The following is a 57,671-nucleotide window of genomic DNA, read 5'->3' on the forward strand; positions in this document are numbered from 1 at the left end:
GACCACTGGTTGGTCGGAACCGTTGGAGTTCAGGCCTTCTGGATCAGTAACCGTCAGGTCGATCTTCGGCAGTTGATTGCCGGCGTTAACAAAATCCGCACCCTTCTGGGTCAGCACAACGTTGTTGCCAACGATGCTGTAGTAGCCGTCGGCGTTGCTGTTGCCAGTGAAGGTGATCGTCAGGCCAGCACGTGGAGTCTCTTCGTCAGTCGCGGTAAAAGTACCGGCGACAGTTCCGACGGCTGCAGAGTTTTCTTCCAGAGTGTTGGCGACAACAGTGATCACCGGCACATCGTTTTGCAGGGTAACCACCGGCTGGTCGGAACCCGTGGAATTAGCGCCCTGAGGGTCGGTAACAGTCAGGTCAATCTTCGGCAGTTGATTGCCGGCATTAACAAAGTCCGCACCCTTCTGGGTCAGCACAACGTTGTTACCAACAATGCTGTAGTAGCCATCGGCGTTGCTGTTGCCCGTAAAGGAAATGGTCAAGCCTTCACGCGGCGTCTCTTCATCGCTAGCAGTGAAAGTACCGGCGACAGTACCCGCAGCAGCAGAGTTCTCTTCCAAGGTGTTCGCAACAACAGTGATCACCGGCACATCGTTTTGCAGGGTGACAACTGGCTGGTCGGAACCCGTGGAGTTCGCGCCCTGAGGGTCTGTAACCGTCAGGTCGATCTTCGGCAATTGATTGCCGGCGTTAACAAAATCCGCACCCTTCTGGGTCAGCACAACATTGTTGCCAACGATGCTGTAATAGCCGTCTGCGTTGCTGTTACCCGTGAAGGAGATGGTCAGACCTTCACGCGGCGTTTCTTCGTCGGTCGCAGTGAAAGTACCGGCGACGGTGCCCGCTGTAGCAGTGTCTTCAACGATGGTATTGGCAACCACCTCAATCACCGGCACGTCGTTTTGCAGGGTGACGGTCGGCTGGTCCGAACCGGTGGAGTTCAGGCCTTCTGGGTCGGTGACGGTCAGGTCGATCTTCGGCAGTTGATTGCCAGCATTCACAAAGTCCGCGCCCTTCTGGGTCAGCACAACATTGTTATCGACGATGGCGTAGTAACCGTCTTTGTTGCTGTCGCCCGTAAACGCGATTTTCAGCTGGTCAGCTGGCGTTTCTGCATCGCGGGCCACAAAGGTGCCCGCCACACTGCCGGCAACGGCGGTGTTTTCGACCAGGGTGTTGCCCGTCACTTCGATCACCGGCGCATCGTTCACCGGCGTCACCGTCACATTCAGCGTGCTGCTGGAGCCGGTGTTGGTGGTGTAGCCAATGGTCGGCACTTCACCGTTGTAATCCTTGACCGGGGTAAAGGTGTAGGCGCCATCGGCACCAATGGTGATGCTACCTACGCCTTCGATATTTGCAGTTTGACCGGCGTTATAGGTGTTACCGCCCACCTGGAAGGTGGCCACGCTCAACACGTTGTCGATGTCGCTGTCGTTGCTCAGTACGTTACCAGTGGCGACGCTATCTTCGGCGATTGTGTTGGTATCCGGCTTCAATACGCTCGGATCATCAACAGCAACGACGGTGGAAGTTGCTGGCGCCGGGTTGATCGCCAGGTCTTCGTAGTTGCCACCGGTCGCGCCGGTGATCGTGGCGGTGACGGTAAGGTCTTTGCCATCCGCCAGGTTGGCAGGCGTGTCGACACTGACCGTGCCGGAGGATTTACCGGCTTCGATGGTGATGGTGGTGTTGTTGGACAGCTTGATGACGACGTCGGTCTGCGCCGGGTTGCTCACGGTCGCGGTGTAGACGATCTGGCCGCCTTCATTCACCGACGGGGTCGCGGTCAGCGTGACGGTGGTGGTGTCGATGGTGTCGTTGATCTGGGTAACCGCTGGCGCCGGGTCAGTGGTGATGATCAGGTTGCCACCGCCGGCGGTGCCGGTGATGGTCGCGGAGATCGACGAGGCGTCCAGGTAAGGCGTGTCGTTACCCGCGAACGTGACATTCAGCGCGCCCGAGGTCTGGCCGGCAGCGATCACCACGGAAAGGCCGTTGGACAAGGTAACGGTCAGGTCGCTGGTTGGAGCCTGGGTGATGAATACGGTGTAGACCACGACGCCACCGGCTTCGGTGATGCTCGGTGTGGCGGTCAGGGTAATCGTGACGCTGCGCGCATCGGGGCCGTTGGTGTCGGTGGCGCCGGTTTGGGTGGTGCCCACTGCGTCACCGGCATTCAAGCCGGTCGTCGGGTAGCCGATGGTAGGGTCAACCACACCTGCGGTGGCTTCCAGCACGACAAAGCTGTGGCCGCCGCCAGCAGCGCCGTCGGCGCCGGCAGAGGTCGGGCCGGCTGCGGTGGCTTCAAGGTCTTGGGTCGGGTCGGCACCGGCAGCGATGGCTTGCTGCAATTCGGCAACGGACGGTGCGGCTTGAGCGGTGGCGGCGCTGAGGTCGGTAACGGAGTCAGGAGCGTTTGCGCTCCACTGAGTGTCACGGCCCAGATCGATGGTACGGCCATCCGCCAATTCCAGGGACACGGCGCCCGCTGCGCCCGTATCAACCTGCTCACCGGCGAACAGACGATCCCCTTCTACAAGCAGGCGACGAATCCCTTCCGGGGATACCGCAAACACTTGACCGACAATGCTTTTGACGACCGCAACGCTGCTCATAAAAGACTCTCCGTGTATTACCGTTCGGGGTATCCATCATGGAGACCGGCCTCATTACCTATGCCGATTCGATAGCTGGAGTACGTAACTAAGTGTGATAAATTTGGCGTCAATAATTTGTTGTTTAATTCAGCAAATTACTTTTCCGTCAAGGTATTGACCTATTTGGCGCCATCCTAAACAATCCGCCCGGTAATGTCACATTGATATTTAATCGGCTCGCGACTTTCTGTTTGGACTACCAGGTTCCTATGACAAGCAGTCATTTCGGTTGCCAATTCCAATGCAATTTTTCACGTTTGTTGCGTTTTTAAGGCAACCAATCCCGGGGAAACATCAGAATGCGTTTGCACCTCTTTAAAGCCGTGCCGTTTGCTCTAGCCGCCAGTTTCGTCCAGGCCCAAACCCTGCCTGAAGCGATGCAAGACGCGGTGCAGAACCATCCTGAGATCCAGGCTGCCATCAATGCGCGCATTGCCGCTGACTACCAAGTCCGCGAAGCCCAGGGCGGCTACCTGCCTAAAGTGGACCTGTTGGGTGGTTATGGCCGTGAAAGCTCCGACAACACCTCGACCCGTGCCGCCAGCAACAGCCATGACTGGAAAACCCTGAACCGCGGCGAGTCGACCATCCGCCTGCAACAAAATTTGTTCCAGGGCTTTGGCACCGTCAATGAAGTCGGCCGCCAACAAGCCACCGCCAACTCCCGCGGCTATGCACTGCTTAATACTTCCGAGCGCACCGCGCTGACCGTCGCCCAGGTGTATCTGGATGTCTTGACCCGTCGCGAGATGGTGCAACTGGCAGAAGACAACCTGAAAAGCCACGAACGTATTTTTGACCAGATCAAACTGCGCACCAGCCGTGGCGTTGGAAGAATGGCGGACATGGACCAGGCCGAAGCCCGTCTGGCCCAAGCGCAAAACAACCTGATCACCGAACAGACCAACCTGGCGGACGCCAACACCAACTTCTTCAGCGTTGTCGGCAAAGAACCGGACCAGCTTGAAAAGCCACAGGGCGTTGTCAGTGGGCTGCCAGCCAGCCTGGATGACGCTCGCCGCCAGATGATTGCCGACAGCCCAGTGCTGCGCTCGGCCGAATCCGACATCGCCGCCGCCGAAAAGCAGTACGAAGCCGCCAAGTCGACTTTCTACCCGCGTTTTGATGCCGTGCTGCAACGCTCCGCCAACAACAACGTGGGCGGCGACGAAGGCCATGACAATGGTTATTCCGCGATGCTGAACATGCAGTTCAACCTGTACAACGGCGGTAGCGACAAGGCCAGCCTGCAATCCAAGGCTTCCCAGGCCACCCAGGCGCTGGACATCCGCAACAACGCCCTGCGCCAGTTGAACGAAGAATTGGGCCTGGCGTGGAACGCCTACAACAACGCCACCCAACAGGTGCCGATCGCGCAGCAATACGTGGACCGCAGCACCAAAGTTCGCACCTCGTACCAGCAGCAGTTCAGCCTGGGTGAGCGTACACTGCTCGACTTGCTCGACAGCGAGAACGAACTGTTCACCGCGCAGCAGCGTTTGGCCCAGATCAAAAGCCTGCATATCTACACGCAGTACCGTATCAAGGCCGACATGGGCCAACTGCTGAAAAGTCAGGGCGTGGTTGCTCCGATGGCATCAGTTGTGCAAAACGATATTAAACCGTCGGTAAACCTGCCAGGGATGAACTGATTCTTGACGGCGTTGAACCACAAAACCGCTTAAGAGAGAGTCAGCTTGGATCCTGAAATTGGTGTGGCGCAACTCAACCATGACCCGCGCACTCAGCATGACGACCCATTGCTAGATGGGTTGTTGGCTCTCTGCTCCCTGCATTACAAGCCCGCCAGCCGGGCCATGCTGACCACCGGCTTGCCGCTGGCAGGCCAGCGCATGAGCGCCGACCTGCTGCCGCGCGCAGCCGCGCGGGCGGGTTTGCAGGGGCGGTTGCTGCAACGCAAGCTGGAACAGATCCCCTCCATCGCATTGCCGGCCTTGCTGCTATTAAAGGAAGGGCGCAGTGCGGTGCTGTTGGGCTGGGAGGGTGATACCGCCCGCCTGCTGCTCAGCGAAAGCGACGGTGGCGAAGTCCACGTCAGCCGTGAAGTGCTGAGTCAAGATTACAGCGGCCGGGTTTTCTTCGCCCAACCGCAGCATAAATTTGACGTGACCAGCGGCACCCTGATCCCACGCGCTCGCTCGTGGTTCAAAGACACCCTCAAGCGTTCACGCTGGCTGTACGCCGACGCCATCGCCGCGAGCCTGGTGATCAACCTGATCGCCCTGGCCGCGCCGTTGTTCGTGATGAACGTGTATGACCGCGTCGTGCCGAACCAGGCCACCGCCACCCTGTGGGTGCTGGCCATCGGTATTTGCGGCGCCTATCTGTTCGACCTGCTGCTCAAGAGCATGCGCAGCCTGTGCCTGGACCTGGCGGGCAAGAAAACCGACCTGATCATTTCGGCGACGCTGTTCGAGCGCATCGTCGGCATGTCGATGAAAATGCGCCCGGCGCGCGTCGGCAGCTACGCGTCAAACATCCACGAGTTCCAGGGGATGCGTGACTTCCTCACGTCCCTGACCCTCGCCAGCCTGATCGATTTGCCGTTTACCTTGATCATCCTCGGCGTGATCGCGCTGTTGGGCGGCCACCTGGTGTGGATCCCAATCGTCGCCTTCCCGCTCGCCCTGGGGATCGGCCACTTCCTGCAAAAACCGCTGACCGCGACACTTGAGCGCACCATGGCCCTGGGCGCCGAGCGCCAGTCGAGCCTGATCGAAACCCTCGCCGGGCTGGATGCGGTGAAGGTCAACAACGCCGAAAGCGAACGCCAATACCAGTGGGAACAAACCATTGGCACCCTCAGCCGCCTGGAGCTGCGGGTCAAGGTTCTGTCCGGCCTGGCGATGAACATCACGTTGCTGATCCAGCAAGTGGCCGGCGTGGCGATGATCATCTTTGGCGTGTACCAGATCATCGACGGCACCCTGAGCATGGGCGGCCTGGTGGCCTGCTACATGCTCAGCGGCCGCGCACTCGGCCCGTTGGCGCAGTTGTCGGGCCTGCTGACGCGCTACCAGCAAGCCAAGGTGACGATGGTCTCGGTGGACCAGATGATGGAGCTGCCGCAGGAACGCAACTTCGACGAACGCCCCCTCAGCCGCAAGACGCTGCAAGGCGCGATGACTTTCCGCGAAGTCAATTTCACCTACCCGGACCAGCAGAACCCGGCACTGCGCGGGATCAACCTGAACGTTCGCCCCGGCGAAAAAATCGGCATCATCGGCCGCAGCGGCTCGGGCAAAAGCTCGCTGGCCAAGCTGCTGGTGGGCCTGTACCAGCCGGACTCGGGCTCGTTGCTGGTGGACGGTGTGGATATCCGCCAGATCGACGTCAGCGAGCTGCGCCACAACATCGGCTATGTCGCCCAAGACATCCAACTGCTGGCCGGCACCCTGCGTGACAACCTGGTCTCGGGTGCGCGCTACGTGGACGATGAAATGGTGCTGCAAGCCGCCGAACTGGCTGGCGTGCATGAATTCGCCAGGCTGCACCCGCAAGGCTACGAGTTGCAGGTGGGCGAGCGCGGGCAGAACCTCTCCGGCGGCCAACGCCAGAACGTCGCCCTGGCCCGTGCATTGTTGCTCAACCCGCCGATCCTGCTGCTGGACGAACCGACCAGCGCCATGGACAACACCGGTGAAGAGCGCCTGAAACAGCGCTTGCAAGCCGTCATCGAAAACAAGACGGTGATTCTGGTCACCCACCGCGCCTCGCTGTTGAGCCTGGTGGATCGCCTGCTGGTGATCGACCGTGGCCAGATACTCGCGGACGGTCCAAAAGCGGCCGTCATGGAAGCGCTGAAAAAGGGGCAGATCAGTGTTGCTTAAGTCCGGCCCAGGCCGTTGGAAAGATGTGATCTTCCGCTACTTCAAGGGCAGCGACTCGCTGGACGACCAGCCCCTGCCCGAAGTCGAAAAAGCCCTGATCGACGACGCCCCGCGCATCGTGCGCCTGACCATCTGGGGCGTGATCGGCTTTTTCGTGTTCATGCTGCTGTGGGCCCACTTCGCGATCATCGACGAAGTGACCAAGGGCGAAGGCAAGGCGATCCCGTCGTCGCGCATCCAGAAGATCCAGAACCTGGAGGGCGGCATCGTCGCCCAGATCTATGTGCACGAAGGCCAGATCGTCGAAGCCGGCGCGCCGCTGATCCGCCTGGACGACACGCGTTTTGCCTCCAACGTCGGCGAAACCGAAGCCGAGCGTGTGTCCATGGAACTGCGTGTGGAGCGCCTCAGCGCGGAAGTCGACGACCGCCCGCTGAAGATCACCGACGCTGCGCGCAAAGCCGTGCCCAATCAGGTCTCCAACGAAGAATCGCTGTACGCCAGCCGCCGCCAGCAACTGGCCGACGAAATTGGCGGGCTGCAACAACAGCTGCTGCAACGCCAGCAAGAACTGCGTGAATTCAGCTCCAAGCAGGACCAGTACCGCAACAGCCTGAACCTGCTGCGCCAGGAGATCGGCATGTCCGAGCCGCTGGTCGCACAGGGCGCCATTTCGCCGGTAGAAGTCCTGCGCCTCAAGCGCTCGGAAGTTGAAACCCGCGGCATGCTCGACGGCACCACCCTGGCCATCCCCCGCGCCCAGGCGGCGATTAACGAAGTGCAGCGCAAGGTCGACGAAACCCGCGGCAAGTTCCGCAGCGAAGCCCTCGCCCAGCTGAACGAAGCGCGCACCCTGCTGAGCAAGGCGCAAGCCACCTCCAAAGGCCTGGAAGACCGCGTCAGCCGCACCATGGTCACCTCGCCCGTACGCGGCATCGTCAAGCAGATGCTGGTCAACACCGTCGGCGGCGTGATCCAGCCCGGCAGCGACATGGCCGAAGTGGTGCCACTGGACGACACGATCCTGGTCGAAGCCAAGATCCGCCCACAAGACATCGCCTTCCTGCACCCCGGCCAGGAAGCCATGATCAAATTCACCGCCTACGACTACACCATCTACGGCGGCCTCAAAGGCAAACTCGAACAGATCGGCGCCGACACCGTGATGGATGAAGAGAAGAAAAACACCTTCTACATCATCAAACTGCGCACCGACCGCAGCCACCTGGGCACGGACGAGAAGCCGCTGCTGATCATCCCGGGCATGGTCGCTTCGGTGGACATCATCACCGGCAAGAAGAGCATCTTGAGCTACCTGCTCAAACCGATCATCAAGTCCCGTGCCGAGGCGATGCACGAGCGTTGATTGCGGGGAAATAGGGGGTGGGGATGCGAAAACTTGGGTTTTCGCAAAAATAGTCAGATTTCAGGGGTTTACAGAACCTTGGCAGTCGCTATAATCGTCGCCCAACACGCCGGTATAGCTCAGTTGGTAGAGCAACTGACTTGTAATCAGTAGGTCCCGGGTTCGACTCCTGGTGCCGGCACCATATAAGACGAAGCCCCTGCAGAAATGCAGGGGCTTTGTTGTTTTTGGGGTGTTCATATTCTGTCTGCGCCTGGCGCCCCAGCTGAACAAGCCGGTGAGCCTCTAGAAGTAGCGAAGTCCCGCCTTCAGAGTTTTATGTAGAATTATGGGTAGCCAATAATTATGGCGTATCGATAAAAGAGCTAATTCATAAGCACATGCCGCTGCGACCCCGAATTTTCGTACACCCATATCAGCTTGCCTCCCCATCCTCCGCCCCGCTAACCTCCCCCAGCCGCTGCAAAATCAGCGGCCGGATGTGGAAGTCCGTACTATGGCTAAAGGCGCTCAAACGCCCATGAACACCTGACGGCGTTTTTTTTCGCCTGTATTCTTGTGTTATGGCGGCTGTGTGCGGGGCACTTCGGTGCGCCGGGTTCCTTTAGCCCCGGTCTTCCACACCTGCGCACAGCTGCCACCCTCATGTGGAAGTGAGATTGGCAGTTCCTGAATCGCTAAAGGAGCTTCGCCATGTTCAAGGTCACACCCAACCCGCCTCAAAACCCAATCGATGCCAAGCTTCATGCTGCAGCGCAGCGAGCGATTGATCATTACTTGCACCCATCAGACGGCGCAGAACCTGCGGCGCATCCAGGCAGTAATCTGTTCTCCGTTTCGCCCGATGTAGATACCGAAACACTGCTTACTAATGCCGCAGAAACCCTCTCATCAGCCAACGAGATGGTCTCGAATCTGGCATTTGAGCTGGAAGGATCACAAAGGGCTGTGGCATTGGGGATTCAGCAACTGATCGAGTTGAGTTCAATGCTGGCAGATCGAGCTTTGGAACAAATTGCGCCGGCAGCCAGTTAATTCCGATAGACCAAAAAACGCCCCGGACCATCACGGCCTGGGGCGTTTTTCATTCAGCTGTATCGCTTAGTGACCAGCATTCTGCCTAGCGTCCACATGCAGAATTTCCCCCGTCACAAACCCGGCCGACTCCAAATGTACAATCGCCTGCGCAATATCCCGCGCTTCCCCCTAGGGAATAGGGGTCAGATCACTCGTTTAATTCAGTAACGAAAATCGTGGTCTGACCCCGTTTTTCCACTCGCCTAAAAGCAAAACGTGGCGCAACCGAGTAAGCGCTCGGTCTTCAAATTTCAGTGATCCGCTTGTCCACGCGGGCCATCCAAGCAGGGCTGCAAAGCCGCCCTGCTTGGATGGCCCTCACTTGAAAATTCTAAAGCCCATACAACTGCCTGTGGAAAACCACTGATTTCCACCGGTGGATAATTTCATCCACAGCCGCCGAACTCCCGAAAATTTGAGTCTTGACCCGAATTATCCGCAGGCGTAGATGAGATCGGGCAAAGCGCTGTCGTCGACAGCAATCCAGGTAGCCAGAACCTTTAAGGCTACGCCACACGGTGGTGGTTCTCCCAAAGTGCGATTAGCGTCCGGCGGCTCGCACGGTCACAGCGATGTGATGGATGCCTACTTTTACCAGTGTTCCCACTGCGGCAACTCATCCCCTTTCATAGCTGCCCTGCAGCAACCTATCCGCTTAGACATTTCCTTGCGCCAACCTGCGCCCGTCTCTTTCTTCCGGAAAGAGACGGGCGCTCCTACCGCTGCTGCAGCCCAACTCGTACAAGGCTTTGCGGCATTACCCCTCGCGACAATCGGCGGGACAAACACCGAAGTCACCAGCAACAGCAATGCAAATGATGGTGCCGCAGCCCACGGAATGGACTGCACCTGACTGACAGTCAGGCACGCCCCGGTCATCGCATCACTGCCTTCACCCGACTCAGGATCTCGTGGCATTGGTCTCGTCAGCCAATGCAGCCTCTACCCGCCCACTTCTTCAGAGGTGCTCAGGAGGTCAGGTAATGAGATGCCCAAGCTCCCAGTCGTAAAGAGCCGCCAGTCCCGCGTTAGTGGACAACCCTCACAGGTCGCAGGGGCCTTGACCCCTGATAACACTCAACATTCGTGGCGGGATGACGTGGGGAAAGTTTCAAAGATTTGGCTTCGACAGGAGTTTGATCATGGCATTGGTAGGTAGACGGGATGGGCGGAATTTTGGATATGGACGGCAACTGAGTTATGCCGGGCCACAGGCGTTGCGCGATCTGTTTGGCGGCGGGCATTACGGCACGGTCAAGGCGCACAGTGATCGCTGGCAGGCGTTTGTGCGCTGGTGTCGCTCAGATGATGGACCAAGACTCAACGATGCGCGGCAGATAGATCGCCAGATCTTGTCGGATTACGCGGCGCATCTACGTCACTTAGTCGAGCGCGGCGACCTCGCTATCGCCACCGCACAAAACCGATTGTCCAGCGTCAACCGAACCATGGCGGCACTTCGCGGTGATCAGTATGTGAAGGTGCCGAGTCCGAGCAAGGCGTTGGAAATGCAGCGCACCACCATCCGCACGACAGTTCCACAAGGCCAAGACCGCGAACACGTGCAGCGGATCGTCGACGTACTTTACGAACACCAGAAGCCGCGCGCCGCGACCATCGCTCAGTTAGCGCGAGCCACCGGCATGCGCTTACGTGAGGCCATTTTGGCGGACCTACCCCGTCTAAAACGTGAAGCCAAGCAATTCGGTAAGATCAACATTCAGGACGGCACCAAAGGTAGCCGCTCGGGCGCATCAGCTCCTCGTTGGATTACGGTAGATGATCATATTCGTGACGCGCTGAAGTTTGCCGATCAGGTCTCGCCCGACGGCAGCCGCAACCTGCTTGCACCGAACGAACGCTACCTCGATTTCCAAAAGCGAATCGTCCGTCCAGCCCGGGACACCCTTCATGCGCACAACCTAAAAGGCTTCCACGAACTGCGGGCTGCCTATGCGTGCGAACGCTATCAGCAAATCACCCAGCATCCTGCGCCCATCAACGGTGGCAGTTGCTACCAGCTCGACCGACACCTCGATCAGGCGGCCCGAGACCAAATCAGCTATGAACTCGGGCACGGCCGTATCGACGTAGTATCGGCGTATATCGGGGGACGAGCATGAGCAAGCCATTCGATATGGAGCTGTTTCTGGGGGGTGTTCTGAGCGGGTCGTACTCCACACGCCAGCGTCACCTTCGCCAAGCGAAAGCCATTCAAGTAGCGATCTTTAATCGTTGGCACAAAGATAATCCATGGGCATGGCAGCAAAAGCATCTCGCATGGTTTCTAAACCACCACGTGAACTCTTACGCGGAATCGACGCGCTATTACTATCTGCTGACCATACATTTTCTCACTCTTCGCTTAGGAAAACCTTGGCGGTTCGAGGGTTAAGCGGAAGTCCTCAACTGACCAGATTAGGACGACCAGACCCAAAGGGTCTTGAGTTTTAGTGGCAACTTATCGAAACGCTTCCTCAATCCCACGGCGCATGGCAAATTGACATCGACCTCCAAAAAATCCGAACACGCGCCCCCAGAGAAAAAGGAGTTTCCATGTCGATATTGCAGGAAATACTGAGCTGGACCCAGGGACTACCTACCTGGCAAAGCGATTGCGTTGCACGACTGTTAGCAAAACAGACTCTAACTGCAGAGGATTTGGGTGACTTACTAGCCTTGCTCAAGACTGCTCATGGTATTCCTGACCCGAAAGGCCGCACGCCAAGCCCGCTTGCATCCGATCAGATCCCCGCTCCGATAAAGCCATCGATGCATGTCGAATTGCGGGCAATGAAGAACTTACTAAATGTTAATGCCATTGCCGAAAACCAGAACCTGTCTTTCGCACCTTCCGGCTTGACCGTTATTTACGGCGGTAATGGCTCGGGCAAATCGGGCTACTCCCGTGTGCTCAAGCGCGCATGCCGTGCGCGTGATCAAGCTGAAGTCATTTATCCCAACGCCAACCGACCCGTGAACAAAGCTGCCTCGGCTGAAGCCATCTTTGAAATCGGTGTTAACGGTACGGTACAAGACGTACGCTGGGTTAATGAGGGAGCTGCACCCGTAGAGCTATCTGCTCTCTCCATTTTCGACTCACGCTGCGCCAATGCTTATCTTGTAAATGAAGACGACTTTTCGTACGTACCTCAGGGACTCGATGTTTTTGAACGACTGGCAAGTGTCCATCAGCAATTGAAGAGCGCAATTGAGGCGGAGCAGAAACAATACGCAGTTGACCTGACTGCGTTTGTTCCGTTGCACGGTGACACGATTGTCGGAAGATTAATCACAACGCTGTCTGCCAAGACTACTCCTGCCCAGATTGAAGCACTGGCCACGTTGTCCCCTGAAGAACTGAGCCTGCACGCAGATTTAGGCAACAGCCTAAAAGAAAACAATCCCAAGGAAAAAGCTAACCAACTGAGGTTACTCGCGCGCCGAGTTGGCGGCATTGCAACGAATGCTACCCACAAGGCGACGTTGGTGGATCAAGCAATCGTTACCAAGCTGCGCAGTCTGTCGAGTGCCTACCTAACCGCCAAAGCAGCTGCGGAGCTGGCTGCAAATCAGTTCAAGGAACAAGATGGTTTACTGCCAGGAACAGGAGGCGAAGCTTGGCGCGAGCTATTCGAAGCCGCACGCAAATTTTCCTCTGAGTCCCACCCGGATGAAACCTTTCCTGCATTGGGAAGCGATGCGTCCTGTCCCCTGTGTCAGCAGCCGCTCATGGAGGGGGCTAATCGCTTGGCTCGCTTTGAAGCCTTCATTCAACAAGAGGCAGAGAAAACTTCTCAGGCTCGACGCGCTGAATTGGTTGCCCAGTATAAACCGCTAAGTACACATGATCTGACTCTCGGTCTGGACGACGCTACACTCAGCGAAATTCAAACACTTGACTCTCAACTTGCGGCGGATTCAGCTGCCTTCGAGCAAGTTCTGACAGCTCGCCGAGAAACCATCAAGACAGCGGTGACTACACAAATATGGGAAGGAGCCGAGCAAGCATTGGTCAATCCAGCCCAAAGGCTACAGGCCCTCGCAGACAAGCTAAATGCCGAGGCTGTAAATCTGGATAAAGCATCTGATGAACAGGCTCGAGCAAAATTGCAGAAGCAGCTGGATGAGCTTGATGCAAGAGTAAAACTGAGCCAAGTCAAAGATGCTGTCATTACGGCTGTCTCACGGCTGAATCATCAGGCAAAACTGACAAAGTGCTTGCCTGCGCTCAGGACGAACGCAATTTCCTTGAAGTCCTCTGAGTTGGCAGAAAGCATCATTTCAAAGGGGCTTGCGGATGCACTTAATGCTGAATTCAAGGCGCTAGGGGTTGGAGGACTTCGTGTCGCTCTGCAAAGCCGCTCTGGGAAAGGTAAGGTATTGCATAAGCTAAAGCTGGAGTTACCGCAAAGCCGAAGTCCCCGAGACCTATTGAGCGAAGGTGAACAACGAGCTGTTGCATTAGCTTCATTTTTAGCTGAAGTGGGGCTTAGTGATAGCACTGGCGGTATTATTTTCGACGACCCAGTATCGTCCTTAGATCACCGACGTCGTGAGCGGGTGGCTGCGCGACTCGTAGATGAAGCTGCTCGGCGCCAAGTGATCGTGTTCACCCATGACATCTACTTCCTTTGCGTCCTGGCTGAGGAGGCTGAATCCGCAGGGGTCAACGTACTCACACAAAGCCTATCCAGGCGCGTCGAAGGCTTCGGGGTTGCCAATCCAGAGCTACCGTTCGAAGGGAAAAACACAACGAAACGCATCGGAGCGCTCAAGGTTCAGCAGCAAACCATCGCAAGACTGCATAAAGACGGCGAGGAAGATGCGCACCGTGAACAGACAGGTGAAGCGTATTTTTTCCTGCGGATGGCTTGGGAGCGCGCGGTTGAGGAAGTACTGCTACGCCGAGTAGTTCTACGCTTTCGTAAAGGCATCGAAACCCAGCGATTGTCAGAAGTGATTGTTGATGATAACGACTATGCACAAGTAAATTCTGGGATGAGCAAATGCTCAAATTACGCACACGATAAGGCCATAGTAGGAGGAGTCGCTGTGCCAGAGCCAGATGAATTGCTGGCTGACATCATGGCTCTTGAAACTTGGCGCGACCAAATTGAACGCCGCAGCAAGAGTACGAGCCAAAGCCGTAAATCAGGGTTGCCTACATCTACCCTCCCCACGCCTACCGCAACCGCTCCGTAGATATGGAAAAAGCTCGCCAACATAGGGTGGCGGGCTTTAGGACACAAGATGCGTTATGCGCTAACTAACTATGGAGGCGGCGAATCAAGCGCCTCCACGACATGGCGTTTGGACCGGAGCAAGCCTGAGGCATGTAACTTTTTCAATTCGCTTTTCGCTAAAGAGCAACGCGCCACATGGTTGAAGTATTTTTAAATCTTTGCACGGCCGTCATCATTGCCAGTTTGTCCACATGGCTGAGTAGCGTTTGGAAGGACCGAATCAACTCGAGAGATAACAGGCGTACCGAAACTTTCATAGAGCTGCTCAAAGCCGGACACTCTCGCCTGGCACAGAACCTTGAGCATGCATTACAAATCTAACGTCATGCGGTTCAACTGGGGCATGCTACCTCTGATAGGCTTCCCGACAAAGTCTATAGAAACTGTAAGCTCGAACGAAAGTCCGTCTAGATTAGCTGGAGAAGGGTTCCTTGTTAAAAGTTAATAGATCAAATGTTAGCTATCCTGAATGGCTCCGCAGCCCTCAAGCAGCAAATGCTCAAAGTTTTTTGGCAAAGTTCTATAGCTCCGACCCGGAGTATCGAGCGACTAGACGTGCACCGTTTGAGGAACTTCCTAGGCCTCAAGTGAAAGAGGCACTTGAAGAGCTTTTTCATGGAAAGTGTGCTTACTGCGAGTCGGACATCCGAGGCTCGGGAAGTGAAATAGATCACTTTAGGCCGAAAGCCGCGGCAAGTAATTTAAAGGGCGACAAGCAAAATGCAGATCACTATGGCTGGTTTCTTTATGAGTGGAGCAACCATTTTCTGTCATGCCTCTCCTGTAACCGGGCTAAGCGAAATCTTTTCCCTGTAGATGGCCCTCGCGCTCCGGTTCTTTCGTCTTGGATCGAGGCTTGTCGGAGTGAAACGGCACTGCTGCTGGACCCTTGCTTGGATACGCCGGAGCGTCATCTTCGTTTTGACCTGAAAGGGGTTGCCTTCGGCAGGACTAAGCGGGGAAAAGCGACTATCGATGTTCTGAACCTGAACCGAGAAAATCTCGTCGCTGCCAGAAGAGAAAAATTTGAGCACTGTGCGGAACTTTTGGAGGTATTGCGGCAGGGTGGAAAGTACATAGCAGATACTCTGATGAAAGAGCTAGATGACGCCTCGGCTTACTCGGGAGCGGCACGGGTTTTCTTGTATCAAACCTACAGTAAATACATGAGAGCAGAAGGGCGTCGATCACCAGCCTTTAATAGCTTCTTAGCTCAGGAGTTGTGGCGAGACACGCGATTGTTTGGAGAAACTAGAGTTTTAGATGCTCTGGAAGAAAAGGGCATTTCAGCTACAGGAATAGTGCAGGTTATACATGACAGAGAAGAACCTGTACTTCCATCTTTAAAGACGGCGGGCGCATTCAAAGATATTCGCGGATCTAGTGCTGTCTCAATGATCTGCAGAGTGGAGATCTCTGACTTTAAGGATATTCAGAGACTGGATCTCAAGTTTCAAACTTCTGAAAGCGAAAAGGGTCAAGGATGTGCAATGCTAATCGGAGAAAACTCCGTAGGAAAAAGCAGCGTGCTGCAGGCAATCGCACTATGTCTTATGGGCGAAGAACTCAGAGATATGTTGAAGATCAACGCTGAAGACTTCATTGCACGGGAAATCGAAGGCTGGAAGCACACGCGAACGAAAGATGCGGTCGTCAAAGTCGAGTTCAAATCAGGCGATATTGTGACGCTGGTAATCCCTTGCGCCGGTCCTTGGTTCGATGGCAGTGACGAACCGTCAGGTGTAGTTCTAGGTTATGGTGCAAGGCGTTACTTCGATGATAAAAGAAAGCAGTCGGCAACTCATTTTGGTCTGCGTACTCTGTTCGAGCCCTCCGCCACAATTTCCCACCCTGAGCGGTGGCTGCAAAGGCAGGATGAGAAAACCTTCAACGCAGTCGCGAGAGCTATGAGGGATATACTGTTGCTTCAACCTGATGACGAAATTCATCGGGATGAAGAGGGACGTATATATGTGACCGCTCATCAACGCATGACTCCAATTGACCGGCTGAGTGATGGCTATAAATCGTTGTTCGCCATGGCCGTCGATATAATGCGTGAGATGGTGAGCGTTTGGGGAAATCTTGAGTTCGCTCGAGGCGTAGTTCTTATTGATGAAGTTGAGACACATCTTCATCCTCGATGGAAGATGCAGGTGATCAATGCTTTACGCAGTGCAATGCCGCAAGTTCAGTTTATAGCGACCACTCATGACCCCCTATGCCTTCGAGGCATGCGTGATGGCGAAGTAAAGGTATTGTTTCGCGATGAAGACAAGGTGATTCAGACTCTTGAGGGGTTGCCCAAGCTTTCGTCGCTACGCGCCGAGCAACTGCTTACTTCGGACTATTTCGGACTTGTCAGCACATCGGATCCTGTAGTTGAGGCGGAGTTAGAGGAATATGCTTTGCTTTCGTCTGGAGCAACTCTAACGCCTGACAGGCAGGCCCGATTGGACGAGCTATCAATATCTACAGCAACCCTTACGGTTATCGGCGATACGCCTGGACAGCAGATTGTTTCCGAAGCTTATAGAGAGTATTTAATCGAGCGCGGAACCGTGGATGCAGCAAAACGTAATGAATTGCGGCGCGATGCGGTGGAAGACGTACTTAGGGCTCTTCGTGCAAGGAAGACCAATGCGCAAGGTTGACAGAACGACCGTAACTGCACCTACTTCATTGATATCGGCTACAGGTGCAGGAGCTAATGAGCGTCCGCTAGCATTAACCTACTTTAGTGCTCCCCCTTTAGCTGACGGCGAAAAGCCGAGAAAAAAATTTAAGTTCGCTGCATACAAGGGCGACGATGTTGTGGATGCATTAAAGGAGCTTTTTCATGAAAAGTGCGCCTATTGTGAATCAGAATTTATTGCCACCGGCCCAGCTGATATTGAACACTACCGTCCTAAAGGGGGAGTTCAGGAAGATCCAACTCACGTTGGCTACTGGTGGCTAGCGAGCGAGTGGACGAACCTTCTATATAGTTGCATTGACTGTAACCGAAGACGACGTCATAAGCTCTTTGTACCAGGCATGGCACTGAAAGCAATCAATGCCATAAAAAACAAGTCAATTGGCAAGAAAAACTCATTCGCTATCAATAAGGTTCGAGCAGTTAAGCTCGGTGACTGCCTTAATGCTGAGGATGCTCTGCTAATAGACCCTACTCGACGTGATCCAACTCAGCACTTGCAATGGCTCTTTGACTTTTCTGTCACTCCAGATCAATGTCCTGCCCTAGTTTTACCGACCAACAATAATAATACAGCGGATATGTATGGCGCTGAGACCATCGTGGCCCTCGCCCTAAACCGACAGGGATTGGTGCAGCAGCGAACGAAGCACTTGCTAAACCTCAGGGTAATGCTTCGATATATTCAGGATGATATCGAAGCAGCGATGTCAGAGACAGGCGCAGACAGATCTCGCAGCATTCAGAGAGCGATAGGAAAATTGAGTGATTTAGAAGGCAAGAGTGCTGCGACTGAATGCTATTCAGAGATGACCAAGGCTTGGTTCGAAGAGGCGGCGCGTTGGCTGGAGGATCACTACCAGCGGCGTCTAGAGGAAATCCTTGTTGAGGAGCAGCCCTAGATTAAATTGTTCGTCTCACCAGATTGAATCCCAGCTGGTTTCATAGACACGTCTGAATGACTTACGTGCAGGTCGACAACGTGCTGATACCTTATAAATCCCGGATTCGACTCCACAGAAATCCATAACTAGCTGATTTATTTATAGTTACCGGTTGGGGGACGACAAGTTTTCCAGCGAATTCCAGACCTGCAAAAAACCTAGCCTCGCCGACCACTACCGTTCGTCTGGTGCCGGCACCATATCTCGAAGCCCCGCAATGCGGGGCCTTGTGGTTTCTGGGGTTTGGGCAACTTCAAAAACTTGCACTGCGTTTTCGGCAAGAATGCCCAAAAAGTGTCCACACTTGAAAACCAGGGCTGCTTGCCTCAACCCCACTTCGTCTTCTACGACGCCTCACTCCGCTCGACACCCGCCTCGCTAGCCACACCAGCCAAATCTGCCGACTCACGAAAGTGATCAGCATTGACGCTCTCCGAAGCGCGATCCAACTCTCCCCGCCTCGCCATCCTGCCTATTCCCATTTTCGCCGGATCAGTAACACGCCCTCACGATTTCCCATCCCCCATTCGTGAGTGCCAGCATTGAGTAAAACTGAGCTTGCAGACAGGCTACCGCCTCCCCGGTTAGTGCTTTCATTGCCAATGAGCGCCCCTTCGACGCTTGACGGTAGCGATAGCCCAACAGTTGACATCAATGATGACTCTGTCATCATCGGTCCACTACTCAGCCCCGTACGCAGTGATTAAATTCTCTGGCCGTTGGGGTGAAAAACCGGCCCTTGTGCCGGTTTTTTCGTTTCTGAGGGTTGAGTCTTGCGTACAGCTTGCTTTGTCGACGGTTACAACCTGTTTTACGGCCTCCTGGCGGGTACTCCGTACAAATGGCTCGATCTTCCTTCTCTGCTCTCCCACATCGTTCGTGTTGAACACCCCGACAGTACGGTCAACGGCATCAGCTTCTTCACCTCAGGCGTCACCTCGAATACCTACGCACAAAAAACCAGCCCTTAAACCTGCCTATTGGTAGATCTGCGCGTTGCAAGTGCCCGGCATTCAAAATCACGGGAAAGCGCGGGCAAGGGGTCCATCCCCATTTCACCCGCCCAACCGACAAAGCGCTATTGACCACCTCCCCCCCAAAGCCTAACGTTTGCATACCGTGTACACAGCGTATACAGATATGTATGGAGCAACGTTATGGCAGCCTCTCCCGTTCTGTCTTTCCGAGTAAAGCCCGAGCTTGCCAACGAGTTGGATCAACTGGCACACGCAACTGACCGAGATCGTCAATACCATCTGCAGCGAGCTTTGAGCCGCTATATGGCCGATGAGTCCTGGCATTTCAAAGCCGTGCAAGAAGGCATCGAGGATGCTGCAGCCGGCAACGTCACTGATCTGGATGCCGTAAAGGCTAAGTGGGTAAAACGTGCCGAAGATCGCATTAAGCAGCAAAGCGGAAAGTGACCTGGATGGAATTTACGAGCACTACGAAGCATTAGTTGGCGCTGAGCTGGGGGAGGCTGCCGTCTTTCATATTCTCAGCAGTCTGGAGATGCTGGAGCGCTTCCCTAACGCGGGTAAAGCGTCTCCAAGCCCCGATTGCCGGGAGCTCATCATCACCACCTACCCGTATCGGGCTACGTACAGCCTGCAAGGTGATCGAGTGATAGTGTTTCGAATTCTTCATCAGCATTCAGCGCGTCGTGAAGATTGGTGATACATAAAACGTTCCAGCAAGAGGACCTACTGATTACAAGTCAGTAGGTCACGATTCAGCGCCACAGTACAAAGCCCCGCACGCGGGGCTTTGTGGTTTCTGATGTATGAAGAAAGGCAATTTTAATTTGACTCGACACCGCTCATCCAGCATCGAAAGCCCCTTGCCTAAATACCCCACCATCACAATAATGAGAGCCATTACCATTTACTCCCCAATGGCCCGCTCATGTCGTCCCTCGATCATTCCGCGCTTCATCAGCTCTACAGCGAACACAACAGTTGGCTAAAAGGCTGGTTGCGCGTGCGTCTGGGCAATGCGGCGGATGCGTCCGACCTGGCGCAGGACACTTTCATACGCGTCATGACCGCCCGCAACGCGGCACCTATCCGTGAACCTCGCGGCTACCTGAGTGCCATTGCCCGCTCGTTGCTGATCGACAAATCCCGCCGCCGGGCGATCGAGCAGGCGTACCTGTTCGCGCTGGCACAACAGCCGGAACCGGTGGCGGTGTCGCCGGAGGTGCGGTTGTCGATCATTGAGATGTTGCTGGCGATCGACAGCCTGCTCGATGAGTTGGGTACACGTACCCGGGAGATTTTCCTCGCGGTGCAGTTGGAGGGCTTGAGTTATGTGGCGGTCGCAGAGCGGTTTGGGGTGTCGGTGACGACGGTGAAGAATCATTTGATTCGCGCCATGACCCAGTGCCTGTTGCTGGTCGAGCCCTGATGAGCGCACCGCTGGATCTGCAGACGCTGGAAGCCGCCGCCACCTGGTATGTGCAACTGAACGACGGCGCTGCCGACGAGGCGCGCACCCTCGCCTGGCAGGCGTGGTTGCAGGCCAGCCCGCAGCATGCGGCGGCCTGGGCGCGGGTGGAGGCGCTGCAACAGCAGTGGGCGCGAATGCCGCAGCGGGCGGCGCTTTCCGGGTTGGGGGCGGCGCAGCGGCAGCGGCGTGATGTGTTGAAGATCCTGGGGATGCTGATGGCCGTTGGCGCAGGCTCATGGCTGGCGGTGGAGCAGGTGCCCTATCGCTCGATGCTCGCCGGGCAACGCACGCACTCCGGTGAGCGGCGTTCACTGCAACTGGACGATGGCACGCGGTTGGAGATGAATGTCGATACGTCGCTGGATATCCAGTTCGACGGCCAGCAACGGCTGATCCAGCTGTACCAGGGCGAGATTCTCGTGCAGACCGCCAAGGACCCGGCCCAGCGGCCGTTCAGCGTGACCACCAGCGATGGCAACGTGCGCGCACTCGGCACCCAATTCAGCGTGCGCCAATGGGGCGATCACACCGAAGTGGGCGTCGAACAGGCCGCTGTCGAAGTCCGCCCACGCCGCAATGACACGCAACGACTCACCCTGGAAGCCGGCCAACAAGTCAGCTTCGACCGCGATGCCATTGGCCGCCCTCACCCGTTGCCCCAAGGCTCAACCACCTGGGTCCAGGGCATGCTGAGCGTGGACGACTGGCGCCTGGGGGATTTCATCAGCCAATTGAGCCGCTACCGCCCCGGCGTGTTGCGCTGTGCGCCGGCGGTACAAAACCTGAGCATCTCCGGCGCGTTTCGGATTGATGACACTGACACCGTCCTACAAAACCTGGGCAAATCCCTACCGGTGAAAGTGACTTACCTCACGCGCTACTGGGTCAGCGTCGAAGCCCTGTAAATAAAACCGCAGGAAACCTTGCTGATTTCGATTCTCATCCGTCAATGACACAAGCCGCGCACACAGCGGCTCTCTGCCAAGACTACGCAAGGACAATCGAATGCTCCCGCTTCCTCTTACCGCCAAGACGGCCATGGCCCGTGCCGTGCGTCTGGCGCTGTTTGGTTTGACCCTTGCCAGCCTGCCCGCGCTGGCGCTGCAAGCCACTCCCGCACACGCCCAGAGCCAAGCTGCGTACGAGATTGCGCCGGGCTCACTAGGAAACGCCCTGACCCAATTCGGCGTGCAGGCGGGCGTGACGATTTCGTTCGATACCCAGCAGACGCGCAACCTCACCAGCGAAGGGCTCAAGGGCTCGTACACGGTTGAAGAGGGTCTGGCGCGACTGCTGGCCAACAGCGGCCTGGCAGCGCAACGCCAGAGCAACGGCGGCTACGTATTGGTCGCGAACACCAGCGAAGGGCCCTTGCAGCTGCGCGCCACCGAAGTCACCACCAACCAGTTGGGCACCGTGACCGAAGGCAGCGGCTCCTACACCCCGGGCACCATCGCCACTGCGACCAAACTGGTGCTGACCCCACGGGAGACGCCGCAGTCGATCTCCGTGGTGACCCGCCAGGCCATGGACGACTTCAGCCTCAAGTCCCTCGACGACGTGATGCGCCACACACCGGGCATCACCGTCGCGGCTTACGACAGTGAGCGCACGTCCTACTACTCCCGTGGCTTTGCCATTCGCAACTTCCAGTACGACGGCATCCCGATCCTGCAGGACGCGCAATATTCATCCGGCCACACCCTCACCGACACGGTGATCTACGACCGTGTCGAGATCCTCAAGGGCGCCACCGGCCTGCTCACCGGCGCCGGCGGCCTGGGGGGCACGATCAATATGGTGCGCAAGAAACCCACCTCGGAATTCAAGGGCTACATCGACCTGGGCGCGGGTTCCTGGGACAACTATCGCTCGGAAGTCGACGTCAGCGGCCCGCTGACCGAGTCGGGCAACGTGCGTGGGCGCGCCGTCGCGGCCTATCAGGACAAGCACTCGTTCCTCGACCACTACCAGCGCCAGACCGCCGTGTACTACGGCATTCTGGAATTCGACCTGTCCCCCGACACGCTGCTGACCGTCGGCGCCGACTACCAGGACAGCGACCCGCAGGGCTCCAGTTGGTCCGGCTCGGCAGCGCTGTATGATTTGTCCGGCAACCGTATCAGCACACCGCGTTCGTTCAACAACGGCGCCAAGTTCAGCTCATGGGCGCAGTACACACGCACCGGCTTCGCCACCCTCGAACACGAATTCGCCAACGGCTGGGTGGGCAAGGCGCAGTACAACCACCAGATCAACGGCTATGACGCACCGCTGTCTGCCCTGCTAAGCCCGAACGCGACCACCGGCAAAGCCATGATGCTGACCCGCGCCTACTACGGTGAAACCACCAGCGACACCGGCGACCTGTACGCCACCGGCCCGTTCAGCCTGTTTGGCCGCGAACATGAACTGGTGGTCGGCACCTCGGTGTCGCGCTCGCGCTGGACCGGCAAAGACTACACCGCCGCTGTCCACGTCAACGGCAACAGCCACGACTACTTCCCCTGGGATGGCGACGCCGCAGAACCAGGCCGTGGCCCGATGACCAATTACAACGACGAAACCACCCGCCAGAGCGCCGGTTATGTCACCGCCCGCTTCAACGTGACGGACGCCATGCACCTGATGCTCGGCACCCGGGTCAACAACTTCGAAGTCACCGGCACCAGCCAGGTCAAAGACACCGGCAAGGTCGTGCCCTATGCCGGCCTCACCTACGACCTCAACGACAACTTCTCGGCATACGCCAGCTACACCGAGATCTACCTGCCGCAGCGTGAATACCGCGACCTCAATAACAAACCGGTGGAGCCGGATGAAGGCCAGAACTACGAGATAGGGCTCAAGGGCGAATTCTTCGATGGCCGCCTGAACGCCAGCCTCGCCTACTTTGAAATCCACGAGGACAACCGTGCGGTCAGCGACGACAGCTATGTCTCCGAAACCATCCCCGGGCTGTACGGCGCCTATAAAGGCGTGGAATCCAAGACCAAGGGCTACGAAGCGGAAATCTCCGGCGAGCTGGCACCCGGCTGGCAATTGCAGGCGGGCTACACCCACAAGATCATGCGCGACAAGCAGGGCGAGAAGCTGTCCACCTGGGAACCGGAAGACCAGTTCAACCTCTACACCAGCTACAAGCTGACCGGCCCGCTGGACAAACTCACCCTGGGCAGCGGCGTGCGCTGGCAAGGCACGGGCTGGAAGCTGTTGACCAACAACTACACCACCGGCAGCCAGGACAACTTCTCCCAGGAACCGCTGTGGCTGCTGGACCTGATGGCCCGCTACCAGATCACCGACAACGTCTCGGCCACGCTCAACGTCAACAACGTCTTCGACAAGACCTACTACACCAACATCGGCTTCTATAACTCGGCCTACTACGGCGACCCGCGCAACGTGATGCTCAGCACGCGCTGGAATTTCTGACCGCTACACCCCTCGGCCGCAGGCTGGCCGAGGGGTTTGGATTTGCCCAGCGCAATGGCACTTAGCCACTTTTCCAATTGACACCCCCTCCCCGCTCCGCTAAAAACCCTGTCTTGCTTGTGCTTTCTATCGAGACACGGATGTTGTCGAACCCCCCGCTGTTCAAATACCGCCGCTATTGGCTGGCCGCATTTATCGTGCTGCTGGCGATTCTCGACCCGTTCGGCCTGGCCAGTTCCAGTGACAAAGCCTCCTCGCAGTGGCTCAACCGTCTGTTCGCCAGCAATTACCCCAGCACCGGCCAGCAACAGGTGGCCGTGATCCTGATCGACGACGCCTACCTGATGCGCAACCAGACCTCCTGGCCGATGCCCTATGGCGAACAGAGCAAGCTGTTCAAGCGCTTGCTCGCGTACAAGCCCAAGGCGGTGTTTGTGGACCTGCTCTACAGCCACGACCACTCGTTCGGCGATCCGGCGCGGGGCAGCCAATTATTGGCGAACGTGTTCGAGCGTTATCAACGCCAAGGCATCCCGTTGTGGTTGGCCAATACCGGTGTGGTGCGCGGCGAAGCGGGCCAGGCCAATACGCTGGCGCCGTTTGTCGAGGTCAGCCGGCCGGGCCTGGTGGCGTGGGAAGGCGTGGACGACAAGTACCCGCTGGCGGTGAAAACCCCGACCGGGCTGATGGAAACGCCGGCCCTGGCGATGTATCGATACTTCTGCTCCACCCAACCGTGCCAACAGCCGCCGGTGGATGCGCAGGTCGCCGCACAGATGCAACCCATCGCCGTGCAATGGGGGCTGAAACTCGCACCGGAACAAGCGCGCATCGCCGACATCGGTCATTGCGCGCCAGCGCGGCATTTTTTACTGGAAGCGGTGGTGCAGTTGTTCCAGGCCGTGTTCTGGAAACTCGATGATTCGGCCCAGGCGCGCTGCCCCTACACGCTGACATTAGCGGCCAGCGACCTGGAAGTCAGCGACCCGCAAGACCAGGCACTGATCGCCGAATTACTGCACGACCGCCTGGTGCTGGTCGGCGCCAACATCACCTCCACCGGCGACCTGGTGGAGTCGCCGGTCCACGGCCAGCTCCCCGGCGTTTACCTGCATGCCATGGCCCTCGACAACCTGATCAATGACGGCATGGCCTACGACCACGAGCCCGCCAACCTGCCCGGCCTGCCCTTCCATTGGCTGGATTTTGTCGAGATCGGCCTGCTCGCCCTGATCGCCCTGCTCAAGGCCCTGCATGCGCGGCGGCTGGCGGGCTATCGCACCTGGAGCCGTTGGCGGCGCCAGGAAATCTGGTTTTTCACGTCGCCGTGCCCGTCGTGGCTGTTGGTGATGTCGGTGCTCATCGCGCTGAGTGTGCTGCTGAGCCTGAACCACATCACCCCGGTCAACGTGCTGGGCATTGTGTTGCTGTCGTTGGTGCTGTTCAGCGAACGGATCGAAGCCTGGTTCGACCGCGATCGCTGACGGCACCGCTGTGTTTTTTTGACTCAAGGAACCCAAGGATGAACAAACACCTGATCGTATTGCTCGCCGCCCTGTTCACTCAAGGCGCCTGGGCCGAAACCCACAACGTCATGGCGTTCCTCGCCGACCCAGTGGCGGTGTTGGATGAGCAAGGCAAACAGCAGCGCGAGCTGCCGAAAAAAGACACGCCCAGCCAGCCGGTGCCGGTGTTGCAGTACAACAAAGGGTTGGACCTGGTGCAGGTGGAACTGGCCGGCCAGAAGGTGTGGCTGGACACCATGGACCTGCGCATCGTGCCGCCGCTCAATATCGTCGAGCTACCGTGCCAGGGCCTGACCAAGAGCCAGACCAAAGACAGCCGCAATGCCTCGACCATCGGTTTTGGTGCGGGCTGCAATCAATAAAGGAGCGTGGCGGTGAAGGGATATCTATTGCTGGCCAGCGCACTGCTGAGCGGTTGCGCGACATTGAAAGGTGCGGACCAGGCATTCATGAACCTGGTGGGCCCTTCGACCCAATCCAGGGTGCAAGGCCACTACGTGGACAACACCGACGTGCGCCAGTACTACAAGCTCGACCCGCAACGCCAGAGCCAGCAACGCTTGAGCTACGACGGCCGCGCGGTGCCGGCGGCTGAAGCGCGCCAGCAGAACCTGGTGGATATCCCGATGTTGCAGGTGTACTTGCAGGGCATCGTCACGCGCCTGTCCAAGGGCTGGCCGGGTGAGTTGCCGACGTTGCAGGTGAAGATCACCGACAGCTACGGCTTCGGTCCTTCGGCAGACCCGTACGGCAATCTGTTCGTGCCGCTGGGCATGCTCGATAACGTCGGCAGCGAAGATGAAATCGCCGCGATGCTTGGCCACGAGATGAGCCACGTGCTGCTGCATCACCATGACCGCATGGCTGCGTTCCAGCAGCAAAAAGAGATGTTCACCACCGTCGCCTCCACGGTCGCCCTGGCCACCATGGCTGCCGACACCGGCATCGACCGCAGCTCCGGCACCATGAAAGTGTTCAGCAAAGACCCGGCCGGCACCCAGAAAACCATCGGCAACACGGTGCTGTACACCACGCTGGCCAACACTTTTTCCGATCACGTGTGGAGCACCGCCTGGGGCCGCAGCCAGGAAGACCAGGCCGATTTGCTCGGCACCGACCTGATGATCCGCGCCGGCTACGCGCCCCGCGCCGCGACCCATAGCCTGGAGCGTTTGAATGACTTCCAGGGCAAGCAAAAACCCTTGCTCACCGGCTTTCTCACCGCGCGCAAGAACGCCATGCAGGACTCGTTGCAGCAGTTCAACCTCAACCAGTTCACCAAAGAGCTGGACGTGCTGGTCAAGGACGGTCTGACCACCGGCATCACCGCGACCACCCAATACTTCAACCGCTCGCACATGTCGGCGATGGACCGCGACACCGAGCTGCGCCAGTACTTGCAGCGCGAATACCGCCAGGAACGCCGTGCCCGGGTCAGCCCACAAAGCTGGACAACAATGAAGAACACGCCGCAAGTGGCAAAGGCCATGCAGGGCTACAAGGACGCGTATTTCGCCATCGACGCCCTGGAGAAAAACAAGGTGTCCGACGCCGATGGTTTTGTCCGCAAGGCGCTCGCTTCGCCGGTCAAGGACCAACCGGGCATCCGCCGCACTGCCTACACCGTGCGCCTGGCCCAGGGCAGAAGCAGTGAGGCGATCAAAGAGTTGCAGGCGATCAAAGACTGGTCGCTGGCCGGCCCTTCGACCTATGACCTGATGATCAGCTACCACCTCAAACGCGGCGATGGGCAATCGGCGTTGGCGATGATCGACAAGGCCGAGCGTCACCTCGGCTCGGAAGAGCTGTTCATCACCGAGAAGCTGCTGGCCAACCAGCAAATGCAGAACGCGCAACAGGTGCAAAGCGTGCTGCGCAAGTGCGAGCAGTACCCGACGCGCAAGGAGAACTGCAAGAAACTGGCGCCGGTGAAGGCCTGACGCGGGATTTTTCGGTATAACCGGGTTTTTCCCGCGTTGTGAACGGACTCCCATGAACGCCCTGAAGCTGATCTGCCTGCTGGTTGTTTTCCCGTTGCTCCTGGCCGCCCTTGGTGGCTGGGAGTACCAGCGGGGCATGCATGCCACCCTCAAGGATATCGACCACAACATCCATGTCGCCCTCGCTAAAGACCACCTGCAAAAGCTGGAGGCGCTAGACCCGGCGGCCATGGTCGAGCTGTACGGCGAGAAGATCGACCTGCCGACCGCCCTCACGCGGCTGGACATAATCGAGCCCGAACTGCACACCGCCCACCGCATCAACCGCGTCTTGCGCGCACTGGCTTCCTGGGTGATCGGCCTCGGGTCGTTGTCAGCCTTCATCGGCCTGGCTGCACTCGCCGGCATACACTGGGCCGGGCGCCGCGCACAGCAGTCGCGGCAGAAGTTGCTGCAGGTGTTCTCCCTCGGCAGCCGACTGTTGCCCTATGTGCTGGTGAGCCATGTGGTGGCGATGGCCGCGACGGTGGCGCTGGTGCTGGTGTTCGAGGGCCTGGCGTTGTGGCATATCGGCCGGCTGGGCAGCGGCGAGATGAAGCTGATGGGCATGCTCGGGGTCGTCGCTGCGTTTTGCCTGTATTCGATCTGGCTGTTGCTCAAGCAACTGCGGCCCATGCTGGCGATGTTCGAGCCCACGCCGCTGGAGATGTTCGGGCTGCCCGTGACGCCTGAACAGGCGCCGGGCCTGTGGCGCCATGTCGAGGAACTGGCGGCCAAGCTGGGCGCCTTGCCACCGGAGCATATCGTGGTGAGCCTGACCCAGGGCTTCTACGTCACGTCGAGCGACGCCCTGGTGATGCCGGCCGAAACACTGTTGCGCGGGCGCACCCTGCATATCCCATTGCTGTACCTGGGGCTGCTGGACCGAGAGGAAATCGGTGCGGTGATCGGTCATGAACTGGCGCACTTTGCCGGCGACGATACCGCGTACAGCCTGCGCTTCTTGCCGATCTACGACGGGGTCCACCGCAGCCTCTGTGGGTTGCTCGAAACAATGGCGGCCAGCGACCCGATCCAGGGCCGCTTGATGCGCCCATCGTTTATGCTCGGCATGTTTTTCATGCAGCGCTTTGATCATGCGGTGAACCATTGGAGCCGCGAGCGCGAATTGCTCGCGGATGCCGCCGGCGCACGGTTGGTGGGCAATGCGGCTGCCGCTTCGGCGTTGTTGCGGGTCTCGGTGTTGCAGGCGCCTCTCGACGATGCATTGATCGCCAAGTGCGAAAACGCCGCTGAACGCGACCTTCCCGCTGCCGTGCTCAACACGCTGCAAGGCGCTGAGTTGCACCTGCCAGCCGAGGCGCTGGACATTCATCAGCCACACCCCACCGACTCCCATCCGTCCCATGGCGAGCGCTTGCAGGCCCTGCAGGTGCCTCTGGAAACCGCGATGTACAGCGCAACCCGCGCCGTCGACGCCGAAGCAGCGAACGCGCAAATCGACGCCTGCTTCAGCGCGCCGCACACACTGCGCGAGCAATTGACGCAGGACTTGATCGCGGTGGCGGCATGCGAAGAGTCTGCGCAGACCCACCTGCTGGAAACCCTGGCGGCTTCGGCCAACGGCGAGCGCTTCTTCCATGAAGGCGGCGCATGGCGCGGCGCGCTGATGGCCGTGTCGGGCCTGCCCTTTGCACTGGCCGGCCTGTTTATCGTGAGCCGCGTCTGGCTGGCGCCAGAACGCTTGAAAAGCACGCCGCTGTCAGCCCTCGGCGCAGGCGCAAGCCTCGGCGTTATCGGCCTGGCCCTGCTGTGGCTGGGCATCCGCCGCTTCAAGCGCGCGCCGCAGACCGCCTTGCGCCTGACGCCAGAGCATTTTGTGTTCAACAACCTGGCGCAGCCGCTGCCCATCGAACATATCGACGAGATCACCTTGCAGTTCGTCCAGGGGATCTGGGTGACGCTACAGCTGACACCCGAGGCGCCGCTGCCCGAAACGCGCAAGACCGCATTCGGCGTGCCCGCCGTGCGCATCAACAAGAAGAAGCGCCAGGTGCTGCTGCTGATGGCGCAACTGTGCATCGACGGTAAAAAAATCGAACCCTATGAGGGACTGTCGATGATGCTCGACTACAAGAACGCCGCACTGGCCCGCAGCATTTTGCAGCACCGCGAAGACTGATCCCGCGGCATAAAAAAACCCCGAACCAGTCGGGGTTTTTTATCGCCTGACATCAGGCGCTACAAGCGATCACTTAGAAAACGTTGATCGGGTAGTCAGCGAACAGACGCAGTTCGTTACCACCAATGTTGTAGTTGCTGGCGTTGTTCGAAACGCGCAACCACGAGGCACGAGCACGCAGGCTCAGGTCTTTGGCTGGGCCGCTCTGAACCACGTATTTGAACTGGTTGAAGATTTCACGCTCGGTGCCATTGCCACGGTTGGTACCGTCGTCAATGTTGGTACCGCGCACGTAAGCCACGTTGTAGCTCAGGCCAGGCACGCCGTAGGCGCTGAAGTCCAGGCCGTAGCCAACCTGCCAGGAACGCTCGTCCTTGCCGTTGAAGTCAGACCAGTAGGAGTTGGCCAACAGGATGGTGTTGCCACCGTCGCCGATGCCGCTGTTCTTGTTGTCCTGGTGGTAGCCGCTGTACAGGTAGCCGGTGTCACCGGTGCTGCGCTGGTGAGCGACGGTGAAGCTGTGTGCGCCAACAGCCCAAGTAGCCGCCAGGCTCCAGATTTTGTTGTCGCGGGCGTCTTGATCGCCTTGGGTCAGCTGGGCGAAATCTTTGTCCAGCTTGGTTTTGTAGCCGTTGAAGTCAAAGGTCAGCGACTGCTTTTCTGGCAGGGCCAGCACGTAGTTCACGTTGACGTATTGCTTCTTCAGCACGTCCTGCATATCGGAAGCGTAGAGCGCGGCCGACAAGCTTTCGGTGAACTTGTAGCTACCGCCGACGTAGTCGATGCTCTTCAGGTGGCCGCTGTCGCTGCCTTCGGCGCTTTTACGGCCTTGCTTGGTGAAATGACCAGCGTCCAGTTGCAGGCCGGCGATTTCTTTGGAAACGATCGAGGTGCCCTCGTAGGTTTCCGCCAGCAGACGGCCGCTGTCGTAGGCCAGGACCGGTACGTTCGGCAGTTGCTGACCGTATTTCAGTACGGTGTTGGAGATACGCGCCTTCACGGCTGCGCCGCCCTTGGCCAGGTCGTTGGCTGCCGCGCCGCTGTCGCCTTGCTTGAAGAAGTCGATGCCGCCGCCGCCGCTGCGACCTTTACCACCGTCCAGACGGATAGCGTATTGGCCCAGTACGTCCACACCCACACCCACGGTGCCTTGGGTGAAACCGGACTCGAACTTGCCGATGAAGCCTTGGCCCCATTCAGCTTTGTCCTGGTTGTGGTTTTTGTAGTCACGGCTAATGTAAGCGTTACGTGCCGCGATGTTCAGGTGGCTGTCTTCAACGAAACCCTTGGATTGTTCCTGGTCGTTGGCCATTGCTGTCGATGCGCTCAAAATCCCCAGAGCGATCAGACTCATCCGTTGCTTCAACATTTCTTATATTCCTTATTACTGGTTGAGTACGCGCTATGACACCAGGCTCCGTATTGCTTTCTGGTATCGACTTTTCCCGGAAAAAAGAAGGCCCGCGGACGACTGAACTGCCGCAGGCCTTTTTTTATTGGATGAGTCATGGCTGTTAGCCACAGGCGTTGGGCGCAATCCTAGTCGCGCCCGGAACTATGTGTCAATTTCGCGAATCGTCTGTATTTAGGCGAAATAATTCTAAGCAACGGCCTACAGCGCTTCTGAAAACGACAAAAACCCCGATCAAACGACCCTCGAAACATATTCTGTAACACATTTCAAAGCCGATACATTTGGGAATACATCACGAGCGTTAATGCAAAGCATTACCATTAACGCGCAATTCTCCTCCCAAATAATTCGGATACATTTCCCCATGCCTGCCCCACGCCTGACGCCCATCACCCTTGGGCTCTCCGTTCTGCTGTCCGCTGGTTTTGCCTGTGCTGCCACCACCTTGCCCGCCACCTCGATCAGCGCCGAAGCTGACGAAGACGACCCGCGCATCAAGGAAACCAGCACGGCCACCCGCACCGCCACCCCGGTGCGCTATGTGCCCCAGGCCATCGACTCGGTGAAGACGGAAAGCCTGCGGTCCTACGGCACCAATGACCTGGGCCAGGCGTTAAGCGGTATTCCCAACGTCAGCAGCGGCGCCGACACGCGTTTCGACAGCCTGCGCATTCGCGGTTTCGACGCGAGCAACGACTTCTACCTCGACGGCATCCGCGACGACAGCCAATACATCCGCGACCTGCACAACATCGAGCGCATCGAAGTGCTCAAGGGCCCAGCCGCAGTACTCTACGGGCGAGGCGGTCAGGGAGGGATCGTCAACCGCGTGAGCAAACTGCCCACCGCCGGGCATAAATCCAGTATCGAAGCCCAAGGCGGCAGCAATGATTTGCGCAGCCTGTACGCCGACTTGAGCACCGACCCCAGCGACACCATCAGCCTGCGCCTGAACATGGGCAACCAGGACAACAACAGCTTCCGTCATGGCGTCAGCGGCAATCGCCAACTGTTCGCTCCGTCCATGAGCTGGCAGCTCACGCCCGACCTGAACTGGCTGGTGCAATACGAATACAGCCGCTACAACCGCACGCCCGACCGTGGCATCCCCGGCGTCAATGGCCGCCCGGCCGATGTGAGCCGCAGCACCACCTACGGCGACAGCCGCGACTACATCGACGACAAGTCCCAGTCGCTGCGCTCCAAGCTCGCCTACGAGCTCAACGACAACTGGCAACTGCGCCAGACGCTCGGCCTGTTCAAGCTCGACAGCGACTTCGACAACACGTATCAAGTCGGTTACGTGCCGGCGAGCAACCGCGTCACGCGCCAGCGCTGGCAGCAGGACCTGCGCACCTTCAACATCACCAACAACGTCGAGCTGGAAGGCAGCTTCAGCACCTTCGGCCTGGAACACCGCCTGCTCACCGGCGTCGAACTGGGCAGCCAACGCCGCGATCCGAAGCTCTACAACGGCGGCGCGAGCGTGCCGAGCCTCGACCTCAACCAGCCCAACCGCCACTTGAGCCACACCGGGCGCATGAACGTATCGAGCAACAACCACACCGAAGTCGAAAGCCGTGCCGTTTACGTGCAGGACCAACTGCGCCTGAACGATCAATGGCAAATCCTCGCCGGCCTGCGCTACGACCGCTTTGAAGTGGACACCAAGAACAAACTCAACAACCTCCAGCAAGACGTCGACAGCCATAACGCCAGCCCACGCATCGGGCTGGTGTGGACGCCCCTGGAAAACCACTCGTTCTACGCCTCGTGGAGCAAGACGTTCTCCCCGGCGGGCGGCGGCCTGATCGGCATCACCCCGAGCACCACCAGCGGCGCCAACGACCTGAGCCCCGAGTTGACCAAGCAAAAGGAAATCGGCGTCAAAAGCGACTGGCTCGACGACCGCCTGAGCACCACCCTGGCCGTGTACGAACTGGAACTCTACAACCGCCGCACCGCCGACCCGCTGGACCGCACCATTACGCTGCTCAGCGGCCTGCAACGTTCACGCGGCGTCGAGTTGACCGCCACCGGCAAGATCGTCGGCAACTGGTATGTACGCGGGGGTATCGGCCTGCAAGACGCCACCGTGGTGAAGGACAACAACGGCTTTGAAGGCAAGCGCGTCAACGACGTGGCCAAGCGCAATGGCAGCCTGTTTATCACCTGGAAACCAGAGATGGGTTGGTACGCGGAAACCGGCTTGACCCTGGTGGGCGACCGTTACGCCGACAGCCTCAACACCGTAGTGCTGCCGGGCTACGGCCGTTGGGATGCGTTGGCCGGGTTCCGTCAGAAAGAATGGGATGTGCGTGCGGCGCTGAACAATATTGCCGACAAAAACTACTACGCGTCGGCGACCAGTGTGGCGCAGATTCAGCCGGGCGAGCCGCGTAGCCTCGTAGTGACCGGCACCTACAGTTTCTAAGACAGAACACAATTCAAATGTGGGAGCGGGCTTGCTCGCGAATGCGGTACATCAGTCACTTATTGGGTGAATGACACACCGCTTTCGCGAGCAAGCCCGCTCCCACATTGTTTTGCAGTGTTCTTTAGTTTTTCAGCAGATCGCACAACACGTGCACTTCATCCTCACTGAACAGCCCCACCGGATACCGCTCGCTCATCACGCTGCGCAAATCAGGCAGCCTGCTCTTGCGTGAGCCGTTTTCCTTCAACCAGAGCCCCAGTGCTTGGATCGCGTCGCCGTTAACCCGCATCGGGTGAAACGTGCGCGTGTACATCAGGTTGATTTGAGGACTCATTTCAGCGCTCTCTCCTACTGCTTGAGCGGCTAACTTACTCAAGGTTTATGACAGAACCGCTTAGTCATAAACCTCGATCACTGTCGCCACAGCGATACAAGAGCTATGCCAACGCCCGGTTTTTGTAGGCATTTACCCACAAAAAAGCCCGCGACCTTGCCAGGCCGCGGGCTTGCCATGACTGCCGGAACGGCTTAGCGTCCGGTCACCGTCATGCTGCTGTTACAACTGCACTCACTTTTTCTGCGGCGCCGGCTGTTGTTGGGTCAGGCAATGGATATTGCCGCCACCCAGTAACAGTTCGCGGCCCGGCACCATCACCACTTCGTGCTGCGGGAACAGGTCCTGCAGGATCTTCTTCGCCGGGCCGTCCATCGGGTCATCAAAGCTTGGCGCGATGATGCCGCCGTTGACGATCAGGAAGTTCACGTAGGAACCCGCCAAACGTACGGTCGGATTGCGCTCCTGCGAACCGTCCACCGGATCGACACCGGCGCATTCTTCTTCAGTGGCATACAGCGGCCCCGGGATCGGCATTTTATGCACGATGAACGCGCGGCCCTGGGCGTCGGTGCTGCTTTGCAGAACATCCATGGCCGCGTGGCAGCGGGCGTAGTTCGGGTCTTGCGCGTCATCGGTCCAGGCCAGCAGCACTTCGCCGGGGCGCACGTAGCAGCAGAAGTTATCCACATGGCCGTCGGTTTCGTCGTTGAACAGGCCGTCCGGCAGCCAGATGATCTTATCCACAGCCAGGTTGGCGCTGAGTACCGCCTCGATTGCCGCGCGGTCCAGGTGCGGGTTGCGATTGCGGTTGAGCAGGCATTCTTCGGTGGTGATCAGCGTGCCTTCGCCGTCAACGTGGATCGAGCCGCCTTCCAGCACGAAACCTTCGGTGCGGTAGCGCGGCGCGCGTTCGATTTCGAGGATCTTGCCGCCCACCTGCGAGTCGCGGTTCCACGGCGCGTACAGGCCGCCGTCAAAGCCGCCCCAGGCGTTGAAATCCCAGTTCACGCCGCGCACTTCGCCGCTGTTGTTGATCACGAAGGTCGGCCCAGTGTCGCGCACCCAGGCGTCGTCGCTGGACATTTCCACCACGCGGATATTCGGCACATCCAGGCGCGCACGCGCATTTTCGTACTGGCCAGCAGATACCGCCACGGTCACCGGTTCAAAACGCGCAATGGCCTTGGCCACCGCCACATGCGCTGCCTGCGCCGGCTTGCCGCCCAGGCGCCAGTTGTCCGGGCGCTCGGGCCAGATCATCCAGGTTTGGGTCTGTGGCGCCCATTCGGCAGGCATATGGAAGCCATCGGCGCGGGGGGTGCTGTGCAGGGTGGTCATGGCGATCAAGACTCCGAATGGGGGTAAAGGCCGACTTTATAACGGATAAAAATCGGCTTTAAAAGCGCTCAAAGATCATCGGCGATAAATATGACAATAAATAGCCGATAAGAATCGATTAACTACAATTGCTCACCGAGCACCTTTGACAGCATGTCGACGAAGAAATCCACACTGCGTTTAGAGGTAACCATCGGCGGCTTGATCTTGAGGATGTTCAGATAATCCCCCGTCGGCTGCATGAAAATGCCCAGCTCGCGCAGGCGATCACACAGCAACGCGGTTTCTTCGCTGGCCGGCTCCAGCGTCTGCCGGTCGCGGACCAACTCCAGGCCCAGATAGAAGCCGGAACCATGGACCGCGCCCACCAATGGATGCAGGTCGATCAATTCTTCCAACCGCGCCTTGAAATGCCCGCCAACCACCTGGGCGTTTTCCCACAGCTTTTCTTCGGCCATCACGTCCAGCACCGCCATGCCGATCCGGCAACTGACCGGGCTGCCCCCCGACGACGAGAAGAAATACCCCTCGGCCTCCAGCGCCTCGGCGATTTCGCGACGGGTAATCACCGCGCCCAGCGGCTGGCCGTTACCCATGCCCTTGGCCATGGTGATGATGTCCGGTACCACGCCCTGTTCTTCAAAGCCCCAGAAGAAGTGGCCCATACGCCCGTAGCCGACCTGCACCTCGTCGGCGATGCACACACCGCCCCGGGCACGCACCAGCTCATACACCTGCTGTAAATAGCCCGGCGGCAACGAGATACCCCCGGCATTGCCGTACACCGGTTCGCAGATGAAACCGGCCAGCTGGCGCTTGCTCGCGGCGATTTTCGCCAAGTTGTGTTCCACACTTCGTACGTAGTCCGGCGCACTGTTTGGCCCCCGGAACTCGCCGCGATAGGTATTCGGCGCAGTCACCGGATGCACCCAGTCCGGGCGGCTGCTCAGCGCCTGCGGGTTGTCGGCAATCGAGGTGGACACCGCATCCGCCGCCACCGACCAGCCGTGATACGCCTCCAACACACTGAGCATGTCGCGCCCGCCGCTGTAGGCCCAGGCCAGGCGGATCGCCAGGTCATTGGCCTCGGTGCCGCTGTTGACCAGGAACACCCGGTCCATGCCTTGCGGCGCCAGCGCCAGCAAACGCTCGGAAAACTCCGCAATCGCCGCGTAGTGGAAACGCGAATTGGTATTGAGCAGCGACCATTGCCGCGCCGCCACCGCCGCCATGCGCGGGTGACCGTGGCCGAGCACCGCGACGTTGTTGAGCATGTCCAGGTAGGAACGGCCCTGCATGTCGATCAAATGGTTGCGCCAGCCGCGCTCGATGCGCGGCGGGTCGACGTAATAGTGCTTTTGCGAGCGGGCGAAACTGGCATCGCGGCGTGCCAGCAGGGCCTCGGGGTCCAGCTCGGGTTCGGCGTCGCAGGCCAACCCCAGCAAGGTCGCGGGCGATGGGCACAAGGCTTGCCACGCCAACGCGCGGGATGGCGTGCAGAACAGCGGCGGGTCCAGCTCGGCGCGGCACAGTTGCACGGTCAACGGCCCATGCACCTCGCCCAGCACTTGGCCCTCGACCAGCAGCGCGCCAGCGTTCAAAACGGTGTTCACGCCCCACAAGCGCAGGCTCAACTCGACGCCCTGCACGCTGACCAAGCCGTCCGCGCCGTGCTGCAACGTTCCGGCGAAGGGCACTTCCAACCGCGTGCCGTGGGGCAAGTGCAGCTCGACATGCAGCGGGAACGTCGCCGGTTCAACCGCACTGTCCGGGCAAGTGCGCGACAACCGATACTGGCCATAACGACTGGCCGCCAACCCATGCACCGCCGCCGCGTCATCCAGCAAGCGGCGATCAATCCCCGGTTGCTCCCAGTTGCCCGCCTCGAAATGCGGGCTGAGTACGCCGAGGTCGATCAAGGCAAATTCGCGCCCCACCAACCCCGGCAGCAACGGCGCGAAATCCTCACTGGCCACCGCCGGCAGGTCTTCGCCAACACTGCGCAGAATCGCCGCCTCCATCAACTCGAACGGCACCGACGTGGCGACGTGGAAGATTTCCCACTCGTGCTCGGCGTTTTTCAACAGGTAAGCGTTATCCGGGTCCAGGCGTTGCTGTTGCTCGCTGCTCAACACCAGCACCGCCGCCCGCGCCACGATCAGCGGCCACAGCGCCTGTAGCTCGGCACGCTGCAACGGCGTCACCGCGTGGCACGCCTGGATCGCCGGCAAGATCGCAAAGGGATCGCCCTCGGCGTGATGCAGCAACGCGGCACACGTCACCGACAGGTCGGCAATGCGCCAGGTGTGCACCAGGTCGCCGAAATCAATCACGCCCTCGACCTGCCACTGCCGCGCGACATCGCGTTGCCACACCACATTGTCATCGGTGATGTCCATGTGCACGGCTTGCCACGGCAATTGCTCCGCCAGCGGCCGGACGCGCACTTCAACCTGCGCGGCGACCTGTTCCAGCTCGGCGCGGTGAGGCAGCTCTGGCAAGGTCGCCAGCAAATGCGCGATCAGTTCACGCGCGTGGCGCGGGTCCCACTGCAACGTGCGCTCCAGGCCCGGATGGGCGAAATCCGCCAGGGCCAGGCTCATGCGCCCGCACAGCTCACCAAAGCCTGCGATCACCCTGCGCCCCAGGTGCGGCAGATGGGTCAGCGGCTGGCCGTCGATGTAATCGAGCAGGCGCAGGTGCAGGGTTTGCCCGTCGAGGGTGACGGTCAGCAGTTCTTCGCCGTTGAGCGCCTTGATCACCTTGGGCACACGCACGCCTTGCAGGCGATTGAGCGCAGCGTGCTGGGCCTGCAATTCCACGGCGGCGTAATCGCCCCGGCAGATTTTCAGAACAAATCGGCCGCGAGGGCTGTCCACCCTGTAATTGAGGTCTTGCTGGCTACCCAGTGATTGCAAGGTGCCAGCCAGCCCATAATGCTGCGCCAATAATTGCGCAGCCTGCTCGGGGCCCACTTGCGGGCAGGGTAGACTGGCGCGGTGAATCAACGTGGCGAGCAGCATCGGGGGCAACCTCGGTATTTTTATCAGGCGCTTAGTTCGCCATTGTTCAGGGGGCTTGTGCAACCCCCCGACACATCCTGGCCTACCCCGCGCGGCAACACAGGCTATGCTCCATTCGCTAAATGTCCGTCAAAAGGAAAAGGGCCCCGACATGCGCATTCTCATTACCGGTGGCGCCGGTTTTATCGGTTCTGCTCTGGTACGTCACCTTATCCAGCACACCGAGCATGAAGTGCTCAACCTCGACAAACTCACCTACGCCGGCAACCTCGAATCGCTGACGTCCATCGCGTCCAATAGCCGCTACGAGTTCGTCCAGGCCGACATCATCGACCAGGCCACCGTCAGCGCCGTACTCGCGCGCTTCGAGCCACAGTCGATCATGCACCTGGCAGCCGAGTCCCACGTGGACCGCTCCATCGACGGCCCGTCGGATTTTATCCAGACCAATATCGTCGGCACCTACAGCCTGCTGGAAGCCGCCCGGGGTTATTGGCAGACCCTCGCTCCGGCGGCGAAAAACGCGTTCCGCTTCCACCACATCTCCACCGACGAGGTGTACGGCGACCTGCACGGCGTGGACGACCTGTTCACCGAAACCACGCCCTACGCCCCCAGCTCGCCCTACTCCGCGAGCAAGGCCGCATCCGACCACCTGGTGCGCGCCTGGCAGCGCACGTATGGGCTGCCGGTGCTGCTGACCAACTGTTCAAACAACTACGGGCCGTTCCACTTCCCCGAAAAACTCATCCCGCTGGTGATCCTCAACGCCCTCGCGGGCAAGCCGTTGCCGGTCTATGGTGATGGTTTGCAAGTGCGCGACTGGCTGTTTGTCGAAGACCACGCGCGGGCGTTGCTCAAGGTGGTGACGCAAGGCGTGGTGGGCGAGACCTACAACATTGGCGGCCACAACGAGCAAAAGAACATCAATGTGGTGCGCAGTATCTGCGCCCTGCTGGAAGAACTGGCGCCGCAGCATCCGGCCGGCGTGGCGCACTACGCCGACCTGATCACCTTCGTCAAGGATCGCCCCGGCCACGATCAGCGCTATGCCATCGATGCCGGCAAGATCCAGCGCGAACTGGGCTGGGTGCCGCAGGAAACCTTTGAAACCGGTCTACGCAAAACCGTGCAGTGGTACCTGGATAACCTGGACTGGTGCCGCAGGGTCCAGGACGGCAGTTATCAGGGTCAACGATTGGGCAACACCGACATGAAGGATCTGATCGCATGATGAAAGGAATCGTACTGGCCGGTGGCTCCGGCACGCGTCTGCACCCCATCACCCTGGGCGTGTCCAAACAGCTGTTGCCGGTGTATGACAAGCCGATGATCTACTACCCGATCTCGGTGCTGATGCTGGCCGGCATCAAGGAGATCCTGGTGATTTCCACCCCGGCCGACCTGCCGCAATACCGCAACCTGTTGGGCGACGGCAGCCAGTTCGGCGTGACGTTCAGCTACGCCGAACAACCGACGCCGGACGGCCTGGCGCAAGCCTTCCTGATTGGCGAGCAGTTCATTGGCAGCGACCCGGTGTGCCTGATCCTCGGCGATAACATCTTCCACGGCCAAAGCTTCAGCGCGCAGTTGCACGCCGCAGTGAACCGCGGCAAAGGCGCCACAGTGTTCGGCTACTGGGTCAAAGACCCGGAACGCTTCGGCGTGATCGACTTCGACAGCGAAGGCCGCGCCCTGTCCATCGAGGAAAAGCCGGCGGTGCCCAAGTCCAGCTATGCGGTCACCGGCCTGTATTTCTACGACAACGACGTGATCGAGATCGCCAAGGCGGTCAAGCCATCGGCCCGCGGCGAGCTGGAAATCACCGACGTCAACAACGCCTACCTGCGTCGCGGCGACTTGCAGGTGGAACGCTTTGGCCGTGGCTTCGCCTGGCTAGACACCGGCACCCACGACAGCCTGCTGGACGCCTCGCAGTACGTGCAGACCATCGAGCGCCGCCAGGGCTTGAAGGTCGCGTGCCTTGAAGAAATCGCCTTCGCCAGCGGCTGGATCGAACGCCCGCATCTACTCGAACGCGCCAAGTATTTCGGCAAGACCAGTTATGGCCAGTACCTCTACTCGCTGGCGGGAGACCACCCGTGAACGTGGTTGAAACCGCGCTGCCCGGCGTGCTGATCCTTGAGCCCAAGGTGTTCGGTGACGAGCGCGGGTTTTTCTACGAAAGCTTCAACGCCCGGGGCTTTGCCGAAGCCACCGGGCTGCAGCGCGATTTTGTGCAGGACAACCACTCACGCTCGCAAAAAGGTGTGTTGCGCGGCCTGCACTATCAGCTCGAACACACCCAGGGAAAACTGGTGCGCGTCACGGCCGGCGAGGTGCTGGACGTGGCCGTGGACATCCGCCGCAGCTCGCCGAACTTCGGCCAGTGGGTCGGTGTGCGGCTGTCGGCGCAGAACCATCGCCAACTGTGGGTGCCGGAAGGCTTTGCCCATGGTTTTGTGGTGCTGAGCGATTACGCCGAGTTCCTGTACAAGACCACCGACTATTACCAGCCGAGTGCCGAGCGCAGCATCCTGTGGAATGACCCGACGCTGGCCATCGACTGGGGGCTGAGCGAGGCGCCGCTACTGTCGGCCAAGGACCAGGCGGGCAAGCCTCTGATGGAGGCCGACCTGTTCCCATGAGAATTCTGATCACGGGCCAGCACGGCCAAGTCTCCCAGGCACTGCAACAGCGACTCCAGGGCTTGGGCGAACTCATCGTGCTCGGCCGCGACCGACTGGACCTGGCCAACCCCGAGCACATTCGCCAGCAAGTCCGCGCCCAGCGCCCCGACCTGATCATCAACGCCGCCGCCCACACCGCCGTGGACCTGGCCGAAAGCGAGCCGGATGCCGCGTTCGCGATCAACGCCATAGCGCCCGGCATCCTTGCCGAAGAAGCCAAGGTCCTGGGCGTGCCGTTGATCCACTATTCCACCGACTATGTGTTCGATGGCACTAAAGCGGCGCCCTATACCGAGTCTGACACGCCGAACCCGCTGAGCGTCTACGGCCAAAGCAAACTGGCCGGTGAGCGGGCGATTGCGGAGGTGGGCGGCGAATACCTGATCCTGCGCACCAGCTGGGTGTATTCCAACCACGGCAAGAACTTCCTGCTGACCATGCAGCACCTGCTGCAAGAGAAGCCGCAGATGCGCATCGTCGCCGACCAGATCGGCGCGCCGACCTGGGCCGGCAGCATCGCCCGCAGCACACGCGCCTTGATCGAGCGCTGGCAGGGCGGCGCGGCGGGAGAATGGGGTATTTATCACCTGACCGCCGAGGGCGAAACCTCATGGTTCGGCTTCGCCCAAGCCATCGCCCAACAGCTGCGCGCCGAGGGCAAGGCCTGCGCAGAACTGGAGGCGATCCCCTCCAGCGCCTACCCCACACCCGCCCAGCGCCCGCTGAACTCGCGCCTCGATTGCAGCCGCCTGCAACAGCAGTGGCACGTCAGCCAACCCCACTGGCAAGACGCATTGCGCGAGTGTCTTGCCGCGCAGCACTAGGCATAATGCGCCTGTACCCACAGGCGCCCGACTCCCATGACTCCAACCCTCCCGCGAAGACCCCGTTGGCGCAGCCTCGCCCTGTTGGCGTTGTGCCTGGCGCCGCTGTTGTGGCCGCTGGAGCATCTGGCCGAGCGTTATTACCGCAACGAGCTGGCCGGACAGAACCGCCAGACCCTCGACCTGTACGTCGCCAACCTGCTCGGCACCCTGCACCGCTTTGAGGTGCTGCCGCAGATCCTCGGCGACCTACCGGCCCTGCGCACGGCGCTGGACGCGCCGCAGGTCAGCACCAACCTGACCAACGCCAACCAGTTGCTCAAGGACGTCGCCGCCCAGGCCGGGGTAGAGGTGATGTACCTGATGGACACCCACGGCAAGACCCTGGCCGCGTCGAACTGGGATAAACAGGACAGTTTCGTCGGGCGCAATTTTTCCTTCCGGCCGTATTTCAGCGAAGCCATGGCCGGGCGCCTGGGACGGTTTTTCGGCCTTGGCACCACCTCGGCCAAGCGCGGCTACTTCTTCGCCGCCGCCGTGCGCGATGGCGATAACATCATCGGCGTGCTGGTGGTCAAGGTCGACCTGGACCACACCGAAAGCCTGTGGGGCAACACCCCGGAACAACTGCTGGTGACCGACCACAACGGCGTGGTGATCCTCACCTCACGCCCGCAATGGCGCTTCCGTGCCACCCGCCCGCTGACCGCCGAAGAGCGCCAGGCGATCATCGCCATCCAGCCCTACCCGACGCGCGACCCGCAGCCGCTGACCCTCAGTTCCACGGCCTGGCTGCGCCAATCCACGGCGATTGCCGAGACCGGATGGAACGTGGAAATCCTCGCGCCGCAATCCTTGATCAACCGCCCGGTGCGCACCGTGGTCGCCGTCGGCGGCGCGACGTTGCTGGTGTTGATGCTGTTGCTCGGCTTGATGATGCAGCGACGCCGCCACTACCTGGAACGCATCGCCTTCGAAGCCAAGGCGCGTCGCGAGCTGGAAGCGCGGGTGGTCGAACGGACCAGCGACCTCGAAGGCCTGAACCGGCGCCTGAAACAGGAAGTGCTGGAACGCGAACAGGCGCAGCAGGAACTGGTGCGCGCCCAGGATGACCTGGTGCAGGCGGGCAAACTGTCAGCGCTGGGCACCATGTCGGCAAGTATCAGCCACGAGCTCAACCAGCCGTTGGCGGCAATCCGCAGCTATGCGGAAAACGCCGAGATCCTCCTCGACCACCAGCGCACCGACGATGCGCGCGGCAACCTCAAGCTGATCAGCGAACTGACCGGGCGCATGGCCTCGATTATCGCCCACCTGCGCGCCTTTGCCCGCCGCGACCGGCATGCCCCCGAAAGCGTCGGCCTGCAACCGGCGCTGGACGATGCCTTGGCCTTGCTGGCCAAGCGGCGGCGCTCGATGGAAGTCGAGCTGATCCGCGACATGCCCGAGGCGACGTTGTGGGTACAGGCCGGCGAAACCCGCCTGCGCCAGGTGCTCGGCAACCTGCTGGCCAACGCCCTCGACGCCCTCACCGAAAAAGGCCCGCCGCGCAAGCTCTGGCTGAGTGCCGAAACCACCGAACAGGGCGTCAACCTGTACATTCGCGACAACGGCCCGGGCTTTTGCATGGAAGCCCTGGGCCGCGCCAGCGAGCCGTTCTACACCACCAAGACGCGTACCCAGGGCCTTGGCCTCGGCCTGGCGATCTGCGACACCTTGATGCGTGCCTTTGGCGGCGAACTGCTGTTCGCCAACCACAAGGAAGGCGGCGCGCTGTTAACCCTGAAATTGCGTGCCGGCTCGCCGGGCGTCAGTCTGCAACCGTCCGAGGACCGCAGCGTATGAGTATCGACAACGGGATTCAGGTGGTGTTGATCGACGACGATCCACACCTGCGTCAGGCCCTGTGCCAGACCCTGGACCTGGCCGGACTGAAGGTCCTGCCCCTGGGCGAAGCCAGCGGCCTCACCGCGCGCCTGTCGCGGGATTGGCCGGGGGTGGTGGTCAGTGACATCCGCATGCCCGGCATGGACGGCCTGGAGCTGCTCGCCGAACTGCACGGCCAAGACCCGGACCTGCCGGTGCTGCTGATCACCGGCCATGGCGACGTGCCCCTGGCGGTGCAGGCCATGCGTGCGGGCGCCTATGATTTCCTCGAAAAACCCTTCGCCAGCGATGCCCTGCTCGACAGCGTGCGCCGCGCCCTGGCCCTGCGCCGCCTGGTGCTGGACAACCGCAGCCTGCGCCTGGCCCTCAGCGACCGCCAGCAACTGAGCACGCGCCTGGTGGGCCACTCGCCGCAAATGCTGCGCTTGCGCGAGCAGATCGGCGCGCTGGCGGCGACCAAAGCCGACGTGCTGATCCTCGGCGAGACCGGCGCCGGCAAAGAAGTGGTCGCGCGGGCGCTGCACGATCTGTCCAGCCGACGCAGCGGGCCGTTTGTGGCGATAAACGCCGGCGCCCTCGCCGAGTCGGTGGTCGAAAGCGAGCTGTTCGGCCACGAGCCTGGCGCGTTTACCGGCGCGCAGAAACGCCGGATCGGCAAGTTCGAATTCGCCAACGGCGGCACGCTGTTCCTCGATGAAATCGAAAGCATGAGCCTGGATGTGCAGGTCAAGTTGCTGCGCCTGCTGCAAGAGCGCGTGGTGGAACGCCTGGGTGGCAATCAACTGATCCCGCTGGATATCCGCATCATCGCCGCCACCAAGGAAGACTTGCGCCAGTCTGCCGACCAGGGCCGCTTCCGCGCCGACTTGTATTACCGCCTCAACGTCGCCTCGCTGCGCATCCCGCCCCTGCGCGAGCGCGGTGAAGATGCGTTGATGCTGTTCCAGCACTTTGCCGATGAAGCCAGCAGCCGCCACGGCCTGACCCTGCACGAACTGCAACCGGGCCAGCGTGCGCTGCTGCTGCGCCACAGCTGGCCGGGCAATGTGCGTGAGTTGCAGAACGCCGCCGAACGCTTTGCCCTCGGGCTGGAGTTGGCGCTGGACGCCACGCCGGACAATCCCTTTGCCAGCGTTTTGACCTCCACGTCGGGCGGCTTGAGCGAGCAGGTCGAGCAGTTCGAAAAGAGCCTGATCGCCGCCGAACTGACCCGCCCCCACAGCTCCATGCGCAGCCTCGCCGAAGCCTTGGGCGTGCCACGCAAAACCTTGCACGACAAACTGCGCAAGCACGGCCTGAACTTTGCCAACCAAAGTGGTGACGACGAATGACCCACGCCAGAGATTACCTGGAATCCGTGCTGCACCACGACATCCCCCTGACCCGGGAGATGGGCCTCACAGTGCGCGACTGGCAGCACGGGCAGCTGCAATTGCACCTGCCGTTGCAGGCCAATATCAACCACAAGAGCACCATGTTTGGCGGCAGCCTGTATTGCGGCGCGGTGCTGGCGGGTTGGGGCTGGCTGCATTTGCAGCTACGCGAAGAAGGGATTGAAGACGGGCATATCGTGATTCAGGAGGGGCAGATCAGTTATCCGTTGCCCGTCACCCGGGATGCGACGGTGGTGTGCCAGGCGCCGGAAGATAAGGTGTGGAAGCGGTTTTTAGCGACCTACAAACGCTATGGTCGCGCGCGGTTGACGCTGGAAACGTGGATTTTGAATGAGGGCAGTGAGGACCGCGCCGTCGCTTTCACTGGCCAGTACGTCCTGCACCGATAACCGCCACAACACGAAACCAATGTGGGAGCGGGCTTGCTCGCGAATGCGGTGGATCAGTCAATAAATTCAGCGACTGACACTCCGCATTCGCGAGCAAGCCCGCTCCCACATTTTTGATCTGCTGTGGTTTTAAGACCTCGCCAGGCTCAACAGGCGGTCGCGCCATGCCGCTTTCGCCGGCAACGCCAAAAAGAACGGATTCAACAATGATTCCCGCGCCGGATAACTGAACGGCACACCGCTCAACTCCAACACCTCACCCCCCGCACCTTCCAGCACACCCTGAGCCGCGGCAGTGTCCCACTGCGACGTCGGCGCCAGGCGTGGATAGCAATCGGCGCTGCCCTCCGCCAACAGGCAGAACTTCAACGAGCTGCCGATATTAGCCAGTTTCAGCTCGCCCAACCCTTCGCTCAAACCTGCCAGCAAACGCTCCTGCTCCGGGCTGCTGTGGCGCCGGCTGGCAACCACGGTGAACGCTTCACCCGCCGCCGGGACCGTGCGCACCTGGATCTGCTTCGGCGCTTCCTTCACGTCCGAACGCCACGCCCCCAGGCCCGCACCGCCGAAATAACACCGCCCGCTGGTGGGCATCGACACCACGCCAAACACCACGCGGCCCTGTTCGATCAAGGCGATATTGACGGTAAATTCTTCGCTGCCGGCGATAAATTCCTTGGTGCCATCCAGCGGATCAACCAGCCACCAACGCTGCCAACCGGCGCGGATGTTCTGGTCGATATCGGCATCTTCTTCGGACAGCACCGGGATACTTGGGTCCAGCGCGGTCAGCCCGGCAAGGATCAGATGGTGCGCCGCCAGGTCGGCCGCCGTCACCGGCGAGTCATCGGCCTTGGCTGTCACGGCCACATCGGCGCGCCAGTACGGCAGGATCACTTCGCCGGCTTGACGCGCCAGCTCGATCACCGGGGCGATAAACGGGTGGCCTAAAAACAATTCGCTCATGCGTCAAACGCTCCACGCTGGGTCAACAGGTCTCGTACCAGATACAACGCGGCCAGGGCACGGCCTTCGCTGAATTGCTCGTTTTGCGCAAGCTGCGACAGCTCGCGCAGGTTGACCTTGTCCACGCGCATCGGCTCAGGTTCATCGCCTTCCAGGCGTTCTTCGTAGAGATCGGTGGCCAGCACCACCTGGATTTTCTGGCTCATGTATCCCGGCGACAATGACAGCTCGGTAATCAGCTCCAGTTGGCGTGCACCGTAGCCCGCTTCTTCCTTGAGCTCCCGCTCGGCCGCCGCCAGGACGTCTTCACCGGGCTCGATCAGGCCCTTGGGCAGGGACAGTTCATATTCATCGGTGCCGCCGCAGTACTCTTCCACCAGCACCGCATGCTCGTCATCGAGCATCGCCACGATCATCACTGCGCCGTAGCCGGCACCGCGGCCCACCAGGCGTTCGTAGGTCCGCTCAACGCCATTGGAGAAACGCAATTGCACGGCCTCCACGCGGAACAAACGGCTACTGGCGACTATTTCGCGGGCGAGGACGGTGGGTTTCTGGCGCATAAGCGGCTCCTTGGCGTGATCGGGTTACTATACCGTGGCTTTTCCGATTGTTTGTGTCGGATATTTTTACTTACATGAGACCGCCCCATGCCCTCTTTGCCCTGGCACGCCATCGACACCGTCCTGCTGGACATGGACGGCACCTTGCTCGACCTGCACTACGACAACCATTTCTGGATGGAACACCTGCCGCAACGCTACGCCGAGTTGCACGGGGTAAGCCGGGCCATGGCCGAGATGGAATTGCAGCCGCTGTTCGAGCGTAACGCCGGACAGTTGCAATGGTATTGCCTGGATTTCTGGAGCGCCGAGCTCAAGCTCCCGGTGCGCGAACTCAAGCTGGAAACCGCCCACCTCATCGCCCTGCGCCCGGATGCCGATACCTTTCTGGCGGCGATCAAGCAGGCCGGCAAACGCGTGATCATGATCACCAACGCGCATCGCGATTCGCTGTCATTGAAGTTGGAACGCATTGAACTGGCGCCGTATTTCGAGCGGTTGATCAGCTCCCACGACTACGGTTTCGCCAAGGAAAACCCGCAATTCTGGGATGCCCTGCAAGCCGATATCGGCTTCGACCCGGCGCGCAGCCTGTTTATCGACGACACCTTGCCGATTTTGCGCAGTGCGCGGGCGTTTGGGGTGGGGCATTTGTTGGCGGTGAAAGAGCCGGATAGCAAAAAAGGGCCAAAGGACACCGCAGAATTCGAAGCAGTTGAAGACTACCGAGAACTCCTTGCCGGACTCTGACCCAATGTGGGAGCGGGCTTGCTCGCGAATGCGGTGGATCAGTCAATTGATCTGGTGACTGACACTCCGCCTTCGCGAGCAAACCCGCTCCCACATTTTGGTCCGTGTATTACTCAGGAATGCGCAGCGTCTGCCCTGGGTAAATTTTATCCGGGTGTGACAACAGCGGCTTGTTCGCCTCGAAAATCTTGTTGTACAGATTGGCGTTGCCATACACCGCCAGGGAAATCGCACTCAGCGTGTCGCCCTTCTTCACCACGACAAAACGCGCGGCAGCCACCGCTGGGCCCGACACTGTGATCTGATCATCCACACTGGCCACACCGGCAATATTGCCCAACGCCAGCAGGATCTTCTCTTTCTCTTCCTGGGTGGCGACTTCACCGGTCACGGTCACCTTGTCGCCATCCACCGTGGTCTGCACATTCGGATTCCCCAGACCGACCTTGGACACGTGGTCCTTCAACTGCTCGCTGGCGTTGGCATTACCCGGCGTCAACAGGTCGACAATCTTTTCGCCGGCTTCCTTGATAAAGCTGAAAATGCTCATAGTGCGTTCTCCTTGGGATTTGAGTTCCAGATGCCCAAGACTAGACCAGTCCCACGGATTTGGGTTCCAGCCCGGCCAAAGACCCAAACGCGCTAGAATCCCCCCGCCATTGGAATAAGCCCCGGAGCGAAGATGGACATCAAACAGCTGAAATTCCTCATCGCCCTCGACGAAACCCGTCACTTCGGCCAGGCCGCGGCACGTTGCCACATTACCCAACCGACGCTGTCGATGCGCCTGCGCAGCCTCGAAGAAGAACTGGACCTGCCGTTGGTCAATCGCGGCCAGCGCTTCGAAGGCTTTACCGCCCCCGGTGAACGCGTGCTGGCCTGGGCGCGCACCGTGCTGGCCGCCTACGACGGCTTGCAGGCCGAAGCCGCCGCCTGTCGCGGCAACCTGGTCGGTACGTTGCGCCTGGGTGTGGTGCCGCTGTCGAGCTTTGATCCGCTGGCCCTGATGCAACAACTGCATAAAGAGCACCCCAGCCTGCGCTTTGAGTTGTCGGCGCTCAGCTCCGAGCAAATCCTTGAACAGCTAGCGAGCAATCGCCTGGACCTGGGCGTGTCCTATCTGGAGCGCCTGGACAATGAACGCTTCGATTCGCTGGCCCTGGGCGAAACCCGCATGGGCCTGCTCTACGACCAGCGCTTCTTCAGCTTTGGCGATAAACCGCTGAGTTGGGAGGCTCTGACGGAATTGCCTTTGGGCATGCTCACCAGCGGCATGCACTTTCGCCAATCCATCGACCACAACTTCCACAGCCGGGGGCTCAACCCGCAACCGCTGCTGCAAACCGATGCCGTCCATCAATTGTTACAAGCTGTGCACGGCGGCCTGTGTTGCGCGGTGATGCCACTGGACGGCGGCCTGGACGCGCTGACCGAGCATCTGCGCCTGCAACCGATCGAAGACGCCCACACCCTGGCGCGCCTCGGGCTGATCATGCGCCGCAGCGCGCCGCGCTCGGCGTTGGCCGAGGCGTGTTTCGCGCTGTTTCAGAAATCGCAAAACCCGTCTTGATCGACGTCATCTATCGGTAGATCAGTACTGGCAATTAGACGCGACGCTTTGTCGCGCCTAGTCTAAACACTGATCAATCCGCCGGTGGTATTGCCCCATGAACGCCAAGCGTCCAGTCTGCGCGGCGCCCGCCCTTGATACACCCGCGCCGGCCGCCAGCCAGAGCTATCATTTTTGCAACCTCGAACACACCGAAGTCGCCAGCACTGCACTGGCGGAAGAAGTGGCGTTGGCGATTGCCTATAACGACATCAGCCAGGCGGTGATGCTGGTGACGCCCACCGACCTGGAAGATTTTATCGTCGGTTTCAGCCTCGGCAGCGGCATTATCGCCGACGTTAGCGATATTTATGACCTGAAGCTCAGTGGTTCAGGCTCAGCCCAATACGCCCAGGTGCAGATTTCCAGCCGTGCGTTCTGGAACCTCAAGCAGCAGCGCCGCCAGTTGGCCGGTACCAGCGGCTGCGGCCTGTGCGGTGTGGAAGCGGTGGAACAAGCCCTGCCTGACCTGCAAATACTGCCCGGCGCGCCATTGCCGCCTGCGGAGTGGCTCGACGGCCTGCGCCAGCGTATCAGCGCGTTTCAACCCCTGGGCCAGCACAGCGGCGCCGTGCATGCCGCCGTGTTTATGAACCATCAGGGCGAATTGCTGCTGGGCCGCGAAGACATCGGCCGGCATAACGCCCTGGATAAGTTGATCGGTGCCCTGATCCGCCAAAAGATTCCGACCGACGGCGGCCTGGCGATTGTCACCAGCCGTTGCAGCCTCGAGCTGATCCAGAAAGTCCTGCGCGCGGGCATCCAGACCCTGGTCAGCCTGTCGTCGCCCACCGGCCTGGCCCTGCAATGGGCGCGCCGGCATAACCTCAATCTCATCCACCTGCCGCAGAAAAGTGCGCCGCGGGTCTACAGCCCTGCGATGGAGAACCAGCCGTGAGCAATCATAACCAAGCCGACCAAACCCCAACCCCACGCTACAAACCCTACAAAGGTGCGGCTGGCGGCTGGGGCGCGCTGATCAGCGTGGCGCAGGCCTGGCTAACCAGCGACAACGCCCTGAAAAACCTGCGCATGATGCTCAAGACCAACCAGAACGGCGGCTTCGACTGCCCGGGCTGCGCCTGGGGCGACTCGCCGGAAAGCGGCATGGTCAAGTTCTGCGAAAACGGCGCCAAGGCGGTCAACTGGGAAGCCACCAAACGCCGTGTGGATGCGGCGTTTTTCGCCAAGCACAGCGTCACTTCGCTGATTGCACAAAGCGACTATTGGCTGGAATACCAGGGCCGTCTCACCGAGCCGATGCGCTACGACGCCGAAACCGACCGCTACCAGCCCATCAGCTGGGAAGCCGCGTTCGACCTGGTGGGCAAGCACCTCAACGCCCTGCCCAGCCCGGACATGGCCGAGTTCTACACCTCGGGCCGCGCCAGCAACGAAGCGGCGTATCTGTATCAGCTGTTTGTGCGTTCGTTTGGCACCAACAACTTCCCGGATTGCTCGAACATGTGCCACGAAGCCAGCGGCGTCGCCCTGGCGCAAAGCGTGGGCGTGGGTAAAGGCACCGTGACCTTTGACGACTTCGAACATGCCGACGCCATTTTCGTCTGGGGGCAGAACCCCGGCACCAACCACCCGCGCATGCTGGAACCGCTGCGCGAAGCGGTCACACGCGGCGCCCAGGTGGTGTGCATCAACCCGTTGAAAGAGCGCGGCCTGGAACGCTTCCAGCACCCGCAGCACCCGCTGGAAATGCTCACCAACGGCGACAAACCAACCAACACCGCGTACTTCCGCCCGGCCCTGGGTGGCGACATGGCCATCCTGCGCGGCATGGCCAAATTCCTGCTGCTGTGGGAACGCCAGGCCCAGGCCGAAGGCAAGGAAGCCGTGTTTGACCACGACTTCCTCAACGAACACACGGTCAACGTGCTGGATTACCTGGCCAAGATCGACGACACCTCGTGGGATGAAATCGTCGAGCAGTCCGGCCTGACCCTGGTTGAGATCGAGCAAGCGGCGCGCATGTACGCCAAAGGAAAGAACGTGATCATGTGCTGGGCCATGGGCATCACCCAGCACCGCCACTCGGTGCCGACCATCCAGGAAATCGCCAACCTGATGCTGCTGCGCGGCAACATCGGCCGCCCTGGCGCCGGCCTGTGCCCGGTGCGTGGCCACAGCAACGTGCAGGGCGACCGCACCATGGGCATCAACGAACGGCCACCGGTGGCGTTCCTCGATTCCCTGGAGCGTCGCTTCCAATTCCAGGTGCCGCGCGAAAACGGCCACAACGTGGTGGAAGCGATCCACGCCATGCTCGAAGGCCGCTCCAAGGTGTTTATCGGTTTGGGCGGCAACTTCGCCCAAGCCACACCGGACAGCCCGCGCACCTTTCAAGCACTGCGCAACTGCGACCTGACCGTACAGATCAGCACCAAGCTCAACCGTAGCCATCTGATGCACGGCAAAGACGCGCTGATCCTGCCGTGCCTGGGCCGTACCGACATCGACATCCAGGCCGATGGCCCGCAAGCGGTGACGGTGGAAGACTCGTTCAGCATGGTCCACGGTTCCAATGGCCAGTTGCAGCCGCTGTCGAAGCTGATGAAATCCGAACCCGCCATCCTCGCCGGCATCGCCGCCGCCACCCTGGGCAGCAAGCCGGTGGACTGGAACTGGCTGGTCGCCGACTACGGGCGCATTCGCGACCTGATCGCCGATACCATCCCGGGCTTCAAGGACTTCAACGAGAAGATCAAAAACCCGGGCGGTTTCTACCTGGGCAACGCCGCCGGTGCCCGGCGCTGGAACACGCCTTCGGGCCGCGCCAATTTCCGCGCAAACATCCTGCCCAAGGACCTGATTCACGAACGCACCCACGCCACGGGCCGCGTGCCGGACCTGATCATGCAGTCAATGCGCTCCCACGATCAGTACAACACCACGATTTATGGCCTGGACGACCGCTACCGTGGGGTCAAGGGCCAGCGTGACGTGTTGTTCGTCAACGAAGCCGACATCATCCGCCTGGGCTTCAAGCCGGGGCAGAAGGCGGACATCGTGTCGCTGTGGGAAGACGGCCGTGAGCGCCGGGTGAAAGGCTTCACCTTGCTGGCGTTTGATATTCCGGCGGGGCAGGCAGCCGCTTACTACCCAGAAGTGAACCCACTGGTGCCGCTGGAAAGCACGGGGGATGGCAGCCATACGCCAACGTCGAAGTTCGTCGCGATCCGTTTGGAAGCTGCAAGTGACAACGGCTTGATCATGGCGCGCACGGCGTAGATCTGCGGGCACAAAAAAGGCCGCTTTTGCATAAAAGCGGCCGTTCCGAAGAGCTAAAGACCCACCAAATCAACTTAAGTTCCCCAGTTAAAACAATAACTTAGCTAATTGTGCACAACTCGTGTTACTGGTCGGATTTCGATTGTCACAATGCCGATACAGCCTCAGGATCGCGCCGTCATCCCCTTGAGGTTTCCCTGAATGAAGTTCTCCTCGATTCTCTTGTTGTCCCTTGGCCTGGTCAGTGGCGCAGCCATGGCCGGTGGCACCACCGAAGCCGGTGTAGGCGGCGCATTGGGCGGGGTTCTAGGTTCGGTTGTTGGCCAGCAGCTTGGCGGCAACACCGGCTCGACCATCGGCGCAGCCCTGGGCGGCGCAGGCGGTAGTGCGGTCGGTGCCGACAAGCGTAGCCGTGGCGAAGCGGCCATTGGCGGCGCATTGGGCGCGGCGGGCGGCAACGTGGTTGGCCGCAGTGTCGGCGGCAGCACCGGCAGCCTGATCGGCGCAGCCGCCGGCGGCGGCGCGGGTGGCGCGCTGGGCAACTACATGGGCAACAAGAGCGACGACGATGATCGCCGTTCGCGCGACAACCGTCGTTACGATCGTGATGACCATCGTGGCCGTGGGCATGCCTATGGGCATCGCAAGAACAAGCATCACTACCGTCACCGGTAAGATCTAAAGCACACCACAGACCCAATGTGGAATGGGCTTGTGTGGGAGCGGGCTTGCTCGCGAATGCGGTGGGTCAGTCAATCCATCTAGTGACTGACACTCCGCCTTCGCGAGCAAGCCCGCTCCCACATTTAGTTCTGCGGTGTTTATAGAGTCGGGTCAAACCACCAACCGCTGCAACGCCTCGCGCAACACCCCCGCAATCGCCACCGGCTGGTTCGACCCGCGCTCCACAAACACATGCACAAAGCGCCCCGCCGCGCAGGCGTCGTCTTCGCCCGCCTTGAACACCGCCAACTCGTATTGCACCGAACTATTGCCCAACTTGCCCACCCGCAGGCCGATCTCAATGCGCTCGGGAAAGGCGATCGACGCAAAGTAGTCGCACGCCGAGCTCACCACAAAGCCCACCACCTTGCCGTCGTGAATATCCAAACCACCCTGTTCGATCAAGTAGGTGTTCACCGCCGTGTCGAAGAAACTGTAGTAGGTGACGTTGTTCACATGCCCATAGACATCATTGTCGTGCCAGCGCGTGATGATCGGCTGGAAGTGAAGGTAGTCGGCACGTTGGGGCACTGAGTCGGGCATCGGGCACATCTCGTGTAGGTGGGGTTAAAGGTCCTGCAAATGGGCTTCGGCCCACTCGCGTACCTCGGCATACGGATAGTCTTCCAGCACAGCAAAACCCGGAATACCCCGCGCCTTCAACTTGGTAAACAACGGCACGCTGATCCCGCCGAGGAACCGCGTTAGGCGTTCCGCTTCGGGCAGTTGCCCGGTGTGCTGATGATGCCTGTGGATAAAATCACCGCACAGTCCCATGAAGTTTTTATCCACAAGCGGCGGCAAAGCGGGCGGCGCCGGCAAGTGCGCGACATGGCCATGGCAGACCGAGCAATGCCCGCAGCGCTGCGGCGCGTTTTCATCGCCAAAATACTGCGCCAGGCGCTGCCCCAGACAGTGCTCGGTGGCGAACAGGTCGAGCATGGCGTGAATCCGCGCCACCTCGCCGACCTCGTGCTGCTTGAAGCCTGTGTATAACTCGGCGCTCAACGCCTGTGGATCAAAATCCGTGTCCAGCAGGCTGTAGACCTCGGTCATCTGCTTGCTTTCCAACTCGATCAGGCCCTGTTCCTGGAAGTAATCCAGGGCTTTCACCACGCGGTCGCGCCCGGCGTTGTGCTGTTGATACAACGCCTCGAAATCCACCGTGGCCCAGGTCCTGGCACGCTTGCACACCTCGACGATCGCCGCGACAAACTGCTGCCGCTCGCCGCTAAACCTTGCCAACAACGCATCGGGCTCGATCAGGTACTTGAAGCGGTATTCCGCATAAAACGCGTAGCGCGGCGCAATCACGCCCTTGAGCTCCAACTGCACCAACAGCGTCTTCAGCGGCAGCTCGCGGATGTTGCTGTGGTCCGACAGCGACCGCAGCAGAAACTCCCACTGCCCATCGCCCCGCGCTGCCTGCAACTCCTCCAGCACACGGCGAATGCCGTCCTGCTCCGGCGTATCGCCATACACGAAGTTTTCCAGCACGTTGAGGCTGTCGCGGTTGGCCAGCACCAGGCAATCGGACGGCTGCCCATCACGCCCCGCGCGGCCGATCTCCTGGCTGTAGTTCTCGATGGATTTGGGCAGGTCGAAGTGCACCACATTGCGGATATCACTCTTGTCGATGCCCATGCCAAACGCGATGGTGGCGACGATGCAATTGGAACGCCCACCCATGAAGCGCTGCTGGATACTCTCGCGTTTATCGTGAGGCAGACCCGCGTGATAGGCCTCAGCCTGGAGGCCATTGCGATTGAGGTGCTCGGCAATCTGCTCGGCGGTTTTTTGCAGGGTCACGTAGACGATGCTCGGCTGGTTCGCCCGCTCGCTCATCCACTGCACCAGGCGTCGGCGCTTGTCCGCCCCACTGACTGGCTCCACCAGCAAGTTGAGATTGGGCCTGTAGAAGCCTGTGGTGACCACATCGCCTGGCGCTATGGCGAACTTCGCCTGCATGTCGGCAATCACCTTGGGCGTTGCTGTAGCCGTCAACAGCAGGGCCTGTGGGATATTGAACTGACGCTGGTAGTCCGGCAGCTTCAAATAGTCCGGCCGGAAGTTGTGGCCCCATTCGGAAATACAGTGCGCCTCGTCCACCACCAACAGCGAAATCTGCACGCTTTGCAGGAAGTTGCGAAAGCGCTCGTTCTTCAAGCGCTCCACGGAAATCATCAGAATCTTCAACTCACCCGAACGCGCACGGGCCATCACATCATTGGCCTGTTCGCGGCTCTGCGCCGAATCGATGCTGCCCGCCGAAATGCCATGGCGTTGCAAAAAACCCAACTGGTCCTGCATCAACGCCAACAACGGCGACACCACCAGTGTCAGGTGTGGCAACAGCACTGCCGACAGCTGGTAGCACAGGGACTTGCCTGAGCCAGTGGGGAAAATCGCGGCGGCAGAACGGCCGGCCAGCACGGCGCTGACCGTCTGTTCCTGGCCCAAACGAAACTGTGGATAACCAAAGACCTGCTGGAGGGTGTCGTGCATGAAACTGTCACTCCGTTGACCGCTGAACATGTCAAAAACATAGACCAGCGGCCTGGAAAAAGTCGGGGATATAACGCTACAAACTGATACAGAGAAAACCAGCAGGCCCGCGCAAAAACGCAGACAGTAGCACGCTTGATCACCTACCCCGACAAGGAGTCGTGAATGCCTCAATGCCACCACCCCAAGCTCATGCTGTCACTGCAACGCCTCGGCCTGCTCGCGCTGCCTATGATTCTGCTCGGTTGCACTACACCGTCCAAACCCCTGCCCGCCGAGCCGGACACCCACACCTTCGAAACCCACGAATACCTCGCGGAAACAGCCCTGCCCATCGTCAAGGCCTCGGCCCTCTACGCACGGGGCGGCACCGGCCAGGGCGTGAAAGTGGCGCTGATCGACTCGGGCCTCAACCAGGGGTTGCCCGAATTCCGCGGGCGAGTGGCCGACCCAGGCTACGATTTTGTCCGCCAACAACCTGGCACGATTGATATCAAGGGCCATGGCACCCAGATGGCCGGCATCCTCGCCGCCAACAAGGATGACCAGGGCATGCATGGGATTGCCTTCAACGCACAGCTCATTCCCATGCGCTTCGGCGATGACAAGGAGCCGTTCTACTTCGACAGTGAAATCGCCCAGGCCTGGTCCCTCTCATACGCCAAAGGCGCACGCATTTTCAGCAACTCATGGGCAAACCCCATCGAAGCCAACACCAATGAAATCCCCGTGTATGAACGCTTGATGGGTGACTCGCTGAGCGTGGCGAAAAAGCTGGTGGCAGAGGGTGCAGTGTTTGTCTTCTCCACGGGCAATGAAATCAAGCGTGAGCCCCTGGCCGAGCCTGGCCTGCCAACGCTGGTACCCGAACTGGAAAAAGGCTGGATTGCCGTGATGGCGCTCAAGAATGACGGCACGGCCATCAATCTCAAATCCAATTATTGCGGCCTGGCTGCACGCTGGTGCATCGCCGTGCCGGGTGGCGATGGTGGCGCAGGGTTGTTGACCACTCACAAAGACGGCAGCTATGGACCAACCGCCGGCACCTCGCCAGCCGCTGCATTGGTCAGCGGCGCACTGGCCGCGTTACAGAGCCGCTTTCCTGAAATGACGCCACAACAGGTTCGCGAGCGCTTGCTCAACACCGCCAATCGAACAGGCATCTACGCCAACAGCGAAGCCTATGGGCGCGGGTTGATGGACCTGGAAGCGGCCTCACGCCTGTAACCGCCGCCCAAACAAACAACGCGCCACCAGGGCGCGTTGTCGATAAAGCGTAGGGCGTTGACGATCAGCGGTTTTTCACACGCTCAATCGCCGTGTCATACACCGGATTGGCCTTCTGCTCCTTGGCCAACTGGTAGTGGCGCAACGCATCCTGGAACTGCCCGGCCGCTTCATAGATCCGCGCAATGTTGTAGTAAGACCCGGCACGCACGGTCGCCGCATTGGCACCCGACGCCAACGCGATGGCCTTGCGGTTGGCCCAGATCGACTCGGCTGTGTTGCCGGCCTTCTGATACGCCAGACCGAGGTTGCCGTAAGCCTTGCCGAAGCTGTTATCCAGATCGATGGCCTGGCGGAAGTAATCGATCGCCTGGTCCAGGTTACCCGCCTGGTAGGCCGCTTCGCCTTTCAGGTTCAGCTTCTTCGCATCAGCCTGTACGGACGAACTGACAACCACTTCAGTGACGGCCACGCTGTCATCCAGCAACGGTTTGACTTCGTTCAGCACATTTGCCGCATCCACGGTGACGCCGGTGAAGCTGTTGATGTCCTGGAAGTCGCCGCTGCCGGTCATGCGGAACACGGTCCACAGGTTGCCGGTGCGGTTTTTCGGCACGTAGTAGGTGCGTACCAGGGATTGCCCCATGTACACGAACACCTTGGCCTCGCTGTCGGACAGCTGGCTCGAATTCGGGTAGGACTGGTTGGAGTAGTCATGCACGGCATACACGTAGCTTTCGCCGTAGTGTTTTTTCTGCAGGGTGATGGTTTCCGGGCCGTAGCTGTCGGTGTCATCGACGTCCAGCTCGGCATCAGTGCCCTTTTTGCTGGCGTAGTAGATGTTGTTGCCCGGGAAAATCATGTGGGAGTCGAGGTCTGACGGGTTGCGGCCCCAGGTCAGCACGACGCGCAGGCCGTCGAGGTTTTCCATCACCGGGCTGATCGCGTAGGTCATGCCCTTGCATGGGCACTTCA

General features: G+C 59.7%; 43 protein-coding genes, 1 tRNA gene and 2 pseudogenes (1 of these 46 only partly in view). 34 read left to right on the top strand and 12 right to left on the bottom strand.

Annotation, left to right across the window (positions count from 1 at the left end; genetic code table 11):
* On the bottom strand, positions 1-2,625 hold a 2,625-nt coding region (locus DBR46_RS10755), incomplete at its 3' end, for a retention module-containing protein (protein WP_124526306.1).
* A 341-nt stretch (positions 2,626-2,966) separates the two neighbouring features.
* Here DBR46_RS10755 and DBR46_RS10760 point away from each other — a divergent pair.
* From DBR46_RS10760 to DBR46_RS10780, 5 genes are all read left to right on the top strand, one after another.
* Positions 2,967-4,319, top strand: a complete 1,353-nt coding sequence (locus DBR46_RS10760; protein WP_124526166.1) for a TolC family outer membrane protein — start codon at positions 2,967-2,969, stop codon at positions 4,317-4,319.
* A 45-nt stretch (positions 4,320-4,364) separates the two neighbouring features.
* Positions 4,365-6,518: a type I secretion system permease/ATPase gene (locus DBR46_RS10765; protein ID WP_017734865.1), complete on the top strand. Its 2,154-nt coding sequence runs from the start codon at positions 4,365-4,367 to the stop codon at positions 6,516-6,518.
* Positions 6,508-7,884, top strand: a complete 1,377-nt coding sequence (locus DBR46_RS10770) for an HlyD family type I secretion periplasmic adaptor subunit (RefSeq protein ID WP_026136536.1) — start codon at positions 6,508-6,510, stop codon at positions 7,882-7,884. The genes DBR46_RS10765 and DBR46_RS10770 overlap by 11 nt, the downstream gene beginning before the upstream one ends.
* Before the next feature lie 108 nt (positions 7,885-7,992).
* Positions 7,993-8,068 (top strand) — tRNA-Thr (locus tag DBR46_RS10775).
* Between the two features lie 509 nt (positions 8,069-8,577).
* On the top strand, positions 8,578-8,919 hold the full coding sequence (locus tag DBR46_RS10780) for a DUF6124 family protein (RefSeq protein ID WP_124526167.1): 342 nt from the start codon (positions 8,578-8,580) through the stop codon (positions 8,917-8,919).
* Between the two features lie 66 nt (positions 8,920-8,985).
* On the opposite strand, the pseudogene DBR46_RS10785 reads toward DBR46_RS10780, so the two are convergent.
* Positions 8,986-9,090, bottom strand: a pseudogene (locus tag DBR46_RS10785) (3-oxoacyl-ACP reductase); the annotation flags it as partial.
* Between the two features lie 1,013 nt (positions 9,091-10,103).
* Between DBR46_RS10785 and DBR46_RS10795 the strand changes: the two are divergent.
* The 15 genes and pseudogenes from DBR46_RS10795 (at position 10,104) to DBR46_RS10865 (ending at position 29,377) form a co-directional block, all read left to right on the top strand.
* A complete protein-coding gene (locus DBR46_RS10795) occupies positions 10,104-11,084 on the top strand; it encodes an integrase domain-containing protein (protein ID WP_124526169.1) in 981 nt (326 codons plus the stop codon).
* The gene (locus DBR46_RS10800; protein WP_124526170.1) at positions 11,081-11,356 is read left to right on the top strand and encodes a hypothetical protein; all 276 of its coding nucleotides are present in this window, start codon (positions 11,081-11,083) and stop codon (positions 11,354-11,356) included. The genes DBR46_RS10795 and DBR46_RS10800 overlap by 4 nt, the downstream gene beginning before the upstream one ends.
* Before the next feature lie 161 nt (positions 11,357-11,517).
* Positions 11,518-14,166: an AAA family ATPase gene (locus DBR46_RS10805; RefSeq protein WP_124526171.1), complete on the top strand. Its 2,649-nt coding sequence runs from the start codon at positions 11,518-11,520 to the stop codon at positions 14,164-14,166.
* 472 nt (positions 14,167-14,638) lie between these two features.
* The gene (locus DBR46_RS10810) at positions 14,639-16,861 is read left to right on the top strand and encodes a retron system putative HNH endonuclease (RefSeq protein WP_124526172.1); all 2,223 of its coding nucleotides are present in this window, start codon (positions 14,639-14,641) and stop codon (positions 16,859-16,861) included.
* Positions 16,848-17,804 (top strand): hypothetical protein, encoded by a 957-nt coding sequence (locus DBR46_RS10815; protein WP_124526173.1) that lies wholly within the window; start codon positions 16,848-16,850, stop codon positions 17,802-17,804. The genes DBR46_RS10810 and DBR46_RS10815 overlap by 14 nt, the downstream gene beginning before the upstream one ends.
* 815 nt (positions 17,805-18,619) lie before the next feature.
* Positions 18,620-18,781: pseudogene (locus DBR46_RS30680) on the top strand (NYN domain-containing protein); the annotation flags it as partial.
* 222 nt (positions 18,782-19,003) lie between these two features.
* Positions 19,004-19,270: a CopG family ribbon-helix-helix protein gene (locus DBR46_RS10825; RefSeq protein ID WP_124526174.1), complete on the top strand. Its 267-nt coding sequence runs from the start codon at positions 19,004-19,006 to the stop codon at positions 19,268-19,270.
* Positions 19,233-19,523 (top strand): type II toxin-antitoxin system RelE/ParE family toxin, encoded by a 291-nt coding sequence (locus DBR46_RS10830; protein ID WP_124526175.1) that lies wholly within the window; start codon positions 19,233-19,235, stop codon positions 19,521-19,523. The genes DBR46_RS10825 and DBR46_RS10830 overlap by 38 nt, the downstream gene beginning before the upstream one ends.
* Positions 19,524-19,751: 228 nt before the next feature.
* Positions 19,752-20,252: a sigma-70 family RNA polymerase sigma factor gene (locus DBR46_RS10835; RefSeq protein ID WP_124526176.1), complete on the top strand. Its 501-nt coding sequence runs from the start codon at positions 19,752-19,754 to the stop codon at positions 20,250-20,252.
* Positions 20,252-21,199 (top strand): FecR domain-containing protein, encoded by a 948-nt coding sequence (locus tag DBR46_RS10840; RefSeq protein WP_124526177.1) that lies wholly within the window; start codon positions 20,252-20,254, stop codon positions 21,197-21,199. Before DBR46_RS10835 ends, DBR46_RS10840 begins: the two co-directional genes overlap by 1 nt.
* Before the next feature lie 100 nt (positions 21,200-21,299).
* Entirely contained in the window at positions 21,300-23,729 is a 2,430-nt protein-coding gene (locus DBR46_RS10845) for a TonB-dependent receptor (protein ID WP_124526178.1), read from the top strand.
* A gap of 140 nt (positions 23,730-23,869) precedes the next feature.
* Entirely contained in the window at positions 23,870-25,213 is a 1,344-nt protein-coding gene (locus DBR46_RS10850) for a CHASE2 domain-containing protein (RefSeq protein ID WP_124526179.1), read from the top strand.
* 38 nt (positions 25,214-25,251) lie between these two features.
* The gene (locus DBR46_RS10855; protein WP_124526180.1) at positions 25,252-25,617 is read left to right on the top strand and encodes a hypothetical protein; all 366 of its coding nucleotides are present in this window, start codon (positions 25,252-25,254) and stop codon (positions 25,615-25,617) included.
* A gap of 12 nt (positions 25,618-25,629) precedes the next feature.
* The gene (locus tag DBR46_RS10860) at positions 25,630-27,195 is read left to right on the top strand and encodes a M48 family metallopeptidase (protein ID WP_026136538.1); all 1,566 of its coding nucleotides are present in this window, start codon (positions 25,630-25,632) and stop codon (positions 27,193-27,195) included.
* Positions 27,196-27,247: 52 nt separating this feature from the next.
* Positions 27,248-29,377, top strand: a complete 2,130-nt coding sequence (locus DBR46_RS10865; RefSeq protein WP_124526181.1) for a M48 family metallopeptidase — start codon at positions 27,248-27,250, stop codon at positions 29,375-29,377.
* 73 nt (positions 29,378-29,450) lie between these two features.
* Here the strand turns inward: DBR46_RS10865 and DBR46_RS10870 are convergent, their stop codons facing one another.
* A complete protein-coding gene (locus DBR46_RS10870; RefSeq protein WP_026136539.1) occupies positions 29,451-30,746 on the bottom strand; it encodes an OprD family porin in 1,296 nt (431 codons plus the stop codon).
* Positions 30,747-31,155: 409 nt separating this feature from the next.
* On the opposite strand from DBR46_RS10870, the gene DBR46_RS10875 reads away from it, so the two are divergent.
* The gene (locus DBR46_RS10875; protein WP_124526182.1) at positions 31,156-33,225 is read left to right on the top strand and encodes a TonB-dependent siderophore receptor; all 2,070 of its coding nucleotides are present in this window, start codon (positions 31,156-31,158) and stop codon (positions 33,223-33,225) included.
* A 124-nt stretch (positions 33,226-33,349) separates the two neighbouring features.
* Here DBR46_RS10875 and DBR46_RS10880 read toward each other — a convergent pair whose 3' ends face one another.
* From DBR46_RS10880 to DBR46_RS10890, 3 genes are all read right to left on the bottom strand, one after another.
* Complete coding sequence (locus tag DBR46_RS10880; protein WP_124526183.1) at positions 33,350-33,562, bottom strand: hypothetical protein; 213 nt, start codon at positions 33,560-33,562, stop codon at positions 33,350-33,352.
* A 234-nt stretch (positions 33,563-33,796) separates the two neighbouring features.
* Positions 33,797-34,903, bottom strand: a complete 1,107-nt coding sequence (gene aguA, locus DBR46_RS10885; protein ID WP_124526184.1) for an agmatine deiminase — start codon at positions 34,901-34,903, stop codon at positions 33,797-33,799.
* 122 nt (positions 34,904-35,025) lie between these two features.
* Positions 35,026-37,926, bottom strand: a complete 2,901-nt coding sequence (locus tag DBR46_RS10890) for an aminotransferase (RefSeq protein WP_124526185.1) — start codon at positions 37,924-37,926, stop codon at positions 35,026-35,028.
* A gap of 151 nt (positions 37,927-38,077) precedes the next feature.
* On the opposite strand from DBR46_RS10890, the gene rfbB reads away from it, so the two are divergent.
* The 7 genes from rfbB to DBR46_RS10925 are packed head-to-tail and all read left to right on the top strand — an operon-like array spanning position 38,078 to position 45,110.
* Positions 38,078-39,160 (top strand): dTDP-glucose 4,6-dehydratase, encoded by a 1,083-nt coding sequence (gene rfbB, locus DBR46_RS10895; RefSeq protein WP_124526186.1) that lies wholly within the window; start codon positions 38,078-38,080, stop codon positions 39,158-39,160.
* On the top strand, positions 39,157-40,032 hold the full coding sequence (rfbA, locus tag DBR46_RS10900; RefSeq protein ID WP_124526187.1) for a glucose-1-phosphate thymidylyltransferase RfbA: 876 nt from the start codon (positions 39,157-39,159) through the stop codon (positions 40,030-40,032). Before rfbB ends, rfbA begins: the two co-directional genes overlap by 4 nt.
* Positions 40,029-40,574, top strand: a complete 546-nt coding sequence (gene rfbC / locus DBR46_RS10905; protein WP_124526188.1) for a dTDP-4-dehydrorhamnose 3,5-epimerase — start codon at positions 40,029-40,031, stop codon at positions 40,572-40,574. Before rfbA ends, rfbC begins: the two co-directional genes overlap by 4 nt.
* Positions 40,571-41,440 (top strand): dTDP-4-dehydrorhamnose reductase, encoded by an 870-nt coding sequence (gene rfbD / locus DBR46_RS10910; RefSeq protein WP_124526189.1) that lies wholly within the window; start codon positions 40,571-40,573, stop codon positions 41,438-41,440. Before rfbC ends, rfbD begins: the two co-directional genes overlap by 4 nt.
* Before the next feature lie 36 nt (positions 41,441-41,476).
* Entirely contained in the window at positions 41,477-43,285 is a 1,809-nt protein-coding gene (locus DBR46_RS10915; protein WP_124526190.1) for an ATP-binding protein, read from the top strand.
* A complete protein-coding gene (locus DBR46_RS10920) occupies positions 43,282-44,658 on the top strand; it encodes a sigma-54 dependent transcriptional regulator (RefSeq protein WP_124526191.1) in 1,377 nt (458 codons plus the stop codon). The genes DBR46_RS10915 and DBR46_RS10920 overlap by 4 nt, the downstream gene beginning before the upstream one ends.
* Complete coding sequence (locus tag DBR46_RS10925) at positions 44,655-45,110, top strand: YiiD C-terminal domain-containing protein (protein WP_124526192.1); 456 nt, start codon at positions 44,655-44,657, stop codon at positions 45,108-45,110. Before DBR46_RS10920 ends, DBR46_RS10925 begins: the two co-directional genes overlap by 4 nt.
* A gap of 129 nt (positions 45,111-45,239) precedes the next feature.
* On the opposite strand, the gene cysQ is transcribed toward DBR46_RS10925, so the two are convergent.
* Positions 45,240-46,076, bottom strand: a complete 837-nt coding sequence (gene cysQ, locus DBR46_RS10930) for a 3'(2'),5'-bisphosphate nucleotidase CysQ (RefSeq protein ID WP_124526193.1) — start codon at positions 46,074-46,076, stop codon at positions 45,240-45,242.
* Entirely contained in the window at positions 46,073-46,639 is a 567-nt protein-coding gene (gene nudE / locus DBR46_RS10935) for an ADP compounds hydrolase NudE (RefSeq protein WP_124526194.1), read from the bottom strand. The genes cysQ and nudE overlap by 4 nt, the downstream gene beginning before the upstream one ends.
* An 87-nt stretch (positions 46,640-46,726) precedes the next feature.
* On the opposite strand from nudE, the gene yrfG reads away from it, so the two are divergent.
* Complete coding sequence (gene yrfG / locus DBR46_RS10940) at positions 46,727-47,389, top strand: GMP/IMP nucleotidase (protein ID WP_124526195.1); 663 nt, start codon at positions 46,727-46,729, stop codon at positions 47,387-47,389.
* Positions 47,390-47,498: 109 nt separating this feature from the next.
* On the opposite strand, the gene lysM is transcribed toward yrfG, so the two are convergent.
* Entirely contained in the window at positions 47,499-47,939 is a 441-nt protein-coding gene (lysM, locus tag DBR46_RS10950; RefSeq protein WP_124526196.1) for a peptidoglycan-binding protein LysM, read from the bottom strand.
* A 132-nt stretch (positions 47,940-48,071) separates the two neighbouring features.
* Between lysM and DBR46_RS10955 the strand changes: the two genes are divergently transcribed.
* The 4 genes from DBR46_RS10955 (at position 48,072) to DBR46_RS10970 (ending at position 52,916) form a co-directional block, all read left to right on the top strand.
* Positions 48,072-48,959: a LysR family transcriptional regulator gene (locus tag DBR46_RS10955; protein WP_017737568.1), complete on the top strand. Its 888-nt coding sequence runs from the start codon at positions 48,072-48,074 to the stop codon at positions 48,957-48,959.
* 97 nt (positions 48,960-49,056) lie between these two features.
* A complete protein-coding gene (fdhD, locus tag DBR46_RS10960; RefSeq protein ID WP_124526197.1) occupies positions 49,057-49,896 on the top strand; it encodes a formate dehydrogenase accessory sulfurtransferase FdhD in 840 nt (279 codons plus the stop codon).
* A complete protein-coding gene (locus DBR46_RS10965) occupies positions 49,893-52,241 on the top strand; it encodes an FdhF/YdeP family oxidoreductase (protein WP_124526198.1) in 2,349 nt (782 codons plus the stop codon). The genes fdhD and DBR46_RS10965 overlap by 4 nt, the downstream gene beginning before the upstream one ends.
* Positions 52,242-52,442: 201 nt before the next feature.
* Entirely contained in the window at positions 52,443-52,916 is a 474-nt protein-coding gene (locus DBR46_RS10970; protein WP_017737565.1) for a glycine zipper domain-containing protein, read from the top strand.
* A gap of 159 nt (positions 52,917-53,075) precedes the next feature.
* Here DBR46_RS10970 and DBR46_RS10980 read toward each other — a convergent pair whose 3' ends face one another.
* Positions 53,076-53,507: a thioesterase family protein gene (locus tag DBR46_RS10980; RefSeq protein WP_124526199.1), complete on the bottom strand. Its 432-nt coding sequence runs from the start codon at positions 53,505-53,507 to the stop codon at positions 53,076-53,078.
* Positions 53,508-53,531: 24 nt separating this feature from the next.
* Complete coding sequence (locus tag DBR46_RS10985; protein WP_124526200.1) at positions 53,532-55,469, bottom strand: ATP-dependent DNA helicase RecQ; 1,938 nt, start codon at positions 55,467-55,469, stop codon at positions 53,532-53,534.
* A gap of 165 nt (positions 55,470-55,634) precedes the next feature.
* Here DBR46_RS10985 and DBR46_RS10990 point away from each other — a divergent pair, with 165 nt between their 5' ends.
* Positions 55,635-56,696 (top strand): S8 family peptidase, encoded by a 1,062-nt coding sequence (locus DBR46_RS10990; RefSeq protein ID WP_256659271.1) that lies wholly within the window; start codon positions 55,635-55,637, stop codon positions 56,694-56,696.
* Between the two features lie 64 nt (positions 56,697-56,760).
* On the opposite strand, the gene DBR46_RS10995 is transcribed toward DBR46_RS10990, so the two are convergent.
* A protein-coding gene (locus DBR46_RS10995; RefSeq protein WP_124526201.1) for a tetratricopeptide repeat protein crosses the window boundary here: on the bottom strand, positions 56,761-57,671 show its 3' portion. 265 nt of this gene lie beyond the right edge of the window; 911 of the gene's 1,176 nt are visible here — the last part of the coding sequence; its start codon lies beyond the right edge, outside the window — the gene reads right to left on this strand; its stop codon occupies positions 56,761-56,763.

Source organism: Pseudomonas sp. KBW05 (assembly GCF_003852405.1).
Taxonomy (GTDB): Bacteria; Pseudomonadota; Gammaproteobacteria; order Pseudomonadales; family Pseudomonadaceae; genus Aquipseudomonas.

Bases quoted from the DNA above. Each gene is read 5' to 3' on its own strand.
- rfbD (WP_124526189.1), top strand. From the start codon at position 40,571: ATGAGAATTCTGATCACGGGCCAGCACGGCCAAGTCTCCCAGGCACTG.
- DBR46_RS10835 (WP_124526176.1), top strand. From the start codon at position 19,752: ATGTCGTCCCTCGATCATTCCGCGCTTCATCAGCTCTACAGCGAACAC.
- DBR46_RS10915 (WP_124526190.1), top strand. From the start codon at position 41,477: ATGACTCCAACCCTCCCGCGAAGACCCCGTTGGCGCAGCCTCGCCCTG.
- DBR46_RS10890 (WP_124526185.1), bottom strand. From the start codon at position 37,926: ATGCTGCTCGCCACGTTGATTCACCGCGCCAGTCTACCCTGCCCGCAA.
- rfbB (WP_124526186.1), top strand. From the start codon at position 38,078: ATGCGCATTCTCATTACCGGTGGCGCCGGTTTTATCGGTTCTGCTCTG.
- DBR46_RS10985 (WP_124526200.1), bottom strand. From the start codon at position 55,469: ATGCACGACACCCTCCAGCAGGTCTTTGGTTATCCACAGTTTCGTTTG.
- DBR46_RS10880 (WP_124526183.1), bottom strand. From the start codon at position 33,562: ATGAGTCCTCAAATCAACCTGATGTACACGCGCACGTTTCACCCGATG.
- DBR46_RS10780 (WP_124526167.1), top strand. From the start codon at position 8,578: ATGTTCAAGGTCACACCCAACCCGCCTCAAAACCCAATCGATGCCAAG.
- DBR46_RS10795 (WP_124526169.1), top strand. From the start codon at position 10,104: ATGGCATTGGTAGGTAGACGGGATGGGCGGAATTTTGGATATGGACGG.
- DBR46_RS10840 (WP_124526177.1), top strand. From the start codon at position 20,252: ATGAGCGCACCGCTGGATCTGCAGACGCTGGAAGCCGCCGCCACCTGG.
- DBR46_RS10850 (WP_124526179.1), top strand. From the start codon at position 23,870: ATGTTGTCGAACCCCCCGCTGTTCAAATACCGCCGCTATTGGCTGGCC.
- lysM (WP_124526196.1), bottom strand. From the start codon at position 47,939: ATGAGCATTTTCAGCTTTATCAAGGAAGCCGGCGAAAAGATTGTCGAC.
- aguA (WP_124526184.1), bottom strand. From the start codon at position 34,903: ATGACCACCCTGCACAGCACCCCCCGCGCCGATGGCTTCCATATGCCT.
- fdhD (WP_124526197.1), top strand. From the start codon at position 49,057: ATGAACGCCAAGCGTCCAGTCTGCGCGGCGCCCGCCCTTGATACACCC.
- DBR46_RS10970 (WP_017737565.1), top strand. From the start codon at position 52,443: ATGAAGTTCTCCTCGATTCTCTTGTTGTCCCTTGGCCTGGTCAGTGGC.
- DBR46_RS10825 (WP_124526174.1), top strand. From the start codon at position 19,004: ATGGCAGCCTCTCCCGTTCTGTCTTTCCGAGTAAAGCCCGAGCTTGCC.
- DBR46_RS10805 (WP_124526171.1), top strand. From the start codon at position 11,518: ATGTCGATATTGCAGGAAATACTGAGCTGGACCCAGGGACTACCTACC.
- DBR46_RS10800 (WP_124526170.1), top strand. From the start codon at position 11,081: ATGAGCAAGCCATTCGATATGGAGCTGTTTCTGGGGGGTGTTCTGAGC.
- DBR46_RS10815 (WP_124526173.1), top strand. From the start codon at position 16,848: ATGCGCAAGGTTGACAGAACGACCGTAACTGCACCTACTTCATTGATA.
- DBR46_RS10955 (WP_017737568.1), top strand. From the start codon at position 48,072: ATGGACATCAAACAGCTGAAATTCCTCATCGCCCTCGACGAAACCCGT.
- DBR46_RS10980 (WP_124526199.1), bottom strand. From the start codon at position 53,507: ATGCCCGACTCAGTGCCCCAACGTGCCGACTACCTTCACTTCCAGCCG.
- DBR46_RS10845 (WP_124526178.1), top strand. From the start codon at position 21,300: ATGCTCCCGCTTCCTCTTACCGCCAAGACGGCCATGGCCCGTGCCGTG.
- DBR46_RS10925 (WP_124526192.1), top strand. From the start codon at position 44,655: ATGACCCACGCCAGAGATTACCTGGAATCCGTGCTGCACCACGACATC.
- DBR46_RS10855 (WP_124526180.1), top strand. From the start codon at position 25,252: ATGAACAAACACCTGATCGTATTGCTCGCCGCCCTGTTCACTCAAGGC.
- nudE (WP_124526194.1), bottom strand. From the start codon at position 46,639: ATGCGCCAGAAACCCACCGTCCTCGCCCGCGAAATAGTCGCCAGTAGC.
- DBR46_RS10920 (WP_124526191.1), top strand. From the start codon at position 43,282: ATGAGTATCGACAACGGGATTCAGGTGGTGTTGATCGACGACGATCCA.
- DBR46_RS10865 (WP_124526181.1), top strand. From the start codon at position 27,248: ATGAACGCCCTGAAGCTGATCTGCCTGCTGGTTGTTTTCCCGTTGCTC.
- cysQ (WP_124526193.1), bottom strand. From the start codon at position 46,076: ATGAGCGAATTGTTTTTAGGCCACCCGTTTATCGCCCCGGTGATCGAG.
- DBR46_RS10990 (WP_256659271.1), top strand. From the start codon at position 55,635: ATGCCTCAATGCCACCACCCCAAGCTCATGCTGTCACTGCAACGCCTC.
- DBR46_RS10760 (WP_124526166.1), top strand. From the start codon at position 2,967: ATGCGTTTGCACCTCTTTAAAGCCGTGCCGTTTGCTCTAGCCGCCAGT.
- yrfG (WP_124526195.1), top strand. From the start codon at position 46,727: ATGCCCTCTTTGCCCTGGCACGCCATCGACACCGTCCTGCTGGACATG.
- DBR46_RS10870 (WP_026136539.1), bottom strand. From the start codon at position 30,746: ATGTTGAAGCAACGGATGAGTCTGATCGCTCTGGGGATTTTGAGCGCA.
- rfbA (WP_124526187.1), top strand. From the start codon at position 39,157: ATGATGAAAGGAATCGTACTGGCCGGTGGCTCCGGCACGCGTCTGCAC.
- DBR46_RS10875 (WP_124526182.1), top strand. From the start codon at position 31,156: ATGCCTGCCCCACGCCTGACGCCCATCACCCTTGGGCTCTCCGTTCTG.